This window comes from Nocardioides sp. Leaf374 (assembly GCF_916862475.1).
In the GTDB taxonomy this organism is placed as follows: domain Bacteria; phylum Actinomycetota; class Actinomycetes; order Propionibacteriales; family Nocardioidaceae; genus Nocardioides; species Nocardioides kribbensis.
Window position 1 is genome coordinate 111,729 of sequence record NZ_CAKASO010000004.1, and the last position, 40,848, is coordinate 152,576.

Sequence of the window (40,848 nt, forward strand, 5' to 3'; positions counted from 1 at the left end):
TCGCACCCCGCCGCTCGCGCACCCGGCGGGCCCCGGCCACGACGGGCGGCTGACCCGCGCTCACCGGCCGCCGGGCATCCTCGGGGCCATGAGCGAACAGAGCCCCGCCGTCACCCCCGACCCCTCGAGCGCGCCCGGCACCACGCCCGGCACGACCGCTCCCGGTGCGACCATGCGCGCCGTCGGACTGCGTCGGTGCCTCCCGGTCACCGACCCCGAGTCGCTCGTCGACGTCGAGCTGCCCCGCCCCGAGGTGGGCCCGCGCGACCTGCTCGTCGAGGTGCGGGCGGTGTCGGTCAACCCCGTCGACACCAAGGTGCGCAGCGGCGCGATCCCCGACGACCGCGCCGACGAGCGTCCCGACGGGGTGCGCGTGCTCGGCTACGACGCGGCGGGCGTGGTGGTCGAGGTCGGCTCCGAGGTCGAGCTCTTCGCGGTCGGCGACGAGGTCTACTACGCCGGCCACCTGATGCGGCAGGGCTCCGACGCCGAGCTCCAGGCGGTCGACGAGCGCCTCGTGGGGCGCAAGCCCTCCACCCTCGGGTTCGCCGAGGCGGCCGCCCTCCCGCTGACCGCGATCACCGCCTGGGAGGGCCTCTTCGACAAGCTCCGCCTCCACGAGGCCAGTCAGGGCACGCTGCTGCTGCCGGGAGCCGCCGGCGGCGTCGGCTCGATGGTGCTCCAGCTGGTGCGCGAGCTGCTGCCCGGTGTGCGGGTGGTGGCCACGGCGTCACGGGCCGAGTCCCGGGCCTGGGTGGAGCAGCTGGGCGCAGCGGCCGTGGTGGACCACCGAGCCGACGACCTGCTCGACCAGGTGCGCCTCGCCGCTCCCGACGGCGTCGCCTGGGTCTTCACCAGCCGCGTCGAGCAGCCCGGCCAGCTCGAGCTCTACACCGAGGTCCTCGACCCCTTCGGCGAGATCGTCGCCATCGACGACCCCGAGGTCCTCGACATCGCCGCGCTCAAGCCCAAGAGCCTCTCGGTGCACTGGGAGCTGATGTTCACCCGCGCGCTGACCGGCGGCGAGCAGCAGCGCAGCCAGCACGACCTCCTCGACCGCGTCGCCGACCTCGTCGACGCCGGACGTGTGCGCTCCACCGCCACCACCGTCCTGTCGCCGCTCGACGCCGCTACGCTGCGACGGGCCCACGGCCTGGTCGAGGACGGCCACGTGGTGGGCAAGGTCGTCGTCGCAGCAGCAGGAGAGGTCCCGGCGTGAAGATCGGCATCGACAGCTTCGTCTCGGTGGTCACCGACCCCGACACCGGTCGCGAGATCGGTCCCCAGGAGCGGGTCGCCCACCTGCTGGAAGAGGTTGAGCGGGCCGACCAGGTCGGCCTCGACAGCTACGGCATCGGGGAGCACCACCGCAGCGAGTACCTCGACTCCGCACCGGCCGTGCTGCTGGCCGCCGCCGCGGCACGCACGCGTGACATCCGGCTCAACAGCGCCGTGACGGTGCTCAGCGCCAGCGACCCGGTCAGGGTGTTCCAGGAGTTCGCCACCCTCGACCTGGTCTCCGGTGGTCGCATCGACCTCGTCGTCGGGCGCGGCTCCTTCGTGGAGTCCTTCCCGCTCTTCGGCCTCGACCTCGACGACTACGACTCGCTCTTCGCCGAGAAGCTCGACCTGCTGCTGCGGCTGCGCGAGCAGCCCCACGTGACCTGGTCGGGCCGGCACCGTCCCGCCCTGACCGGCCAGGGCGTCTACCCCCGGCCCGTGCAGGACCCCTTCCCGATCTGGGTCGGCGCGGGCGGCACCCCGTCGTCCTTCGCCCGCGCCGGTGGCTTGGGCCTGCCGCTGATGGTGGCGATCATCGGCGGGCAGCCCGCGCGGTTCAAGCCGCTGGTCGACCTCTACCGCGAGACCGGGCGCCGCGCCGGCCACGACCCGGCCACCCTCAAGGTGGGGCTGCACTGCTTCGGCTTCGTCGGCGACAGCGACGAGCAGGCCGCCGACGACTTCTACCCCGGCTGGCAGGAGATGTTCACCAAGATCGGTCGCGAGCGCGGGTTCGGTGCCCCGGGACGCGCGCAGTACGACGCCACGGTCGCCCCCGACGGGGCCTTCCTGATCGGCTCCCCCGAGACGGTGGCGCAGAAGATGCTGCGCATCGACGCCGACCTCGGCGGCGTCGACCGGATCTCGCTGCAGATGACCAACATCCGTCTCGCGCACGACAACCTCCTGCACGGCATCGAGCTGCTCGGCACGGAGGTCGCACCCCGCGTGCGCCGGGCGCTCGACGGCTGAGCGCCGCGCCACCCCGGGCGGCACCGGGGTGAGGCTTTGCCGGAGAAGTCCTCACCCTGGGCCGGGCGGGGCCGACCGGGAGGGGGGCCCCCTGTCCAGCGACACTCCCCGGAAGGCTCCCCCATGCCGATCCCCCGCAGCCTGGCGGCGACCGCGGTCGCCGTCCTCGCCGTCTCCGGCCTCGCCACCACCGCCGACGCCGCCCCGCGCGACCGAGACGGCGACGGCATGTCCGACCGCTACGAGCGCCGTCACGGCTTCGACCCGACCGAGGCCGGTGACGCCCGCGGCGACGCCGACAAGGACGGCCTCAGCAACCGTCGCGAGTCGCAGGAGCGCACCGACCCGCGCGACGAGGACACCGACGGCGACGGCCAGGACGACGCCGACGAGCTGCGCGGCACGGCGCGCGGCTCCGACCCGCGCGACGACGACAGCGACGACGACGGCACGCTCGACGGCGACGAGGACACCGACGGCGACGACGTGGCCGACGAGGACGAGGACGACGCCCGCGAGCCCTGCGCCAAGGACGACGACGACTCCGACTCCGACGGCGTCGCCGACGAGGACGAGAACGAGCTCGGGCTCGGCTCCGACGACTCCGACTCCGACGACGACGGCACGCCCGACGGCGAGGAGGACTCCGACGACGACGGACGTCTCGACGAGGACGGCGACGACCACGGCGACGACGCCTGCGACGGCGACCGGGACGGCGACGGCCACCACGACGAGGACGAGGACGACCTCGTCGGGGCGATCGTCTCCTTCGACGCCGTCACGGGCGAGCTCGTGGTCGGCTCCGGGACCGACACGCTGACCGGGCTGGTGACCGACGACACCGAGATCGAGCTCGAGACCCGTGACGAGGACCACGACGACTCCGACGACGACTCCGACGACGACTCCGAGGACGACGGGGACGACGACGGGGACGAGGAGGACGGCGTCGTGGACCGCCGCCGCGGCGGCGACGACAGCGGGAGCACCGCCGACCTCGTCGTGGGGGCGGAGGTTGCCGAGCTGGACTTCGTGCGCGGCACCGACGTCCTGGAGGAGGTCGTGGTCTACGTCGTGCCCGCCGGCGGCTGAGCCCACCGGCGCGGGCGTGGGGCGGCGGGGCAGGATGGGGCCTGCTCGCCGTCCCACGACCCGTCCGAGGAGCACCCGTGCCCGTCACCCGAGGCTTCAGCGGCCGCCCGCGCCGGGGCCGTCCCGACCGCCTGCCCCCGGGGCAGTACGACACCGGCCGCGACTGGCCGGTGCTCACCGCCGAGGTCGCTCCCGTCGTCGACCCCGCCCGCTGGTCGCTGACCGTCGACGGCGAGGTCGAGCGGTCGACCACGTGGAGCTGGGAGGAGCTGCGCGCGCTGCCGGGCTCGACGTACGACGGGGACATCCACTGCGTGACGACCTGGTCGATGCTGGGGACCAGCTTCACCGGCGTCTCCGTCGACGTGCTGCTCGACGCCGCCGGCCCCACGGCGTCCGCCACCCACGTGATGGCGCACGCCACGACCGGCTACACCACCAACCTGCCGCTGGCGGACCTGCGCGGCGGCAGGGCGTGGGTGGTCTGGGAGCACGAGGGCCGTCCGCTGCCGGCCGAGCACGGCGGCCCGGTGCGGCTGCTGGTGCCCCACCTGTACTTCTGGAAGTCGGCCAAGTGGGTCACCCGCCTGGAGCTCATGGACCGTGACCGCCCGGGCTTCTGGGAGACCAACGGCTACCACGACCGCGGCGACCCGTGGCTGGAGCAGCGCTACCAGGGCGACCCGTGAGCACCGGCTCCGCCGCGGCCGCCCCGGTCGGTCGCTGGACGACCGGCCGCGTGGTGGAGGTCGTGCACGAGGGCACGGCGCTGCTGCGGGTGCGCCTCGAGGTCGCCGACCGCGTCGACCACCTCCCCGGGCAGCACTACGTGGTCCGCCTGCGCGCCGACGACGGCTACACCGCCCAGCGGTCCTACTCCGTGGCCTCCGACCCGGGCGACCCGCTCCTGGAGTTGCTGGTCGAACACCTGCCCGGCGGTGAGGTCTCCGGCTTCCTCCACGAGGTGCTCGAGGTCGGCGACGTGCTCGAGCTGCGGGGGCCGATCGGCGGCTGGTTCACCTGGGGCGGGGCCGGCGACCTCGTGCCGGCCGTGTGCGTCGTCGGCGGCACCGGCGTCGTGCCGGCCGTGGCGATGCTGCGCCACGCCCGGCGGCTCGGGGTGTCCGACCGGCTCCGCGTCGTCGCGGTCGGGCGCACCCGCGGCGCCCTGCCCTACGCCGAGGAGCTGGGCGCCGCCGGCGCGCTCGTGGCGCTGACGCGCGAGAACCTCACCGGCGCCGACGGGTCGGTGCGGGTGGCGGCCCCGCCGTACGTCGACGAGGTGCGCGACCTGGTGGAGGGTGTCGACCGGGCCTACGTGTGCGGCTCGGCCGGGTTCGCCTCCTTCGCCACCCGGCTGCTCGGAGAGGCCGGGATGCGCGCGACGGGGATCAGGGTCGAGCAGTTCGGGGCCAGCGGCTGACCCGTACCCTCGGGCCCATGACCACCCCCTTCCGCGTCGGCTTCGTCACCGGGGCCACCCCCGACAAGTGGGCCGAGACGTGGCGCCGCCGCTCCCGCGTGCCGCTCGAGCTGGTGCCGGTGGAGGAGCCGGAGCAGGAGGAGGGGCTGCGCGACGGCACGCTCGACATGGCGCTGGTGCGGCTGCCCGTCGACCGCGACGTGCTGCACTGCATCCCGCTCTACGAAGAGGTGCCGGTCGTGGTGGTCGGCCACGAGCACGTCGTGACGGCCGTCGACGAGGTGGAGCTGGCCGACCTGGCCGAGGAGCAGTTGGTGCGGCCCCACGTGAGCGGCTGGCGGCCCGAGGCGCCGCAGCTGGCGTGGCCGGTGATGAGCCTGCCCGAGGCGGTGGAGACCGTGGCCGCCGGCACGGGGGTGCTGCTGGCGCCGATGTCGGTCGCGCGGCTGCTGCGACGCAAGGACACCGCCTACCGGCCCGTCGTCGACCTCCCCCCGACCCGGGTGGGCCTGGCGTGGCGGCTGGACCGCGACGACGAGCGCATCCAGACCTTCATCGGCATCGTGCGGGGCCGCACGGAGCGCAGCTCGCGCGGCTGACACCCCCGGGGCACCGGCGCGGGCCGGTCGCCGGCATCCGCTGACCGGACGTCACCGGTCGGACATCGCCCGCAGGGGTGAGCCGGGTTGTGCTCGCAGCACGCGGCCTGACATGGTCGAATGTCCGATTCTCGCGCCCCGCGCGGGTCGGGCCCGTCCCAGTGCCCCGATCGACCGAGGAGGCGGCGTCCCCGCGCCGAGACCCGTGACGACACAGCAAGAGCGACCGAAGTCCACGCCGACACCAGCGGAGACCGAGCGCGCCCCGCGCGCCCGCGACGCGTTCGAGTCCCCCACGGGGGCCGTGATCCCGCAGCACGTCGAGACCCACCCCGCCCTCGACCGCCCGGTCGAGGAGGGGCGCCCGGCCCGCCCCGGCCTGGACAAGGCCGTCTTCGGCGTCACCGCCGCCCTGGCCGTCGCGTTCCTGGTCTGGGGCTTCGTCAGCACCGACTCCCTGGCCTCGGCCTCCAGCGACGCGCTGACCTGGGTGATGACCAACACCGGCTGGCTGTTCGTGCTGACCACCAGCTCCTTCGTGGTGTTCGTGCTGTGGCTGGCCCTGGGCAAGTACGGCCGGATCCCCCTGGGCCGTGACGACGACGAGCCCGAGTTCCGGACCATCTCGTGGATCGCGATGATGTTCAGCGCCGGCATGGGCATCGGCCTGATGTTCTACGGCGTCAGCGAGCCGCTCACCTTCTTCACCACCCCTCCCCCGGGCACCGGCGAGGCGGGCAACCCCGAGGCCGCCCAGACGGCGCTGGCCACCACGATGTTCCACTGGACCCTGCACCCGTGGGCGATCTACGCCGTCGTCGGCCTCTCCATCGCCTACGGCGTCTACCGCAAGGGCCGCGTGCAGCTGGTCTCCGCCGCCTTCGAGCCGCTGCTGGGCCGTCACGCCCGCGGCAAGGGCGGCAAGGTCATCGACATGCTGGCGATCTTCGCCACGCTCTTCGGCTCCGCCGCCTCCCTCGGCCTGGGCGCGATCCAGATCCGCAGCGGGCTCGAGATCGTCGCCGGCATCGGTCCGGTCGGCAACGGCGTGCTGGTGGGCATCATCGCGGTGCTCACCGTGGCGTTCGTGCTCTCGGCCGTCTCGGGCGTGGCCAAGGGCATCCAGTGGCTCTCCAACATCAACATGGTGCTCGCGGTGGCGCTGGCGCTCTTCGTCTTCGTCGTCGGCCCGACCGTCTTCATCCTCAACCTGGTGCCGACCTCGATCGGCAGCTACGTCGGCGACCTGCCGATGATGGCCGCCCGCACCGGCGCCGAGGGGGCCGAGACGCAGGAGTGGCTGCAGTCCTGGACGGTCTTCTACTGGGCGTGGTGGGTGTCCTGGACCCCCTTCGTCGGCATGTTCCTGGCCCGCATCTCGCGCGGTCGCACCATCCGCCAGTTCGTCACCGGGGTGCTGCTGGTGCCGAGCGCGGTCAGCCTGCTGTGGTTCTGCGTCTTCGGCGGCACGGCCATCGACCTGCAGGACAGCGGGATCGACGTCTTCGGCGACGGCGCGGCGGAGTCGCAGCTCTTCTCCACCCTCGACCAGTTCCCCCTGGCCACGGTGGCCAGCGTCGTCGTGATGGTGCTGGTGGCGATCTTCTTCGTCTCCGGCGCCGACGCCGCCTCGATCGTCATGGGCACCCTCTCGGAGGGCGGCACGACCGAGCCGCGCCGACCCACGGTGGTCTTCTGGGGCGTGGCCACCGGTGCCGTCGCCGCGGTGATGCTGCTGGTGGGCGGCGACGACGCCCTCACCGGGTTGCAGACCATCACGATCGTGGCGGCGCTGCCCTTCGTCGTCGTCATGATCGGACTGGCGGTCTCGCTGGTGAAGGACCTCTCGACCGACCCGCTGGTGGTCCGCCGCCAGTACGCCGTCGAGGCGGTCGAGAGCGCCGTGGTCGCCGGCGTCACCGAGCACGGCGACGATTTCGTGCTCTCCACCGAGAAGGACCCCGACGCGGCGTCCGCCCCGGTGGCCGACCCGGTGTCCGACCCGGTGCGCACCCCGGGCGCCTGACGAGCGGCACCCGCGGCACGACGAGGGCGTCAGGGGCGCCCGCAGGTCACCAGCTGGTGGCCAGCGGGCGCCCCTCGGCGTATCCCGAGGCCGACTGCACGCCGATGACCGCGCGCTCACGCAGCTCGGCCAGCGACGCGGCCCCGGCGTAGGTGCACGCCGAGCGCACGCCCGAGCAGATCTGGTCGATGAGGTCCTCCACCCCCGGACGGGCCGGGTCGAGGTACATCCGCGAGGAGGAGATGCCCTCCTCGTAGAGCCCCTTGCGGGCGCGGTCGAAGGCCGACTCGGTCGAGGTGCGGTGGGCCACGGCGCGCGCGGAGGCCATGCCGAAGGAGACCTTGTAGGCCCGGCCGTCGGAGTCGGTCACCAGGTCGCCCGGCGACTCGTGGGTGCCGGCGAACCAGGAGCCGATCATCACGCTCGAGGCGCCGGCCGCCAGCGCCAGCGCCACGTCGCGCGGGTGGCGTACGCCGCCGTCGGCCCACACCCGGGCCCCCAGGCCGCGCGCGGCCGCCGAGCAGTCGAGCACCGCGCTCAGCTGCGGGCGCCCCACCCCGGTCATCATCCGGGTGGTGCACATGGCGCCGGGACCCACACCGACCTTGACGACGTCGGCGCCGGCCTCGACCAGCGCCCGGGTGCCCTCAGCCGACACCACGTTGCCGGCCACCACCGGCACCTGCGGTGAGAGCGCCCGCACGGCGCGCAGCGCGTCGACCATGCGGTCCTGGTGGCCGTGGGCGGTGTCGACGACGAGGCAGTCCACGCCCGCGGCCAGCAGGTCGGCGGCCTTGCCGGCCACGTCGCCGTTGACGCCGACGGCCGCGGCGATCCGCAGACCGCCAGTCGCGTCCACGGCCGGGGTGTAGACGGTGGCGCGCAGCGCCCCGGTGCGGGTGAGCACGCCGGCGAGGGTGCCGTCGGGGTGCACCGCGACGGCCACGGCCGCGCGGGCCCGGTCGATGGCGTCGAAGGCCGCACGCGGGTCACTGCCCGCGGCGATGGTGACCGGCTCGGTGTTCATCACGTCGCCCACCTGGGCGAAGCGGTCGACGTCGGTGCAGTCGGCCTCCGAGACGACACCCACGGGACGCCCGTCCTCGACCACGACGGCGGCGCGGTGCGCGCGCTTGGGGATCAGCGACAGCGCCTCGGCCACCGTCTGGTGGCGCCCGAGCACGATGGGGGTGTCGAGCACGTGGTGGCGCTCCTTGACGTAGCGCACCACGTCGGCCACCACCGGGATCGGGATGTCCTGGGGCACGACCACGAGACCGCCGCGACGTGCCACGGTCTCGGCCATCCGCTTGCCGGCGATGGCGGTCATGTTGGCGACCACCAGCGGCAGGGTGGCGCCGGTGCCGTCGTCGGTGGCGAGGTCGACGTCGTAGCGGCTGGCCACCGCCGAGGAGCGGGGCACCATGAAGACGTCGTCGTAGGTCAGGTCGTACGGCGGAGCCGCGTCGGAGAGGAAGCGCACGGGGCGCGATGCTACGCGCCGGTGCCGACGACGGGTCCGGGACCGGGCGCGGTGCGGGCCCCTACCCGAGGTCGCGGCCGAACATCTCGGCCGTGGCCCGCGCGGTGGGGCTCCCGGCGTCCAGGTCGGCCCCGAGGGCGAGCAGGGCCGCGACCACGTCGTCCTCGCCCTTGAACACCGCCCCGGCGAGGGGGGACTGACCCCGGTCGTTGAGCCGGTCCACGTCGGCACCCCGAGCGGCCAGGGCCGAGGTCGTGACCGCGTGGCCGTGGTAGGCGGCGAGCATGAGCAGGGTGTTGCCCGCGGCGTCGGTGAGGTCAACCGGCACGCCGGCCTCGACGTAGGCCACCAGGCGCTCGGTGTGGCCCTCGCGGGCCAGGTCGAACATCTGGTGGGCCAGGTCGATCAGCTGCTCGTCCATCGAGCCAGTATGTCGCGCAGCCCCGGGGACCGGGCCGGCGAGGGGTCACCGGACATGTTTGCGCTCCCATAGGCTGACGCCCATGTCGTTCCTGGACCCCGGCGCCCCCGAGGCGCTCGCCACGACCCTCACGGCCGCGTTCACCGCTCGCTTCGGCGCGGAGCCGACGGTGGTCGCCCGCGCGCCCGGCCGGGTCAACCTCATCGGTGAGCACACCGACTACAACGCCGGCCTCGTGCTCCCGGTGGCCCTGCCCCACGCCACCTACGCCGCGGTGCGGCCCCGCGAGGACGGCCGGCTGCGGGTCGGCAGCCTGCAGGCCGAGGGGCTGTGGGAGGGCCGCCTGGCCGACCTGGGTCCCGACCTCGACGCCGGCTGGGCCGGCTACGCCGTGGGCGTGGTGTGGGCGCTGGGCCGCGACGGCCTCGACGTCACGGGCCTCGACGTCCTCGTCGACTCCACCGTGCCCCTCGGCGCCGGGCTGTCGAGCTCGGCGGCACTGGAGTGCTCGGTGGGGGCAGCGGCGCTGTCGCTCCTCGGGGTGAGCCTCGACCCCGAGGGCGCACGACGCCTGGTCGCCGCGGCCATCAGCGCCGAGACCGAGGTCGTCGGCGCCCCGACCGGAGGCATGGACCAGACCGTCTCGGTCCACGCCGCCGCGGGCACGGCGCTGCTCGTCGACTTCGCCGACGGCTCGACCCGCGACGTCGCCCTCCCCCTGGCCGCGGCCGACCTCGTGCTGCTGGTCACCGACACGCGGGTCAGCCACGCGCTCGTCGACGGCGGCTACGCCTCGCGCCGCGCCGACTGCGAGGAGGCCGCGCGCCGCCTCGGCGTGCCCACGCTGCGCGAGACCACCGCGGAGGCCGTGGAGCTCCTCGACGACGAGCGGCTGCGCCGACGCGCGCGCCACGTCGTCACCGAGATCGCCCGGGTCACCGAGGTGGTCGACGCCCTCGCCGCGGGCGACTGGGGTCAGGTCGGACGCTGCTTCCTGGCCTCCCACGTCTCGATGCGCGACGACTTCGAGATCTCCTGCCCCGAGCTCGACGCCGCGGTCGAGACCGCGGTGCAGGCCGGTGCGCTGGCCGCGCGGATGACCGGTGGCGGCTTCGGAGGCTCGAGCGTGGCCGTGGTGCCCGCCGACCGTGTCGAGGCCGTCGCCCGCGCGATCGACGCCCGCTTCGTGGCCGACGGCTTCCGGGCGCCGGCCCACCTGGTGGCCACGCCGTCCGCCGGCGCCGGGATCGTCGCGCGCTGAACGACCGCGGCCCCGACGCCGACGGCGTCGGGGCGGACGCCGGGGCGGATCAGGTCGAGGAGACGCCGATCCGGCCCTCGCGGAAGGCCCGCACGAAGAGCTCGTGGTCGTCGCGCACCTGGTCGGCGTAGGACAGCCCGAAGTCGGTGACCCAGGAGGTGAACTCGCGGCGGCGGCCCTCGAGGCTGGCCGCGATCGCCTCCTCGACCTGGAAGTCCACGAGGTCCTGGTCGCTGTCCTCGTCGGAGGCGCAGTGGATCTTGGCCGTGGCGCGACCCAGCAGGTCGACGACGTGCGCGATGTCGTCGGGCTCGGTGAGGTCGCGCCAGTCGAGGTCGACCTCGTAGGGCGAGACCTCGGCGACGACGTAGCCGGTGCCGTCGACCTCGGTGAACCCGAGCAGCGGGTCGGTGTGCACCTGCAGCGCGCGCTGGCTGACCACGGTGCGGTGGCCCTCGTGCCGGAAGTAGGACTCGACCGCGCTGGTGTCGACGAAGCGGCTGATCGCGGGCACGTTGGCCTGCTTCATCGACAGGATCACGTCGTTGTCGAGGGCCTGGCTGGCGCCCTCGATGAGCAGGTTGTAGGCAGGCAGACCGGCGCTGCCGATGCCGAAGCCCGACTTGCCGACGACGTCGCGCAGGTCGTAGAAGAGCGCCCGGTCGGAGCGGCGGTCCTCGGGGATGGACTCGAGGTAGAGCGCGTAGGCCCGCTCCACCTTGCGGCGCTCGGCCTGGCCGAGGCGGCGCACGGAGCGGTCGTCGAGAAAGACCCTGCTGCCCTCGGAGCGGTGGGTGTTGGCGTCGAGGAGCTCGGCGCGACGCTGCTGGCGCGCGTCGACCAGCGCGGCGTGGATCGGGCCCTCGGTGTTGTCGAGGTGCAGGGCGAAGTCGTCCTCGTCGCTGCGGCGGTACTCGTCGACCTGGGCGAGGTAGGCCCGCAGGTAGCGACCGATCAGGCGCCGCACGTCGTCCTCGGGCAGCGCCTTCTGCCAGCCGACCAGGGCGAGGGACGCCGCGAAGCGCTGCAGGTCCCACACGAAGCGCCCGAGGTAGGCCTCGTCGAAGTCGTTGACGTCGAAGACCAGGCGACCGTCGGAGTTGAGGTAGGTGCCGAAGTTCTCCACGTGCAGGTCGCCGTGGACCCAGATCCGGCCGCTGCGCTCGTCGCTGAAGGGGTCGCCCCCGTGCTCGCCGTCGCCGGTGACGTCGGCGTAGAACAGGCACGCCGTGCCGCGGTAGAAGGCGTGCGGGTCGGAGGCCATCTTGCGGTACTTCCCGCGGAACGCGGTCGGGTCGGCCTTCATGAGCGGCGCGAAGGCGTCGCCCAGGGTCGAGACGATCAGGTCGGTACGGCGCTCTGCGCCGGCGTCGGTCGGAGCCATGGGTGCAGTCTGCCCGTCGGGCGGTCGCCCGCGGGGTGAGGCGAGGGTGGTCGGATGGCGGTATACCGGACGGTAACCGCACGACCGACACCACAGGAGGCTCACGTGGCCCGCAAGAAGCTCGGCAAGATCAAGGACCTCACCGGCGAGGTGACGAGCGCAGCCGCGGGTGCGGCGGCCGGCGCCGCCGGCGGCGTGAAAGATGCCGTGAAGGGAGTGGCCAAGCTGCCGCTCGACGTGGCCGGCAAGGCCGCCGGAACCGTCACGTCTCTGGTGCCCGGACGCAAGGGCGCGGCCGGCACTGCGCCCGCCCCCACCGAGGCGGCGGCCCCCGCACCGACCTCGGCGCCCGCCGGACCCGCCCCGACCCCCGCGGCCTCGGGCAAGGTCGCCGGCGACCCGGTCGCGCCGGCCGCGAAGGCCCCCGCCGCGAGGACGCCGGCGGGGAAGGCCGACACGAAGAAGACTGCCACGAAGAAAAGTGCAGCGGGGAAGACCGCCGCCACGAAGGCTTCCGCGAGGCCGACATCGTCGACGAAGGCCGCCGTGCCCGACCCGGCGGCCCCGGCGACAAAGGCCCCCGCGAAGAAGACCCCCACCGCAAAGGCTTCCGCGAGGCCGACAGCGTCGACGAAGGCCGCCGTGCCCGACCCGGCGGCCCCGGCGACAAAGGCCCCCGCGACAAAGGCCCCCGCGAAGAAGACCACCGCGAAGAAGACCACCACCGCGAACGCGGCCGCCACGACGTCCGACACTCCGGCAGCCCCGGCCACGAAGGCCCCGGCGAAGAAGGCCCCGGCCAAGAAGGCCGCGAAGACTGCGGCCTCGGCGGCTCCCGAGACCTCGATCGATGCCGCAGCCGACCCCGAGCACGTCGACGCGACTCCGGCCGACGTGGCCAGGACGGCCTCGATGGGGGCCGGCGCGACGCCCACCGAGATCCCGGCCGACGGCCCGGGCGACAGGCTGCCCACGCGCGCGGCGACCCAGGAGGAGTCACCCGCGACGACGGCTCCCGCGAAGAAGGCCCCGGCCACGAAGACCGCCCCCGCGAAGAAGGCCCCGGCCACGAAGACCGCCCCCGCGAAGAAGGCCCCGGCCACGAAGTCCGCGGCGAAGAAGGCCGGGGCCACGAAGTCCGCGGCGAAGAAGGCCGGGGAGGGGAAGGCCGGGGAGGGGAAGGCCGGGGAGGGGAAGGCCGGAGCGGGGAAGGCCGCTGCCCCGCAGACGTCGACAGCCACGAAGTCGGCGGCCACGCCGGCCTCCGCCGACGCCGCCGCCGGCGCGGTGCCGAGCCCTGCGGTGGTCGCGGAGGCCATCGACCACGCGCCGCCGAAGACCGCCGACGCGCCGGTCACCGACGAGGGCTCGTCCGGGTCGTCCGCCTCCTGAGCCAGCACGGCCCGTAACGCACGGAGGCCGCGCACCGTCGATCCCCCCTCGACCGGTGCGCGGCCTCCGCTGTGTCCCCGCACCACCGTGGCGTCGCGGGGACAGGCTCACTTCAGCTCTGCGCTGCTCAGCCCCAGGACCCGGCGGGCCACGATGAGCTGCTGGATCTGCTGCGTGCCCTCGAAGATGTCGAGGATCTTGGAGTCGCGCGACCACTTCTCGAGCAGCTCGGCCTCGCTGTAGCCGATGGATCCGGCCAGCTCGACACAGCTCAGCGTGATGTCGGAGCCCACCCGGCCCGCCTTGGCCTTGGCCATCGACGCCTCCAGGCTGTTGGGCTCGCGGTTGTCGGCCATCCAGGCCGCCTGGAGGGTGAGCAGGCGCGCGCCCTCCCAGTCGGCCTCCATCTGGAGGAACTTCGCCGCGGCGGCCGACTGGGTGACGGCGGGGCGGTCGTAGTCGATGACGACGCCGGCCTGCTCGAGCAGGTCGCGCGTCAGGTCGAGCGAGGCCTTGGCGCAGCCGATCGCCATCGCCGCGACGAGCGGGCGGGTGTTGTCGAAGGTCGCCATGGCGCCGGCGAAGCCCTGCTTGACGTCGACCTCCGGAGAGCCCAGGAGGTTCTCCTTCGGCACCCGGCAGTTCTCGAAGATGATCGTCGCGGTGTCGGAGGCGCGGATCCCGAGCTTGTGCTCGAGCCGGTCGACGCGCATGCCCGGGGTGCCCTTGGGCACCACGAAGGACTTGATCGCGGCCCGGCCCAGGTCGCGGTCGAGGGTCGCCCAGACCACGATGTGGTCGGCGCGGCCACCGGCGGTGACGTAGATCTTCTCGCCGTTCAGGACGTACTCGTCGCCGTCGAGGACGGCGGTCGTCTTGATGTTGGCCGAGTCGGAGCCGGTGCCGGGCTCGGTGATGGCCATGCCGGCCCAGACGCCGTCAAAACGCTCGAGCTGCTCGTCGTCGGCGACGCTGGCGATGGCGGAGTTGCCGAGACCCTGGCGGGGCATCGACAGCAGCAGTCCCACGTCGCCCCAGCACATCTCCTGGATCGACATGACCGAGGCCAGGTTGGTGCCGTTCTTGACGCCGGCCTTCTCCTCCTTCTCGTCGCGGCGCACGCCCGAGGCCCCGGCGCCGGAGCTCGCGCCCGACTCGGAGAGACCGTCGATCATCGCCGCGAGCATGTCGAGCTCCTGGGGGTACTCGTGCTCGGCGCGGTCGTACTTGCGCGAGATGGGTCGCAGCATGTTCATGGCGACCTGGTGGGCCTGGCTGGCCAGCGGGCGCAGCTTCTTGGGGTCGTCGAGGTTGATCATCAGACCAGCACGCTTCCTTCCATGACGCCGACCGCGCGGAGGTCGCGGTACCAGCGCTCGACGGGGTGTTCCTTGACGAAGCCGTGACCACCGAGCAGCTGCACGCCGTCGAGGCCGATCTGCATGCCCCGGTCGCTGCACGAGCGGCGGGCCAGCGCGACCTCGCGGGTGAAGTCCTTGCCCGCGGCGGCGCGTGCGGCGGCCTTGTAGGTGAGCAGGCGCATGGCCTGGAGCTCGATGGCGATGTTGGCGACCATGAAGGCCACCGACTGGCGGTGGGCGATCGGCTCGCCGAAGGCCTCGCGCTCCTTGACGTAGGGCGTGACGTAGTCGAGCACGGCCTGGCCGGTGCCCACGGCGAGGGCGCACCAGGCGAGGCGGGACAGACGCACGCACTCGGTGTAGGTGGAGCCGTCGGCGGAGCCCAGCAGGGCGCCGGCCGGCACGGAGACCCCGGACAGGCTCAGCCGGGTGAGGGAGGCGGCGCGCACGCCCATGGAGGGGTCGGCCTCGACGGCGAGGCCGTCGGCCGAGGACTCCACGAGGAAGAGGGCCGGCTTGCCCTCCAGCGACGCGCCCACCACGAAGAGCTCGGCCTCGGCGCCACGCACCACGGCGCTCTTGACGCCGTCGAGCACGAAGCCCTCGCCGCTGCGGCGCGCCGTCGTGCTCGGCGAGAGCACGTCGAAGAGCACGGCGGGCTCGGTGAGGGCCAGGGCGGCGGCGGGCACCTCGTCGCCGGCGAAGGCGGGCAGGTAGGTCTGCTGCTGCTCCTCGCTGCCCCACAGACCGAGTGCGGTCGCGACCGCTCCGGGGGCGAGCGCGGCCACGGCCAGGCCCATGTCGCCCTTCGCGAGCGCCTCGGCCACGAGGGTGCCGGCCATCGCCGAGCGCTCCTCGGAGATGCCGCCCAGCGACTCGGGCACGCCGAGGATCGGCAGGCCGATCTCGAGGCTTGCCTTGAGCACCGGCTCGGGGGCCGCGCAGGCGTCGTCGGCCTCGGTGGCGGCCGGGCGCAGCACCTCCGCGGCGTACTCCGAGACGACGTCGACGAGCATCTGCTCGTCCTCGGTCGGGGTGAGGTCGAAGACGCCCTTCGGTGCGGCCGCCGGCACCCGCACGCCCGGCGTCGCACGGGAGCCGGCCCGGGCGAAGGTGCGACTGGCCGCGGTGGCGGTCTTGAAGCCGTTGCGGGTGGCGGTGAAGACCGCCTGCTCGGCGGGCCGGCGCAGACCGATGCGGTCGATCAGGTCGCTCTGCGCCAGCTTGTTGAGGGCGGCCACGGCGAGGCCGATGGGGTCGCGCGACTCCTGGGAGGAGACGCCGTGCTTCCCCCCGGGTCGCAAGCTCTTGGTCAGGTCCATGCGCCAAATGTAACTGGCAGTTACACCCAGCGCTACACCTCGTCCCATGCGACCGGTCACACGCGGTTTCCGCTCCCCCGGGCCCTCGCTCCTAGGATCGAGGCCATGTCCGAGCAGACCGCCCCGCCCGAGCACGCACCCTTCGGCCCCCTGCCCACCGGAGGCACCGTCCGGCCCGTCACGCGCTGGGGCACGCCGGTCATGCACCGCCCCCAGCAGGCCGTCACGTCCTTCGACGAGGACCTGCGCGCGCTCGTGGCCGACATGGTCGCCACGATGTACGCCGCGGACGGCGTGGGCCTGGCCGCCTGCCAGATCGGCGAGGACGTGGCGGTCTTCGTCTTCGACTGCCCCGACGCCCGGGGCGAGCGCACCGTCGGCGTGGTGTGCAACCCCGAGGTGACGCTGCCCGAGGGGCGCGAGCGTCAGCTCGACGACTCCGACGAGGGCTGCCTCTCCTTCCCCGGCGCCTTCGTCGAGTGCGCCCGCCCCGACCTCGCCACCGTCACCGGCCAGGGTCTCGACGGCCGGCCCGTGACCTTCACCGGCGACGGCCTGCTCGCGCGGTGCCTGCAGCACGAGACCGACCACACCCGGGGCACCGTCTTCGGCGACCGGCTGCCCACCAAGGTGCGCAAGCGGCTCCAGAAGGAGCACGACCGGGCGGTCGAGGACTACCCCCTCGACTGGCCCGCCGGGTCCTGACGGCCCGCTCCCACCCAGGACGTCGGGTCCGGTCGGGTGGGCAGGGTCAGGAGCGGCGCGCCGTGACGTAGCAGGCCACGGCCGTGGCGGCGGCGACGTTGAGGGAGTCGATGCCGGCGGCCATGGGGATGACCGCGCGACGGTCGGCCGCACGCTCCCACCGCGGCGAGAGCCCGTGCCCCTCGGAGCCGAGCACCAGCGCCACCTTGTCGAGCCCGGCCACCGCCTGCTCCACCTCCGTGGCGTCGTCGGCCAGCGTGAGGGCCACGGTGGTGAAGCCGAGCTCGGAGAGGCGCGGCAGCGCCGTGGCCCAGTCGTCGACCCGCGTCCAGGGCAGGGTGAAGACCGCACCCATGCCGACCTTGATCGAGCGGCGGTAGAGGGGGTCGGCGCAGCGCGGGGCCAGCAGCACCGCGTCGAAGCCGAGCGCGGCGCCGCAGCGGAAGATCGCGCCGACGTTGGTGTGGTCGACGAGGTCCTCCAGCACCAGGACCGAGCGCGCCCCGGCCACCACCGACTCGACGCTGGGCAGCGGACGCCGCTCGAGGGACGCCAGAGCGCCCCGGTGCACGTGGAATCCCGTGACCTGCTCGGCGAGGGCCTCCGACAGCACGTAGCAGGGCGCGTCGGTCGTCGCGAGGACGTCGCCGAGGCCCTCGAGCCACCGCGGCGCCATGAGGAAGGAGCGCGGCTCGAAGCCGGCCTCCACCGAGCGCCGCACCACCTTCTCGCCCTCGGCGAGGAAGAGGCCGTGCTCGGCCTCGAGCGCCTTGCGCAGCTCGACGTCGCGCAGGTCGCGGTAGTCGACCAGCCGCGGGTCGGCCGGGTCCTCGATCTCGACCAGCGTGGCCATCAGACCAGGCCGTCGCCGCGCGGCGGCACCGTGTGGGCGTCGGGCCGGTCGAGCACGAGGGGCACGTCGGGGTAGGCCTCGGGGTGCGCCACGGCCACGACCGGGCCGATGACGATGATCGCGGGCGGCTTGACCTCCTGCGCGGCCAGGTCGGCGGCCAGGGTCCCCAGGCGGCTCAGCACGGTGCGCTCCCCCGGCATCGTGCCGTCGCACACGACGGCGACGGGCGTGCGGGGGTCGCGGCCGCCGTCGACCATGGCGGCGGCGATCGCCCCGGCGTTCTGCACGGCCATGAGCGCGACGACCGTGCCGTGCAGGCGGGCCAGGGCCTTCCAGTCGGTGAGCGACTCGGGGTGCCCGGGCGGCAGGTGGCCGGAGACGACGGTGAACTCGTGGGCGACCCCGCGGTGGGTCACCGGGATGCCCGCGACGGCCGGCACGGCGATGGAGCTGCTGAGACCCGGGATGACCCGCACCGGCACGCCGGCCTCGCGGCAGGCGATGACCTCTTCGTAGCCGCGGCCGAAGACGAAGTTGTCGCCGCCCTTGAAGCGGGCGACCCGCTGCCCGGCGAGGGCCCGCTCGACGATGACCCGGTTGATCTCCTCCTGCGCGGCCGCGCGGCCGCGGGGCAGCTTGGTGACGTCGATGAGCTCCACGTCGGGCGGCAGGTCGCCGAGCAGCTCGCGGGGGGCGAGCCGGTCGGCCACGACCACGTCGGCCTCCATCAGCGCCTTGCGCCCGGCCACCGAGACCAGGTCGGGGTCCCCCGGCCCGCCGCCGACCAGGACGACGCCCGGGGTGCGCTCGCCGCGCTCGTGCACCGCGCCGAGGGTGCCGGCCTGGAGCGCCTCGACGATCTCGTCGCGCACCAGCGCCGAGCGGCGGGGCTGGCGCTGCCCCAGCACCGCCACGGTCACGCCGTCGTGGCGACCGACCGCCGGCGTCCAGGCCGTGGCCTGCATGGCGTCGTCGGCGCGCACGCAGAAGACCCGGCGGGCCTCCGCCGCGGCGGAGACCCGCTCGTTGACGGCCTGGTCGTCGGTGGCGGCCACGGCGTACCAGGTGTCGTCGAGGTCGGCGTCGTCGAAGCCCCGGGCGTGCCAGGTGACCTCCCCGCCGCCGACGAGCCCCTCGATCGCGGGGGTCACGTCGGGCGAGACGACGACGACCCGGGCGCCGACGGCGATGAGCAGCGGGATGCGTCGCTGGGCGACGTGCCCGCCCCCCACGACGACGACGCGCCGATCGTGCAGGCGCAGGCCGGAGAGGTAGGTCGGGAAGTCGTCCACGCGCCCATTGTCGCCGCTCCCCCCTCCGGGCTGGTGACCTGGGTTCGGGGCCGGACTAGGTTGAACATCGAACGACTCCTGTGGAACAGCCGCAGGTGCGCCTACTGATGGGAGACGACGCATGTCCCTGGACCGACCGGTGAGCCCGGACCCCTACGAGCTGCTGCCGAAGGTGCCGTCCTTCACGGTGACCAGCGACGACGTGACGCAGGGCGCCCCGCTGAAGGACGACCAGGTGGCCTCCGCCGGGGACTCCTCGCCGCACCTGTCGTGGGAGCAGGGGCCCGAGGGCACCAAGAGCTACACCATCACCTGCTTCGACCCCGACGCCCCGACCCCGTCGGGCTTCTGGCACTGGGTGCTCGTCGACCTCCCCGCCGACTGCACCGAGCTGCCCGCCGGGATCGGTCGCGAGGGCGCGGAGCTGCCCGGCTCGGCCTTCATGTGCCGCAACGACGCGGGCACCAAGGCCTTCACCGGCGCCGCCCCGCCGCAGGGCGACCAGGTGCACCGCTACTACTTCGTGGTGCACGCGGTGACCGAGGAGAGCCTCGGCGTCGACTCCGACGCCAGCGCGACCGTGGTCTCGTTCAACCTCGCGTTCAAGACCGCCGGGCGGGCCATCGTGCAGGGCACCTACCAGCACTGAGCCTGCGCGTCCGCACCGCACGGCCCCGCGGCCCCGCCGCGGGGCCGTGCGGCGTCCCGCGTGGCCGGCGGGTCGCCCACGGGCGGCCGGTCAGCCGCCGGGCAGCTGGCCGGCGGCACGCAGCCGCTCGACGAAGGGCACCGGGTCGACCAGCTCGTCGCGGCGCCGGGGCACGGCTCGGAGCCCGCGCCGGGGCGAGACCAGGCCCGCGAGCTGACCTGCCGCGCGCTCCACGCGCTGCTGCAGGTCCGGCGACCCGAAGTCCTCGCTCGCGGCGAACACCCCCGTCGGCACGACCACGGCGCGCAGGTAGCCGAAGAGCGGACGCAGCGCGTGGTCGAGCACCAGCGAGTGACGCGGCGTGCCGGCCGTGGCCGCCACGAGCACCGGGGTGCCCTCCAGCAGGTCGGGCTCGAGCACGTCGAAGAAGGTCTTGAAGAGCCCGGAGTACGACGCCGCGAAGACCGGCGTGACGACGATCAGGGCGTCGGCACCGCCGACGGCGTCGATCGCGGCGCCGAGCTCGTCGCCGGCGAACCCGGCGAGCAGGCGGTCGGCCAGCGCGTGGGCCAGCGGCCGCAGCTCGACGACCGTCACCTCCACCGGCCCCTCGCCCCCCTCCCCGAGCGCCTCGACGGTGGCCCCCGCGAGCCGGTCGGCCAGGAGCCGGGTCGACGACGGCACCGACAGACCGGCGCTGACGACCACCAGGCGCGTCGCCCGGCTCACGCCGACACCTCCTCGCGGGCCGGCTCGCCCGCGGGCGAGGCGGCCGCCACCCGCGCGGCGTGGGTGGGCGCGTCGGGCACGCCCGGGGCCCGCATCGCGGCGTAGCCGGCCCGCAGGTCGGGCAGGATCTCACCGAGCAGGTCGAGCTGCTCGAGCACGTCGTCGAGCGGCAGGCCGGCGTGGTCGAGCAGGAAGAGCTGGCGCTGGTAGTCGCCGACGTACTCCCGGAAGCCCAGGGTGCGCTCCAGCACCTGCTGCGGCGACCCGACGGTGAGGGGGGTCTGCGCGGTGAAGTCCTCCAGCGAGGGGCCGTGCCCGTAGACCGGGGCGTTGTCGAAGTACGGCCGGAACCGCCGCACCGCGTCCTGGCTGCGTCGGGCCATGAAGGCCTGGCCGCCGAGGCCCACGATCGCCTGGTCGGCGCGGCCGTGGCCGTAGTGCTCGAAGCGTCGGCGGTAGAGCGAGACCATCTGGCGGGTGTGGGAGGCGGGCCAGAAGATGTGGTTGGAGAAGAACCCGTCGCCGTAGTAGGCCGCCTGCTCGGCGATCTCGGGGCTGCGGATCGAGCCGTGCCACACGAAGGGCGCCACGCCGTCGAGCGGACGGGGCGTGGCGGTGAAGCCCTGCAGCGGGGTGCGGTGGCGGCCCTGCCAGTCGACGACGTCCTCACGCCACAGCCGGTGCAGGAGCGCGTAGTTCTCCACCGCGAGCTCGATGCCGTCGCGCACGTCCTTGCCGAACCACGGGTAGACCGGGCCGGTGTTGCCGCGCCCGAGCATGAGGTCCATGCGTCCGTCGGTGAGGTGCTGCAGCGTCGCGTAGTCCTCGGCGATGCGCACCGGGTCGGTCGTCGTGATCAGCGTCGTCGACGTCGACAGCAGGATCCGCTCGGTCTGGGCGGCGATGTAGGCCATCGTGGTCGTCGGCGAGGAGGCCACGAAGGGCGGGTTGTGGTGCTGGCCCACGGCCACCACGTCGACCCCGACCTCCTCGGCCTTGCGCGCGATCCGCACCTGGGCCTTGATCCGCTCGTGCTCGGTGGGGGTCCGGCCCGTGGTGGGGTCGGCGGTGACGTCGCCGACGCTGAAGAGGCCGATCTGGACCTGGGGCTGGACCTGGGGCTGGACCTGGGACTGGACCTGGGACTGGACCTGGGACTGGACCTGGGACTGGACCTGGGACTGCATGGCGGGGGCTCCTGACCTGCTGGTGCCGCGAGATAGTTGAAATGCGTACTGAGTATCCCAACCCATGCGCCCAGCGCGCTATTCCGGCCAGGATGCCGTCATGCCAGCCGCCACCACGCCCACCACGACACCCGTCCCCGGCCCCGGCCCCGGCCACCGCCGTCTGCTGCCGGTGCTCGTGCTGCTGCTCACGGTGGGGCAGCTGGCGGTGGCCCAGTGGGTGCCCGGGATCGAGCGCTTCGAGGGCAAGGCCTTCGGTGCACGGCTGCTGGCCTACCCCGTGCTGATGCTGGTGGTGCCGGCCGCCTGGTGGCTCGCCTCCCGCCGCCGCCCCGCCGCCGACCGGGCGTCTGCGCCGTACGCCGCGACGACGCTGGTGATGCTGCCCTTCCTGGTCGACGTCACGGGCAACAGCCTCGACCTCTACGACGCCGTCGTGTGGTGGGACGACGCCAACCACCTCGCCAACTGGGCCCTGCTGTGCGGTGGCCTGGGCCTCCTGGTCGCCCCCACGCTGCCGCGCGGCTGGCAGGTCGTGCTCGTGGTCACCGGGATCGGAGCGGTGCTGGCCATCGCGTGGGAGGCCGGGGAGTGGCTCACCTTCATCCGCCACGGCACCGAGGCCGCCACGGCCTACGAGGACACCCTCGCCGACGAGGTGCTCGGCACGCTGGGTGCCCTCCTGGCCGGGCTCGTGCTGGCGGCGGTACGCCGATCTCGCTGAGGCCCCGGGGCCTCACGGGGTGGCGGTCGGCTCCGCGACGACGACCACGTTGGCGAGGTAGCGCGACCCGTCCCAGTCCTCGCACGTCAGCAGGACCAGACGACCCCGGGCCTCCTGGCTGAAGAGACGGGCCGACTCCCGCGCCAGGCGGCCCTTCTCGAAGACGCGCACGCTCGTCACCTCGTAGCGCAGGAGAGCGCGGTCGGTGCGCACGCGCACCGGTGCCCCACGTCGCAGCGTCTCCAGGTCGTCGAGGGCGCCACCCCCGGTGTGCACGGTGTGACCCGCCACCAGGGCGCTCCCGCGGGCGTCGCCCGGGCGGGCGCCGCCGGCCCACCAGCCGAGCCGGCGCGGGTCGCTCGGCGGCACGAGCACCCCACCGGGCGCCCGCACGGGCTCGACGGGTGCCGCGACGCCGAGCGCGGGCACGACCAGCTCGACGGGCGCCCCGGGGCGCCGGGGCGCCGGCACCGCCTCGCGCAGGGCCGGGGTCGCCGTCGGCGGGGAGGCCGAGCTGGCCGTGGTCGCCGCCGGTGGCGCGGACGGCACGGCCCGGGGAGCGGCCGTGACCCAGGCCGCCGCTCCCCCGCCCACGAGGACCAGGCCGGCGACCGCGAGGAGCACTCCTCCCCGGCTGCTGTCCCCCGACCGCGGCCGCGGGTCAGCCACGGGTGCGCGCACGGCGCTGCGTGACCACGCCTGCCGCGGCCAGCAGCACCCCGAGGCCGATGACGAGGAGCGGCAGCGGCGAGCGCACCCAGTCGACGGCGTCCGCGAGCACGCCCCCGTCCCCCGCGTCCACCGCGGACGGCACCGCGGAGGCGTCGGAGGTGTCGGGGGCCTCGTCGGCGGAGGTCGCCGTGGCCGTCCCCACGTCGGTGCCGGACGTCGCCGCGTCCGCGTCGGCGCTCAGCTCCGCGTCGAGGACCCCGGAGCCGGCCTCGGTGCTTCCCGCACCGCCCGAGGCGCCCTCGGAGCGCGCGGGCTCCTCGCACGGCTCGACCCAGAACACCTTGGTCTTGGTGTCGTTGCCCTGGGAGCCGGGCGTGGCCACCGTGAGCTTGACGTGGTAGCCCTGCTGCGGGTGCGGGTCGCCGGTGAACGACAGGGTGTAGGCCTGCGTGCCGTCGAGCCCGGTGTCGGTGCCGGCGCCCGACGCGGGGTCCCCGCCCACGGGCACCTGGAGCGGCCCGTCGACCTCGAGGCCGACGTCGCCGGTGGGGGCCTGCATCGCGAAGCCCACCGACGACACGATGTCCTCGCCCTCGTCGAAGCCGTACCACTCCACCTGGAAGGTGCAACCGGGGTGCGGCGTGTTCTGCGGGATCGAGTCGATCTCGCCGAGCGGCGCGATCTTCACCGTGCCGTTGTTGCCGGCAGGGTCCTCGCCCTGCGGAGAGGTGCCGCCCGCTCCGTCTCCGGGGCCCTGGCCCGGGTCGGCGGCAGGACCCTTGCCGGGGTTCGCGCCGGGACCCTTGCCCGGGTTCGCGCCGGGTCCCTTGCCGGGGTTCGCGCCGGGACCCTTGCCCGGGTTCGCGCCAGGACCCTTGCCCGGGTTCGCGCCAGGACCCTTGCCCGGGTTCGCGCCGGAACCCTTGCCGGGTTTCGCACCGGGACCCTTGCCGGGCTTCGCGGGGGGCTTGGCGGCGAGGTCGGCCGTGGAGTCGGCGGAGGGGGCGGCTCGACCCGCGGCGTGCGCCGGGGCCAGGGCGCCGGCGCCGACCGGGACGAGCAGGAGGAGGCCGGTCGCGGCGAGGGCCAGGCCGCGCGTCGACGTGCGGGGGTGTGCGGGGGTGGGCATGAGACTCTCCTGAGGGGGAGCACCGAGGTGCGGTGTCGGAGGGAGCGGGTGGCCCCCGACGGGGGCCGCCCGGGTCCTGTACCGATCGGTAACCCGCCCGAAACAACCGTCTAGACCGGTGTGCCCGACCCCCAGGGACCGCGCTCGTCGTCCACACCCCGAGGGGCGGGACCGCCGGTGGTCCGCAGCACCTCGTGCCCGACGACCCTGAGGCCGCCCCGTCGCCTAGGCCTGCTCCTGCGGGCACCACCAGGTGGTGCGACCACCCACGGTGGCGCGTTGCATCTCGGCGCCGCACCGCGGGCAGTGCCCGCCGGCGTGGCGGTGCGCGACGACCTCCCCGGTGTGGACCCCGCCGAGCCGCAGCGCTCGTCGTACGCCGGAGCGCAGCGCCGCGTGCAGCTCGGTGAGCTCGTCGTGGTCGAGCTCGCCGGCCGGGCGGCGGGGGTCGAGGCGGGCCTGCCACAGCACCTCGTCGGCGAGCAGGTTGCCGATGCCCGCGAGCGTCCCCTGGTCGAGCAGCCGCGCCTTCAGCGGGGCCGTGCCGCGGCCCACGAGACGGCGGAAGTCGGCGACGCCGACCTCACCGGCGTCGGGGCCCAGCGCGTCGAGGTCGGGGTCGAGGCGCACGCGACCGAGGCGGCGCTTGTCGAAGAGCCGCAGCGAGCCGCCGTCGTCGAACTCCAGGGTGAAGCGGTACCACTCGGGCTTCTGCTGCCCCCGGTCGCCCGGACGCTCGGGGCCGGAGCCGACGTAGTCACCACCGGTGTCGGCCTCACGCCGGCCGGCCCCGTCGCCGCCGGCGGGCGAGACCAGGATGCGTCCGGCCATGCCCAGGTGGATGCCCAGGAGCGGGCCGGGGGTGCGTGAGCGGCCCGCCCCGGAGGTCTCGCACCACATCGCCTTGCCCCGGCGACGGGCCGCGGTCAGCCGCCGACCGACCAGGGCCGAGGCGATCTCGCCCGGGGCGTGCGGGCGGCACTCGTAGGAGTCGGTGTCGTCGACGGACACGATGCGCCGCCCCAGCGCCGAGCGCTCGATCACGGCGCGGGCGGACTCGACCTCGGGCAGCTCGGGCATGGGTCGAGTCTGGGTGCCCGGCCGGCGCCGCGGCCCACCCCTCGGGCCCGAGCCCGGTGGTCAGGAGCGGTCGAGGAGCAGCACGGCGCGGTCGTCGTCGCCGCGCTCCACCTGGCGCAGGATGCGCCGCGCCGCGCCCTCGAAGCCCGGGGCCACCGCCGAGGCCGCCGCGCGCCGCAGCCAGGCGATGCCCTCGTCGAGACCGACGTCGCGCGACTCGACGACGCCGTCGGTGTAGAAGAGCAGGGCGTCGCCCGGCCCGAGCACGCCCTCGCTGGCCTCCAGGTCGGGCCGGCGCAGGATGCCGAGGGCCATGCCCCGCGCGTTGTCGACCGTCCACTCCCCCTCACCCGCGCTCCAGCGCAGCGCCGGGGGGTGACCGGCGCTGAGCACGGAGTAGCGGCCCGTGCGCAGGTCGACGTAGACGTGGGCCGCGGTCGCGAAGGTCTCGTCGGACTCCTGTCGCAGCAGGAAGTCGTTGGCCGCGGCGAGCATGGCGCGGGGCGGCAGCGCGCCGATGAGACCGCCGAGGGCTCCGGCGAACTGCAGCGCGGCCGTGCCGGCGGCGACACCCTTGCCGCACACGTCGACCAGGATGAGCTCGAGGTGGTGCTCGTCCTCGCTGAGGTCGGCGACCATGAAGTCACCGGCGTAGCCGACCCCGTGGGCCGCCACCATGGCCGTCTGGCACCGCCACCCCTCGGGCAGCGGCGGCACGGTGCCCTGCGACTGGAGGCGGTCGCGCAGGTCGGAGAGCATCGCCTCGCCCAGCGGGCCCGGCAGACCGCTGCGCTGGAGGCTCGACTGGTAGAGCACCAGGGTCGAGGCCAGCACCAGGGCGACACAGCCCGAGGTCCGCACCGTGTCGAAGCCTCCGTCGAGCAGCACCGCCGCGACGGCGGCGCTCACCGTCCAGACCGTCAGCACCACCAGCGGGCGGAAGCGCAGCAGCAGCATGCCGAGCAGGACCCACACGAAGTAGGTGCTCAGCGGCACCAGCGTGTAGGCGGTGGTGGAGACCGCGAACGACGCCGCGACGAGCCCCATCAGCACGCCCAGCGCGGCGAGCTGGCTGCGCCCGGTGCCCGAGCGCCAGCCGGCGGCGAGGTCGTGGACGTCGGGCACGTGCGCAGCGTAGGTGACGGCGACCCCGCACCGCAGGAGAGCGCGCGCAGTCGGCCACCACGCTCACGACCACGCTCATGAGGGTGACTTCCTTGACTCGTTCCACATCCGCGACACGATGGGTGGACGCCTCGCGCGATCCGACCACCCCACGGGAGATGACACGCATGACCGAGACACTCGGCTCGATCCACGGCAACACCAGCGGATCCACCACCGGCACCGGCGCGCCCGCGCCGAGCGACCGCAACAGCCTGACGCTCGGTCCTGACGGGCCGATCCTCCTCCACGACCACCACTTCGTGGAGCAGATGGCCCACTTCAACCGTGAGCGCGTGCCGGAGCGCAACGTCCACGCCAAGGGCTCGGGTGCCTTCGGCACCTTCGAGGTCACCGCCGACGTGACGCAGTGGACCAAGGCCGCGATGTTCAAGCCCGGCACGTCGACCGACATGCTCGCGCGCTTCTCCACCGTCGCCGGCGAGATGGGCTCGCCCGACACCTGGCGCGACCCCCGCGGCTTCTCGCTGAAGTTCTACACCTCCGAGGGCAACTGGGACCTGGTCGGCAACAACACCCCGGTCTTCTTCATCCGCGACACGATGAAGTTCCCCCACTTCATCCGCAGCCAGAAGCGCCGCGGCGCCAACGGCCTGCGCGACAACGACATGCAGTGGGACTTCTGGACCCTCAACCCCGAGTCGGCCCACCAGGTCACCTGGCTCATGGGCGACCGCGGCGTGCCGCGCTCGTGGCGCCACATGCAGGGCTACGGCAGCCACACCTACCTCTGGTACAACGAGGCCGGCGAGAAGTTCTGGGTCAAGTTCCACTTCAAGTCCGACCAGGGCGTGGAGGGCCTGACCCAGGAGGACGCCAACCGGATCGCCGGTGAGGATGCCGACTTCCACCGCCGCGACCTCTTCGACTCCATCGACGCCGGCGAGTTCCCGTCGTGGACCCTGCACGTGCAGGTGATGCCCTACGACGAGGCGAAGACCTACCGCTTCAACCCCTTCGACCTCACCAAGGTGTGGCCGCACAGCGACTACCCGCTGCACGAGGTGGGCCGCATGACGCTGAACAAGAACCCGGAGAACCACTTCGCGCAGATCGAGCAGGCCGCCTTCGAGCCGTCGGCCATCGTGCCCGGCATCGGCTTCTCCCCCGACAAGATGCTGCTCGGCCGGGTCTTCGCCTACGCCGACACCCACCGCTACCGCATCGGCCCCAACTACCAGCAGCTGCCGGTGAACCGCCACCGCGTCGAGGGCGCCTACACCTACCAGTTCGACGGCCCGATGGCCTACGACCACACGGGCGACCGCTCCAAGTACGCCCCCAACACCTACGACGACCCCTACTCCGACCTCACCGGCCCGGCCGAGGACGGGTGGGAGGCCGACGGCGAGTTCGTGCGCCAGGCCTACACCCTGCGGGCCGAGGACGACGACTTCGGCCAGGCCGGCGCCCTCGTGCGCGAGGTCTGGGACGACGCCGCGCGCGAGCGCTTCGTCGGCAACGTCGCGGGCCACCTGCTCGGCGGGGTCAGCGAGCCCATCCTCGAGCGGGCCTTCGAGTACTGGAAGGCCGTCGACGCCGACACCGGCAAGCGCATCGAGGAGGCCGTGCGCGCCGAGCGCGGCGCCAACGACGTGGCGCCCCACCCGACGGAGCCGCTCCAGACGGTCTGACCCACCCCGAGGTCCCAGTCCCGAGGTCCCAGTCCCGAGGTCGCAGCCCCGCGGGGCGCGTGACCCACGACGCGACGACCCGCCCGGTCCGCCGGGCGGGTCGTCGCGCGTCCACCCGCCGGGGGATGTCAGGCTTGCCCGGTGAGGACCCGTGAGCCCGTGCTGGTCAGCGCCCACCGCTGCGGCGCCGGCGGGGACCGGGAGCTGGAGAACACCCGGCCCGCCCTCGAGCGGGCGCTGGCCCTCGACGTGGACTTCGTGGAGTTCGACGTGCAGCGCTGCGCCGACGGCACCCTCGTGCTCTTCCACGACGACTGGCTGTGGGTGGAGGGCCGCCGGCGCTGGGTCGGGGAGCTGACCTTCGAGGAGTTCGCGGCCCGCGCGCCGCACTTCCTGCGCTACGACGAGGTGCTCACCTCGCTGGTCGGGCGGGCCCGGGCTCACATCGACCTCAAGTTCACCTCGCCCTCGGCGGCCTACGGCCACCCCGCCGCGACCTACGAGGTGGCCGCCACCCGGATGGCCGTCGAGGTGCTGGGCGCTGAGAACCTCATCGTCACCACCCTCGACGACAAGGCCGTGCGCGCGGTGCGCGACTGGGCCGACGACACCGGCCACGACCTGCTGGTCGGTCTCTCGCTGGGCCGGCGCGTCGCGGGCCTGCCGTGGGCCCGGCAGGTGCGCATCCGGCTCTCCGAGCTGCGTCCGCGCACACGCTACGTGCGCTCGCGGGCCAACCTCGTGGTCGCCAAGCACACCATCGCCCGGTGCGGCGTCGCCGCCTTCGCCCGGCGCCGCGGCCTGCCGCTGCTGGTGTGGACCGTCGACACCGAGGAGTCGCTGCACTACTGGATGCGGCCCGGTCGCGCCTGGCTGGTGACCAGCAACGACCCGGCGCTGGCGATGGAGGTGCGCTCGGCGTACCCCCGGCGGCGGGCGGCCCGCGCCCGCGCCGGTCAGCGCCCCGCGTCCTGACCGCCCGCCCCTCCCCGTACGCCGGGGACGCTCAGGCGAGCAGCAGGGCGACGAGGGCGACGACGCCCACGACGGCGATGACGCCGCGCAGCGCCCACGGGGGCAGCCGGCGCCCGACCCGCGCGCCGAGCTGTCCGCCGATGGTCGAGCCCACGGCGAGCACGGCCACGATGCGCCAGTCGACGTCGGCGGCGACGACGAAGACCAGCCCGGCCACGGCGTTCACGATGGCGGCGAGCACGTTCTTGAGCGCGTTGAGCCGCTGCACGTCGTCGTCGACGCCGAGGCCGAGCACGCCCATGAGCAGCACGCCCTGGGCGGCACCGAAGTAGCCGCCGTAGACGCCGGTGCCGAGCACGGCGGGCCACACCCAGCGGGCGCGCGCCGGCCGCTCGGTGCCGGCGCGCTCGTGCCGGGCCGCGACCCGGCGGGCCAGGAGGGGCTGCACGACGACCAGCACCACGCCGAGGGCGATCAGCACCGGCACGATGGCCGAGAACGCGTCCTCGGGCAGCAGCAGGAGCGCCACCGCGCCCGCGGCACCGCCCAGCAGGGAGGCGAGCCCCAGCCGCAGCGCCCGGGCCCGCTGGCCGCGCAGCTCGCGGCGGTAGCCGATGGCCCCGGAGATCGACCCGGGCACCAGGCCGATGTTGTTGGAGACGTTGGCCGTCACGGGCGGCACGCCGAAGGCGAGCAGGGTCGGGAAGGTCACCAGCGTGCCGGAGCCGACGACGGTGTTGATGGTGCCGGCCGCGACCCCCGCCAGGAGGATCGCGGCCAGCTCGAAGGGCGTCACGACAGCGGGGGTGCCTCCGGCGCGGCCGGGGTCTCGGTCGGGACGTCGGCGGGGTTGCCGGACGACTGTCCGGGGGTCTGGGCGGTGGGCTCGTCGGTGGGCTGCGCCGCGCGCCTGCCGGTCTGCGCGGCGGCGTCGGCCTCCGCGATCGCGGCCTGGACGACGGGGTTGCTGCCCGACGCCGTCGACGCCGGGGTCGGCACCTGGGGCTCGCTGGGGCCCATGTCGACGCGCTTGAGCGGGCCGTCGACCTCGGTCGGGATCCCGCGCAGGTCGTTCATGGTCGAGCCGAGGCCCTCGAGGGCCTTGCCGATCTCGCTCGGCACGATCCAGACCTTGTTGGCGTCGCCCTCGGCGATCTTGGGCATCATCTGGAGGTACTGGTAGGCCAGCAGGGACTGGTCGGGCCGCCCGTCGTGGATGGCCTGGAAGACCGTCTGGATGGCCTGGCCCTCGCCCTGGGCACGCAGGATCGCGGCCTCGCGGTCGGCCTGGGCCCGCAGGATCTGCGACTCCCGGTCGCCCTCGGCCGAGAGGATGGCCGACTGCTTCTGGCCCTCCGCGGTGAGGATGGAGGCCTGGCGCTGGCCCTCGGCGGTGAGGATCGCGGCACGCTTGTCGCGGTCGGCGCGCATCTGCTTCTCCATCGTGTCCTTGATGGAGGCCGGCGGGTCGATGCTCTTGATCTCGACCCGTCCGACGCGGATGCCCCACTTGCCGGTGGCCTCGTCGAGCACGCCACGCAGCCCGGAGTTGATCGAGTCGCGGCTGGTGAGGGTCTGCTCGAGGTCCATGCCGCCGACGATGTTGCGCAGCGTGGTCTGGGTGATCTGCTCGACGGCCTGGATGTAGTTGGCGATCTCGTAGGTCGCCGCGACCGGGTCGATCACCTGGAAGTAGATGACGGTGTCGATGTCGACGGTGAGGTTGTCCTCGGTGATCACCGACGACGGCGGGAAGCTCACGACCTGCTCGCGCATGTCGATGAGGTAGCGCACCTTGTCGATGAAGGGCACGACGATGTTGAGGCCGGCGGGCAGCGTCTGCTTGTACTTGCCGAAGCGCTCGACGATGCCGGCGCGGGCCTGGGGCACGATGCGCACGGTCTTGGCGAGGATCACGACGACCAGCAGCAGCACGACCACCAGCAGGACGAGGAGTACGGGACCCATGGGGGCTCCTTCGGCTCGGGGCGGGTTGTGCTCGGGTGGGGCGTTGCGGGGAGGGACGTCCGGGGGGTGACGTCCGGGGACGGCGCTCAGCGGTCGAGCTGCGGCACCGGGTGGACGTAGGCCGTGGCGCCGCGGATCTCGAGCACCTCGACGGTGGCGCCGGGCTCGATGACCAGCGTCTCGTCGTAGGGAGCCGCGCTCCACTCGTCGCCGGCCAGCTTGACCCGACCCGGCTGGAGCCCCGAGATGGTCTGCAGCACCAGGCCCTGGGTGCCGACGAGGCGACCGTGGCTCATGCTCAGCTCGGGGCCGCTGTGCAGCTTCTTGACCAGCGGCGGGCGCACCAGCGTGAGCGTGCCGAGCGCGGTGGCCGCGGCGACCAGCACCTGCACGACCACGGGGGCGTCGAGGGCGGCTGCGGCGCCACCGCCGATGGCGCCGACGGCCAGCATGAGCAGCACCAGGTCGAGGCTGAACATCTCGGCCACGCCGAGGAGCGCCGCGACGCCCAGCCAGGCCGCCCACGCGTGCTCGCTCAGCCAGTCCATGGCCCGACCCTATCGGAGGGCTCTTTACCCGGGGCTCATCTGGCCCGGGTACGCCGCCGGGCGGCCCAGCGACCGTCGTCGCTGGTCGTCACGGTCAGCGGCATGCCGAAGGCCGTGGACAGGTTGTCCTCGGTGAGCACGTGCTCGAGCAGGCCGGCCTCCACCACCCGGCCCTGGCGCAGCAGCAGGGCGTGGGTGAAGCCCGGCGGGATCTCCTCGACGTGGTGGGAGACCAGCACCGTGGCCGGCGAGTCGGGGTCCATGGCGAGCACCGACAGCGTCGACACCAGGTCCTCCCGGCCGCCGAGGTCGAGCCCCGCGGCCGGCTCGTCGAGCAGCAGCAGCTCGGGGTCGGTCATCAGCGAGCGCGCGATCTGGACCCGCTTGCGCTCGCCCTCGCTCAGGGTGCCGAAGGTGCGGTCGGCCAGGTGGGTGGCGCCCAGCTCGGTGAGCAGGTCGGTGGCGCGCTGGTGGTCGAGCTCGTCGTAGGCCTCGCGCCAGCGCCCGAGCACGCCGTAGGAGGCCGAGACCACGACGTCGTGGACGCGCTCCGAGCGCGGGATCCGCTCGGCCAGCGCCGCGCTGGTCAGGCCGATGCGCGGTCGCAGCTCGAAGACGTCGACGGTGCCGAGCACCTCCTCGAGGATCCCCGCGACACCGGTGGTGGGATGCATCTGGGCGGAGGCGACCTGGAGCAGGGTGGTCTTGCCCGCGCCGTTGGGACCGAGCACGACCCAGCGCTCGTCCTCCTCCACCGTCCAGCTCACCGCGTCGAGCAGGGTGGCCTGGCCGCGGGTGACGGTCACGTCGGCGAACTCCAGCACTGCAGCCATGGCGTCACCCTATCCGTGCGCCTCCCCGGCCCCGGCGTAGCCTCGGGCGCCGTGAGCACCGACCTCCCCGTCTCCGCCCGCCTGGCCTGGTGGGGCACCGCCTGGCTGCGCGGCCAGGTGGTGACCGACCTGCTGCTCGACGCCGTCATCGGCGACGAGGCCACCCATGCCGTGGCGGGCCTGGGCCACCTCGGCCTCGGGGCTCCGGCCGGCACCTCTCCCGGCACCGGCACCGAGACGCTGCTGGGCGGCCTGGCCCGGCTGCGGGCCGAGGGCGCGACGTCGTTCGGGGCGGCCTTCCCCGTCGAGGGCGACCTCGTGGGCCTCGGCGGCCCCGCCGGCTTCAACACCGAGGCGGTCGAGGCCGGCGAGGCCGTCGTGGTCGCGGGCGCCGACGTGGGGCTGGTGCCCGTCACCGTGGGCGCGGCGACGACCTGGGTCGCCCACCGTGCCGTACGCCGGCAGCTGCCCGACGTCGGCGAGGCCGACCGGGCCCTGCGCCAGGAGCTGGTCTCGGCCGCCGACGCCCTGGCCCGGCTCGAGGTCGCCCGCTGGCGACCCGAGGTGGCCGACCACCTGATGAACCTGCGCCACCGGGCTCCGCTCAGCGCGCCCGACGGCGTGCCGGCCCGCTGCGTCGAGCTCGCGGCGCGCGGGCTCCAGGCCGTGGCGGTCGTCGACCTGGCCCTGGTCGACGACGGCGGGGCGATCAGTGCCGCGGAGGCGCAGGCGCGCCGCGACGCGCTGACGCCGCTGGAGCGGGCCGGGCGCCGGGCGCTGGTGGCGGCCTGCTCACCGGAGGTCTGGCCGCCGGCGTGAGGCCGCGGCTCCGCTAGCCTCGTGCCCGCCATGGACCAGACGCGCCCCGAGACCCTCCTGCTCACCCTCACCGGCCGCGACCGGCCCGGCGTCACGTCGGCGGTCTTCTCCACGCTCTCGCGCGCCGGCGTCGAGGTCGTCGACGTCGAGCAGATCGTCCTGCGCGGGCGGCTCGTGCTCGGCGTGCTCGTCACGGTGCCGCGCGACGCCCGCCGCCTGCGCGAGGCCGTCGAGCAGACCGCGCGCGGCCTCGACATGGACGTCGAGGTCGAGGAGGGCACCGGCGACAACCCCTCGCGCCGCTCCGGGCGCGTCCACGTCACGGTGATCGGCGCTCCGCTGCGGGCCACGGCCATGGCCGCCGTCGCCGGTCGCATCGCCGACTCCGGGGCCAACATCGACCGCATCGAGCGCATGGCGCGCTACCCCGTCACCGCCATCGAGCTGCACGTCTCGGGCGCCGACCCGCGGGCCCTGCGCACCGTGCTGGCCACGGAGGCCTCGCGCGAGGGCTTCGACGTCGCCGTGCAGCCGGCCGACATCCTGCGCCACGGCATGCGCCTGATCGTGATGGACGTCGACTCCACCCTCATCCAGGGCGAGGTGATCGAGATGATCGCGGCCCACGCGGGCTGCGAGGCCGAGGTGGCGGAGGTCACCGAGCGCGCCATGCGCGGCGAGCTCGACTTCGAGGAGTCGCTGCGCTCCCGGGTCGCGCTGCTCGAGGGCGTGCCGGAGACCGCCCTCGCCGAGGTCTACGAGGCCGTCGAGCTGGCTCCCGGCGCCCGGACGATGGTGCGCACCTTGCGCCGGCTCGGCTACCGCTTCGCGATCGTGTCCGGCGGCTTCACCCAGATCACCGACCGCCTGGCCGCCGAGCTCGGCATCCACTTCGCCCGGGCCAACGAGCTGGAGATCGTCGACGGTCGGCTCACCGGCCGCATCGTCGGGGCCGTGGTCGACCGGGCCGCCAAGGCGCAGGCGCTGCGGGAGTTCGCCGGGGAGGTCGGCGTCGACGTGGGCTCCACGATCGCCATCGGCGACGGGGCCAACGACCTCGACATGCTCGCCGCCGCCGGGCTGGGCATCGCCTACAACGCCAAGCCGATGGTGCGCGACGCCGCCGACACCGCGGTCAACGTGCCCTACCTCGACGCCATCATGTACCTGCTCGGCATCACCCGCGAGGAGGTCGAGGCGGCCGACGCCGCCGTCGGCATCGTCACCCCCGCTCCCCCGGTCTGAGCCCGCACCGGGAGGCGCCGCTGCCCGACGCTGCCGTCGGTGCGGCGGGTCCGGGCCCCGGCTCAGGACCGGGACACGTGGAAGGCCAGCAGCCGCGCCGACTGCTCCTCGAGGTCGGCCCAGTCGTCGTCGACCTCGAGCACGGCGGCCGCGCAGGTCGGGAAGCCGCCGGCCAGGTCGTTGCTGGCCTCCTCGTCGCCCTCGCCGTCGTCGAGCAGCTGCGCCAGCGTGGCCATGGTCGGGTTGTGGCCCACCACGACCACCGTGAGTGCGTCGGCCGGGGACTGGCGCACCAGGTCGAGGGCGGTCTCGGGTCCGGCGGCGTACAGCCCCTCGTCGTGGGTCGCGTCGTCGTCCCAGCCGGCGCCCTCGGCGACGGCCTCCCAGGTCTCGCGGGTGCGCAGCGCGGCGGAGACCAGCACGTGGTCGGGCTCGAGGCCGAGGCCGGCCAGCCAGGCACCGGCGGCGCGGGCGTCGTCGGCGCCGCCGTCGGTGAGACGGCGCTCGTGGTCGGAGGGGCCGCTGTGCTCGGCGCGGGCGTGGCGCATCACGACGAGGCGTCGGGGGGTGCTGTCGGTCACGCGGGCCAGCGTGACAGGCGCGAGGGTCGGGCTCAACACCGCATGCCCTAGCGTTGCGCCCATGCCCCGTGGACCCCTGATGATCATCGGCGGTGCCGAGGACAAGCTGCGTCGCCGCACCATCCTGCGCGAGTTCGTGGCCGCCGCCGGCGGGCCCGAGGCGCGGATCGCGGTGATCCCGACCGCCTCCTCGCTGGGCCCGGAGGTCGTCGAGGTCTACGACGCGCTGTTCCGCCGCGAGGGCGCCGCCGAGGTCGTCACGGTGCGACCGGAGTCGCGCGAGGAGGCCCAGGACCCCGACCTGGTCGAGGCGCTGGGCAAGGCCACCGGCATCTTCATGACCGGCGGCAACCAGCTCAAGCTGTCCTCCATGGTCTGCGGCACCCCGGTGGGCGACGCCATCGTCGCCGCGCACCGGGCCGGCACCGTGGTGGCCGGCACCTCGGCCGGCGCCAGCATCCAGTCGAGCCACATGGTGGCCTTCGGCGTGGGCGGCACGACGCCCAAGCAGCGGATGACGCAGGTCGCGGCGGGCCTGGGCCTGCTCCAGTCGGTGGTCATCGACCAGCACTTCGAGCAGCGCAGCCGCTACGGCCGCCTGCTGATGATCGTGGCGCAGTCGCCCCAGCTGCTGGGCATCGGCGTCGACGAGGACACCGCGGCCGTCGTCGAGCACGAGGTCGACGAGGCCACGGGCACCGACCGCGACGTGCTGCGGGTGCTGGGGCGCGGCGCCGTCACCGTGATGGACGGCTCCCACATCGTCACCAACGCCTACGAGGCCAAGCGCTCGGCGCCCCTGCTGGCCAGCGGCGTCGTGCTTCACGTGCTGCCGGAGGGTGCGGCGTTCGACCTCACCGCCCGCGCCCTCGTGCCCCCGCGCGCCAGTGTCGACCCCTCCGAGGAGGCCGAGCTGGTCGAGGCCGGCAAGGACCTGCGCCAGATGGCGCGCGACATCGCCGCCGGCGACGCCTCCCCCTCCACCCTCAAGCGCCGCCAGGCGCGCGAGGCCAAGAAGTCCAAGAAGTCGACCGACCACGCATCGGACCGCAGCCAGGACGGAGCACCCTCATGACCGAACGCCCCACGCCCGATCTCTCGATCCTCGAGACGCGGGTCTACCGCGGCGCCAACGTCTGGTCCTACGACCGGGCGATCCACCTCGTGGTCGACCTCGGGGTGCTCGAGAAGTTCCCCACCAACACCGTGCCGGGGTTCACCGAGACGCTGCTGCAGATGCTGCCCGGGCTGCGCGAGCACTCCTGCTCCCGCGGTCGCCGTGGCGGCTTCGTCGAGCGGCTCCACGAGGGCACCTGGCTGGGCCACGTCGCCGAGCACTGCGCCCTGGCGCTGCAGCAGGTCGTCGGCCACGACGTACGCCGCGGCAAGACCCGGATGGTCAAGGGACGCCCGGGCGTCTACAACGTCGTCTACGGCTACATCGACGAGCAGGTCGGCCTGGCCGCGGGGCGCCTCGCGGTGCGGCTGGTCAACCACCTGGTCGAGGCCGACCCCGAGTTCGACTGGGACACCTCCCTGGAGGAGTTCATCCGGCGCGCGCAGCGCACCGCGTTCGGGCCGTCGACCCAGGCCATCCTCGACGAGGCCGTCTCCCGCGACATCCCGTGGATCCGGCTCAACCAGTACTCGCTGGTGCAGCTGGGACAGGGCGTCCACGCCAAGCGGATCCGCGCCACGATGACCTCGGCGACCTCGGCGATCGCCGTCGACATCGCCAGCGACAAGGACCTCACCACCACGCTGCTGGGGGCGGCCGGCCTGCCGGTGCCCAAGCAGGAGTCGGTGCGCACCGTCGAGCAGTGCGTGCGCGCGGCCCAGCGCATCGGCTACCCCGTCGTGGTCAAGCCGCTCGACGGCAACCACGGCCGGGGCGTCTGCCTCGACCTCCAGGACGAGGCGGAGGTGCGCGAGGCCTACGAGGTCGCGCGCGCCGAGTCGCGCCGCGGGGTGCTCATCGTGGAGTCGCTGATCACCGGCAAGGACTACCGCTGCCTCATCATCGACGGCAAGGTCGCGGCCATCGCCGAGCGGGTGCCGGCCTCGGTCACCGGTGACGGCACCTCCAGCGTCGAGCAGCTCGTCGACGACGCCAACGCCGATCCCCGCCGCGGCGTGGGTCACGAGAAGGTGCTCACCCGGATCAAGGTCGACGCCGCCGCGGTCGAGCTGGTGCGCGAGCAGGGCTTCGAGATGTCCGACGTGCCTCCTGCCGGCACCATGGTCAAGCTCGCGCTCACCGGCAACATGTCCACCGGCGGCATCTCGATCGACCGCACCTTCGAGGCCCACCCGGAGAACGTCGAGATCGCCGAGGAGGCCGCCCGCATGGTCGGCCTCGACATCGCGGGCATCGACTTCATCTGCCCCGACATCACCGAGCCCGTGCGCGAGACCGGCGGCGCCATCTGCGAGGTCAACGCCGCTCCCGGCTTCCGGATGCACACCCACCCGACCATCGGGGAGCCGCAGTTCATCGCCAAGCCGGTGGTCGACATGCTCTTCCCGCCGGGCGCCCAGTCGCGGATCCCGATCGTGGCCGTCACCGGCACCAACGGCAAGACGACCACCTCGCGGATGATCAGCCACATCTTCAAGGGCATGGGCCGCAAGGTCGGCATGACCTCCACCGACGGCGTCGTCATCGACGAGCGGCTGCTCATCCGCTCCGACGCCTCCGGGCCGCGCTCGGCCCGGATGGTCCTGCAGAACCCCCGCGTCGACTTCGCGGTCTTCGAGGTGGCCCGCGGCGGCATCCTGCGCGAGGGCCTGGGCTACGAGCGCAACGACGTCGCGGTCGTCCTCAACGTGCAGCCCGACCACCTCGGCCTGCGCGGCATCGACACCGTCGAGCAGCTCGCCGACGTCAAGGCGGTCCTCGTGGAGGCCGTGCCCCGCGACGGCCACGCGGTGCTCAACGCCGACGACCCGCTGGTGCGCGACATGCGCCGGCGCTGCTCGGGCCAGGTCGTGTGGATCTCCATGGAGGAGCCCGGCAGCGAGGTGCGCGACATGATCGACGCGCACTGCCGCCGTGGCGGCAAGGCGCTGGTGCTCAACAGCTCCGAGCGCGGCGAGATGATCGTGGTCAAGCACGGCCCCCGCGAGATGCAGCTGGCCTGGACCCACCTGCTGCCGGCGACCTTCAACGGCCGCGCGCGCATGAACGTGCAGAACGTGCTGGCCGCCGCGGCCGCGGCCTTCGCCGCCGGCGCTCCCCTGCACGACATCCGCCAGGGCCTGCGCACCTTCTCCACCAACTACTACCTCTCCCCCGGACGGCTCAACGAGGTGGAGGTCAACGGCGTCAACGTCATCGTCGACTACTGCCACAACGCCCCGGGCATGCGTGCGCTCGGCGACTTCGTGGACCGTGTCGGCGACTCGATGGCCGGCTCGCACGAGCTGGCCCGTCCCTCGCGGATCGGCGTCATCGCCACCGCCGGCGACCGCCGCGACCAGGACATGCGCGAGCTCGGCGAGATCGCGGCCCAGCACTTCGACGTCGTCATCGTGCGTGAGGACGCCCAGCTGCGCGGGCGCGAGCGCGGCGACGTGTCGGCCCTGGTGACCGAGGGCGTCCGCTCGGCGATGGCCGAGGGCAGCCGCTGCAAGCAGGTCGAGGTCGTGCTCGACGAGATCGAGGCGGTGCGCCACGCGATGAGCCGGGCCAACCGTGGCGACCTGGTCGTCATCTGCGTCGACAAGCACGGTGAGGTCATGACCGAGCTGGAGAACTGGTCGCCCCACGCCCAGGCCGGCTCCGGGGTCTCCGCCGACGCCCCGGCCGCCGACCCCGACTACGTGCCCAGCGAAGCCTGAGGCCCGGCCCCCGGGCGCCCGGTGGCGCCGGCGGCGGCGAGCACCGGCGCCAGGTCGGCCTCGAGCCTGCCGCGCAGCCCCTCGTCGGGCTGGTCGCCGGGCTGGTCGTCGAGCAGCACGGCGGCCAGCACCTGGAGGGTGCGCAGGTCGCGGCACTCCTGCAGCCGTGTGACGTCGAGGTGGCCGGGGTAGGCCCGACGGGTCCGCTCGTCGTGGGTGCGCGAGGCCAGATCCCACTCGACGGGACCCGCGCAGACGTCCTCGAGGTCGGTCCACCGCGGCCCGTCGGCGGTCGGCAGCAGGTTGCCGGCGTGGGCGTCACCGTGGAGCGGGCGCCGGGGCCAGGTCAGCGCCCGGGGCAGGAGCACGGCGGCGGCGCCGTGCAGCACCGGGTCGTCGCTGACGCGCAGGGCCGCGGCGACGTCGGCGAGCGGGCCCGCCAGGGGCGGCAGCGGCACGGGACAGTCGGCCAGCGCCCGGTGCAACGCGTGCAGGCTCAGCGCCACCTCCTGCGGCGCCACGGTGCCGGGGACCACCTCCACCCAGGACCACAGCGACACCTCGAGGCCGTCGACCTCGTGCGGCCCCGGGTCGTGCCACGGCGGCACCACGACGTCGGTGCGCCGCGCGGCGTACGCCGCCACCGCGACCTCGCGCTCCATCCACGGGCGCGGGTCGCCCCGCAGCACCCGCCCCCGCGTGACGACACGCGTCAGCACGGGAGCGGGCCGCAGGTGCACCCGCACGCTGTAGCCGTCGGCCACCACGACGGGGTCGTCGGCGGGCAGCCCGAGCCGGCGGGCGCAGGCCACCGAGGCCGCGACCGCCTCCGCGGTGGTGGGGATCCTCAGCGGTCGACCTCGAGCTCCCCGTCGGCGTAGCGGCGGCGCAGCACTTTCTTGTCGAACTTGCCGACCGAGGTGCGCGGCACCTGGTCGATGAAGGCCCAGGCGTCGGGCAGCTGCCACTTGGCGAAGTCGGCCGACAGGAACTCCCGCAGCTCGGCCGGCGTCACCGTGGCCCCCTCGCGCACGACGACCGAGGCGAGTGGTCGCTCCTGCCACTTCTCGTCGGGGATGCCGACCACCGCGGCCTCGACCACGGCGTCGTGGGCCATCAGGGCGTTCTCCAGGTCGACCGAGCTGATCCACTCGCCTCCCGACTTGATGACGTCCTTCGCGCGGTCGGAGAGGGCGATGTAGCCGAGGCCGTCGATCGTGCCGACGTCTCCGGTGCGCAGCCAGCCGGCGTCGAACTTCCCGGCCGCGTCGGCCTGCTCGTCGGTCTCCGGCCGGTAGTAGGCGCCGGTGACCCACGGCCCGCGCACCTGCAGCTCCCCGACGGCCTCGCCGTCGTGGGGCAGGACCGTGCCGTCGTCGGCCACGATGCGCCCCTCGACGCCGCAGAGCAGCCGCCCCTGGGTGCCGCGGTAGGCCCAGGCCCGCTCCTCGTCGACGCCCACGGGCGGGATGCCGGCCGAGGCGACCGGGGAGGTCTCCGTCATGCCCCAGGCCTGGCGCACGAGCAGCCCGTGGCGCTCCTGCAGGGCCCGCTGGAGCGAGACCGGCACCGCCGAGCCCCCGCAGAGGATGAGCCGCAGCGAGTCGAGGCGCACGTCGGCGTGCCGGTCGAGGTGGCCCAGCACGTCGTTCCAGACCGTCGGCACCGCGCCGGAGACCGTGGGGCGGCTCTCGCGGATGAAGCGCACCAGCGGCTCGGCCTGGAGCCAGCGGTCGGGCATGCACAGCGACGCCCCGGCCATGAGCGCGGAGTAGGCCAGGCCCCAGGCGTTGGCGTGGAACATCGGCACGATGGGCAGCACCCGGTCCTCGAAGGACAGCCCCGCGGCGTTGCCGGTGTTGACCGCCTGGGAGTGCAGCCACGCGGAGCGGTGGCTGTAGACGACGCCCTTGGGGTTGCCGGTGGTGCCCGAGGTGTAGCACATGGCCGCGGCGTCGCGCTCGTCGAGCTCCGGCCAGTCGAAGGCTGCCGGCTGCGCGGCGAGGAGGTCGTCGTAGAGGTGCACCTCGGCCCCGCCCGCGCCGAGCGAGGCGAGGTCGGCCGAGGCGGCCTCGGGGCCGGCCACGAGCACGTGGCGCACCGTGGTCAGCTGCGCGACGTGCGGAGCGAGCAGACCGACGAGCGAGTCGTCGACGATGACCACCTGGTCCTCGGCGTGG

At 74.1% G+C, this 40,848-nt stretch carries 39 protein-coding genes (1 of these 39 cut by a window edge); 18 read left to right on the top strand and 21 right to left on the bottom strand.

Features of this window, described 5'->3' with window-relative positions; all coding sequences use genetic code 11:
- From LPA27_RS03340 to LPA27_RS03375, 8 genes are all read left to right on the top strand, one after another.
- A protein-coding gene (locus LPA27_RS03340; RefSeq protein ID WP_228941491.1) for a universal stress protein crosses the window boundary here: on the top strand, positions 1-53 show its final stretch. The gene continues 898 nt to the left of window position 1, outside the view; only the last 53 of its 951 coding nucleotides appear in the window; its start codon lies beyond the left edge, outside the window; it ends in the stop codon at positions 51-53.
- A gap of 35 nt (positions 54-88) precedes the next feature.
- Positions 89-1,219 carry a zinc-binding alcohol dehydrogenase family protein gene (locus LPA27_RS03345; RefSeq protein WP_082500277.1) on the top strand — a complete coding sequence of 377 codons (1,131 nt, stop codon included), beginning with the start codon at positions 89-91 and terminating at the stop codon, positions 1,217-1,219.
- The gene (locus LPA27_RS03350) at positions 1,216-2,253 is read left to right on the top strand and encodes an Atu2307/SP_0267 family LLM class monooxygenase (protein WP_056864397.1); all 1,038 of its coding nucleotides are present in this window, start codon (positions 1,216-1,218) and stop codon (positions 2,251-2,253) included. The genes LPA27_RS03345 and LPA27_RS03350 overlap by 4 nt, the downstream gene beginning before the upstream one ends.
- A gap of 123 nt (positions 2,254-2,376) precedes the next feature.
- Positions 2,377-3,348: a hypothetical protein gene (locus tag LPA27_RS03355; RefSeq protein WP_056864396.1), complete on the top strand. Its 972-nt coding sequence runs from the start codon at positions 2,377-2,379 to the stop codon at positions 3,346-3,348.
- 77 nt (positions 3,349-3,425) lie between these two features.
- Positions 3,426-4,037, top strand: a complete 612-nt coding sequence (locus LPA27_RS03360) for a sulfite oxidase-like oxidoreductase (RefSeq protein ID WP_228941492.1) — start codon at positions 3,426-3,428, stop codon at positions 4,035-4,037.
- Positions 4,034-4,771, top strand: coding sequence for an FAD-binding oxidoreductase (locus tag LPA27_RS03365; protein ID WP_228941493.1), 738 nt, complete (start codon positions 4,034-4,036; stop codon positions 4,769-4,771). The genes LPA27_RS03360 and LPA27_RS03365 overlap by 4 nt, the downstream gene beginning before the upstream one ends.
- A 17-nt stretch (positions 4,772-4,788) precedes the next feature.
- Positions 4,789-5,370: a LysR substrate-binding domain-containing protein gene (locus LPA27_RS03370; protein ID WP_056864394.1), complete on the top strand. Its 582-nt coding sequence runs from the start codon at positions 4,789-4,791 to the stop codon at positions 5,368-5,370.
- Positions 5,371-5,674: 304 nt separating this feature from the next.
- Positions 5,675-7,396 (top strand): BCCT family transporter, encoded by a 1,722-nt coding sequence (locus LPA27_RS03375; RefSeq protein WP_324251236.1) that lies wholly within the window; start codon positions 5,675-5,677, stop codon positions 7,394-7,396.
- Positions 7,397-7,442: 46 nt separating this feature from the next.
- Here LPA27_RS03375 and LPA27_RS03380 read toward each other — a convergent pair whose 3' ends face one another.
- Complete coding sequence (locus tag LPA27_RS03380; RefSeq protein WP_416383226.1) at positions 7,443-8,822, bottom strand: GuaB1 family IMP dehydrogenase-related protein; 1,380 nt, start codon at positions 8,820-8,822, stop codon at positions 7,443-7,445.
- A 118-nt stretch (positions 8,823-8,940) separates the two neighbouring features.
- Entirely contained in the window at positions 8,941-9,300 is a 360-nt protein-coding gene (locus LPA27_RS03385) for an ankyrin repeat domain-containing protein (RefSeq protein WP_228941495.1), read from the bottom strand.
- A gap of 82 nt (positions 9,301-9,382) precedes the next feature.
- On the opposite strand from LPA27_RS03385, the gene galK reads away from it, so the two are divergent.
- The gene (gene galK / locus LPA27_RS03390) at positions 9,383-10,561 is read left to right on the top strand and encodes a galactokinase (protein WP_228941496.1); all 1,179 of its coding nucleotides are present in this window, start codon (positions 9,383-9,385) and stop codon (positions 10,559-10,561) included.
- A 49-nt stretch (positions 10,562-10,610) separates the two neighbouring features.
- Here the strand turns inward: galK and LPA27_RS03395 are convergent, their stop codons facing one another.
- The 4 genes from LPA27_RS03395 to LPA27_RS03410 all read right to left on the bottom strand — a co-directional run bounded on the left by LPA27_RS03395 (position 10,611) and on the right by LPA27_RS03410 (position 16,020).
- Complete coding sequence (locus LPA27_RS03395; RefSeq protein WP_228941497.1) at positions 10,611-11,945, bottom strand: DUF2252 domain-containing protein; 1,335 nt, start codon at positions 11,943-11,945, stop codon at positions 10,611-10,613.
- Between the two features lie 101 nt (positions 11,946-12,046).
- Complete coding sequence (locus LPA27_RS03400) at positions 12,047-13,303, bottom strand: hypothetical protein (protein ID WP_228941498.1); 1,257 nt, start codon at positions 13,301-13,303, stop codon at positions 12,047-12,049.
- Positions 13,304-13,444: 141 nt separating this feature from the next.
- Positions 13,445-14,656 carry an acyl-CoA dehydrogenase family protein gene (locus LPA27_RS03405; protein WP_056904027.1) on the bottom strand — a complete coding sequence of 404 codons (1,212 nt, stop codon included), beginning with the start codon at positions 14,654-14,656 and terminating at the stop codon, positions 13,445-13,447.
- Positions 14,656-16,020 (bottom strand): acyl-CoA dehydrogenase family protein, encoded by a 1,365-nt coding sequence (locus LPA27_RS03410; RefSeq protein ID WP_082500274.1) that lies wholly within the window; start codon positions 16,018-16,020, stop codon positions 14,656-14,658. The genes LPA27_RS03405 and LPA27_RS03410 overlap by 1 nt, the downstream gene beginning before the upstream one ends.
- Before the next feature lie 105 nt (positions 16,021-16,125).
- On the opposite strand from LPA27_RS03410, the gene def reads away from it, so the two are divergent.
- Positions 16,126-16,725 carry a peptide deformylase gene (gene def, locus LPA27_RS03415; RefSeq protein ID WP_056904026.1) on the top strand — a complete coding sequence of 200 codons (600 nt, stop codon included), beginning with the start codon at positions 16,126-16,128 and terminating at the stop codon, positions 16,723-16,725.
- Positions 16,726-16,771: 46 nt separating this feature from the next.
- On the opposite strand, the gene LPA27_RS03420 is transcribed toward def, so the two are convergent.
- Complete coding sequence (locus LPA27_RS03420) at positions 16,772-17,578, bottom strand: TrmH family RNA methyltransferase (protein ID WP_056864386.1); 807 nt, start codon at positions 17,576-17,578, stop codon at positions 16,772-16,774.
- Positions 17,578-18,870, bottom strand: a complete 1,293-nt coding sequence (gene cobA / locus LPA27_RS03425) for a uroporphyrinogen-III C-methyltransferase (protein WP_228941499.1) — start codon at positions 18,868-18,870, stop codon at positions 17,578-17,580. Before cobA ends, LPA27_RS03420 begins: the two co-directional genes overlap by 1 nt.
- A gap of 121 nt (positions 18,871-18,991) precedes the next feature.
- Between cobA and LPA27_RS03430 the strand changes: the two genes are divergently transcribed.
- Complete coding sequence (locus LPA27_RS03430) at positions 18,992-19,519, top strand: YbhB/YbcL family Raf kinase inhibitor-like protein (protein ID WP_228941500.1); 528 nt, start codon at positions 18,992-18,994, stop codon at positions 19,517-19,519.
- A 90-nt stretch (positions 19,520-19,609) separates the two neighbouring features.
- Here LPA27_RS03430 and LPA27_RS03435 read toward each other — a convergent pair whose 3' ends face one another.
- Both LPA27_RS03435 and LPA27_RS03440 read right to left on the bottom strand, forming a co-directional pair.
- Positions 19,610-20,248, bottom strand: a complete 639-nt coding sequence (locus LPA27_RS03435; protein ID WP_228941501.1) for an FMN reductase — start codon at positions 20,246-20,248, stop codon at positions 19,610-19,612.
- Positions 20,245-21,435 (bottom strand): CE1758 family FMN-dependent luciferase-like monooxygenase, encoded by a 1,191-nt coding sequence (locus LPA27_RS03440; RefSeq protein ID WP_228941502.1) that lies wholly within the window; start codon positions 21,433-21,435, stop codon positions 20,245-20,247. Before LPA27_RS03440 ends, LPA27_RS03435 begins: the two co-directional genes overlap by 4 nt.
- Positions 21,436-21,535: 100 nt before the next feature.
- On the opposite strand from LPA27_RS03440, the gene LPA27_RS03445 reads away from it, so the two are divergent.
- Positions 21,536-22,159 (top strand): hypothetical protein, encoded by a 624-nt coding sequence (locus LPA27_RS03445; protein ID WP_228941503.1) that lies wholly within the window; start codon positions 21,536-21,538, stop codon positions 22,157-22,159.
- A 12-nt stretch (positions 22,160-22,171) separates the two neighbouring features.
- Here the strand turns inward: LPA27_RS03445 and LPA27_RS03450 are convergent, their stop codons facing one another.
- From LPA27_RS03450 to LPA27_RS03465, 4 genes are all read right to left on the bottom strand, one after another.
- Positions 22,172-22,783 (bottom strand): class F sortase, encoded by a 612-nt coding sequence (locus tag LPA27_RS03450; RefSeq protein ID WP_228941504.1) that lies wholly within the window; start codon positions 22,781-22,783, stop codon positions 22,172-22,174.
- 37 nt (positions 22,784-22,820) lie between these two features.
- Complete coding sequence (locus LPA27_RS03455) at positions 22,821-23,960, bottom strand: hypothetical protein (protein ID WP_228941505.1); 1,140 nt, start codon at positions 23,958-23,960, stop codon at positions 22,821-22,823.
- Positions 23,961-24,185: 225 nt separating this feature from the next.
- A complete protein-coding gene (locus LPA27_RS03460; protein ID WP_228941506.1) occupies positions 24,186-25,040 on the bottom strand; it encodes an Fpg/Nei family DNA glycosylase in 855 nt (284 codons plus the stop codon).
- A gap of 60 nt (positions 25,041-25,100) precedes the next feature.
- The gene (locus LPA27_RS03465) at positions 25,101-26,165 is read right to left on the bottom strand and encodes a PP2C family protein-serine/threonine phosphatase (RefSeq protein ID WP_228941507.1); all 1,065 of its coding nucleotides are present in this window, start codon (positions 26,163-26,165) and stop codon (positions 25,101-25,103) included.
- 167 nt (positions 26,166-26,332) lie between these two features.
- Between LPA27_RS03465 and LPA27_RS03470 the strand changes: the two genes are divergently transcribed.
- On the top strand, positions 26,333-27,859 hold the full coding sequence (locus tag LPA27_RS03470; protein WP_228941508.1) for a catalase: 1,527 nt from the start codon (positions 26,333-26,335) through the stop codon (positions 27,857-27,859).
- Positions 27,860-28,000: 141 nt separating this feature from the next.
- Entirely contained in the window at positions 28,001-28,834 is an 834-nt protein-coding gene (locus tag LPA27_RS03475) for a glycerophosphodiester phosphodiesterase (RefSeq protein ID WP_228941509.1), read from the top strand.
- Positions 28,835-28,865: 31 nt separating this feature from the next.
- On the opposite strand, the gene LPA27_RS03480 is transcribed toward LPA27_RS03475, so the two are convergent.
- From LPA27_RS03480 to LPA27_RS03495, 4 genes are all read right to left on the bottom strand, one after another.
- Positions 28,866-29,630, bottom strand: coding sequence for a sulfite exporter TauE/SafE family protein (locus LPA27_RS03480; protein ID WP_228941510.1), 765 nt, complete (start codon positions 29,628-29,630; stop codon positions 28,866-28,868).
- A complete protein-coding gene (locus tag LPA27_RS03485) occupies positions 29,627-30,802 on the bottom strand; it encodes an SPFH domain-containing protein (RefSeq protein ID WP_056864376.1) in 1,176 nt (391 codons plus the stop codon). The genes LPA27_RS03480 and LPA27_RS03485 overlap by 4 nt, the downstream gene beginning before the upstream one ends.
- Positions 30,803-30,888: 86 nt before the next feature.
- The gene (locus LPA27_RS03490) at positions 30,889-31,350 is read right to left on the bottom strand and encodes an NfeD family protein (RefSeq protein WP_056864375.1); all 462 of its coding nucleotides are present in this window, start codon (positions 31,348-31,350) and stop codon (positions 30,889-30,891) included.
- 35 nt (positions 31,351-31,385) lie between these two features.
- The gene (locus tag LPA27_RS03495) at positions 31,386-32,183 is read right to left on the bottom strand and encodes an ABC transporter ATP-binding protein (RefSeq protein WP_056864374.1); all 798 of its coding nucleotides are present in this window, start codon (positions 32,181-32,183) and stop codon (positions 31,386-31,388) included.
- 51 nt (positions 32,184-32,234) lie between these two features.
- Between LPA27_RS03495 and LPA27_RS03500 the strand changes: the two genes are divergently transcribed.
- Both LPA27_RS03500 and serB read left to right on the top strand, forming a co-directional pair.
- Positions 32,235-33,002, top strand: coding sequence for a hypothetical protein (locus tag LPA27_RS03500; protein WP_228941511.1), 768 nt, complete (start codon positions 32,235-32,237; stop codon positions 33,000-33,002).
- A 30-nt stretch (positions 33,003-33,032) separates the two neighbouring features.
- Positions 33,033-34,247: a phosphoserine phosphatase SerB gene (serB, locus tag LPA27_RS03505; RefSeq protein WP_056864373.1), complete on the top strand. Its 1,215-nt coding sequence runs from the start codon at positions 33,033-33,035 to the stop codon at positions 34,245-34,247.
- Positions 34,248-34,309: 62 nt separating this feature from the next.
- On the opposite strand, the gene LPA27_RS03510 is transcribed toward serB, so the two are convergent.
- On the bottom strand, positions 34,310-34,828 hold the full coding sequence (locus LPA27_RS03510) for a SixA phosphatase family protein (RefSeq protein WP_228941512.1): 519 nt from the start codon (positions 34,826-34,828) through the stop codon (positions 34,310-34,312).
- A 61-nt stretch (positions 34,829-34,889) separates the two neighbouring features.
- Between LPA27_RS03510 and LPA27_RS03515 the strand changes: the two genes are divergently transcribed.
- Together LPA27_RS03515 and cphA are read left to right on the top strand one after the other, a co-directional pair.
- Complete coding sequence (locus tag LPA27_RS03515) at positions 34,890-35,903, top strand: cyanophycinase (protein WP_056904015.1); 1,014 nt, start codon at positions 34,890-34,892, stop codon at positions 35,901-35,903.
- Positions 35,900-38,668 (top strand): cyanophycin synthetase, encoded by a 2,769-nt coding sequence (gene cphA, locus LPA27_RS03520; RefSeq protein ID WP_056904014.1) that lies wholly within the window; start codon positions 35,900-35,902, stop codon positions 38,666-38,668. The genes LPA27_RS03515 and cphA overlap by 4 nt, the downstream gene beginning before the upstream one ends.
- On the opposite strand, the gene LPA27_RS03525 is transcribed toward cphA, so the two are convergent.
- Both LPA27_RS03525 and LPA27_RS03530 read right to left on the bottom strand, forming a co-directional pair.
- Complete coding sequence (locus LPA27_RS03525; protein WP_228941513.1) at positions 38,647-39,480, bottom strand: phosphotransferase; 834 nt, start codon at positions 39,478-39,480, stop codon at positions 38,647-38,649. The genes cphA and LPA27_RS03525 overlap by 22 nt on opposite strands.
- A gap of 35 nt (positions 39,481-39,515) precedes the next feature.
- The coding region (locus LPA27_RS03530; RefSeq protein WP_228941514.1) for a long-chain-fatty-acid--CoA ligase at positions 39,516-40,848 on the bottom strand (1,333 nt) is incomplete at its 5' end.

What these genes read in the sequence shown, in the direction of transcription:
- LPA27_RS03345 (WP_082500277.1), top strand. Translation starts at nt 89, where the DNA reads ATGAGCGAACAGAGCCCCGCCGTCACCCCCGACCCCTCGAGCGCGCCC.
- LPA27_RS03355 (WP_056864396.1), top strand. Translation starts at nt 2,377, where the DNA reads ATGCCGATCCCCCGCAGCCTGGCGGCGACCGCGGTCGCCGTCCTCGCC.
- LPA27_RS03370 (WP_056864394.1), top strand. Translation starts at nt 4,789, where the DNA reads ATGACCACCCCCTTCCGCGTCGGCTTCGTCACCGGGGCCACCCCCGAC.
- LPA27_RS03380 (WP_416383226.1), bottom strand. Translation starts at nt 8,822, where the DNA reads ATGGTGCCCCGCTCCTCGGCGGTGGCCAGCCGCTACGACGTCGACCTC.
- LPA27_RS03385 (WP_228941495.1), bottom strand. Translation starts at nt 9,300, where the DNA reads ATGGACGAGCAGCTGATCGACCTGGCCCACCAGATGTTCGACCTGGCC.
- galK (WP_228941496.1), top strand. Translation starts at nt 9,383, where the DNA reads ATGTCGTTCCTGGACCCCGGCGCCCCCGAGGCGCTCGCCACGACCCTC.
- LPA27_RS03395 (WP_228941497.1), bottom strand. Translation starts at nt 11,945, where the DNA reads ATGGCTCCGACCGACGCCGGCGCAGAGCGCCGTACCGACCTGATCGTC.
- LPA27_RS03405 (WP_056904027.1), bottom strand. Translation starts at nt 14,656, where the DNA reads ATGATCAACCTCGACGACCCCAAGAAGCTGCGCCCGCTGGCCAGCCAG.
- LPA27_RS03410 (WP_082500274.1), bottom strand. Translation starts at nt 16,020, where the DNA reads ATGGACCTGACCAAGAGCTTGCGACCCGGGGGGAAGCACGGCGTCTCC.
- def (WP_056904026.1), top strand. Translation starts at nt 16,126, where the DNA reads ATGTCCGAGCAGACCGCCCCGCCCGAGCACGCACCCTTCGGCCCCCTG.
- LPA27_RS03420 (WP_056864386.1), bottom strand. Translation starts at nt 17,578, where the DNA reads ATGGCCACGCTGGTCGAGATCGAGGACCCGGCCGACCCGCGGCTGGTC.
- LPA27_RS03430 (WP_228941500.1), top strand. Translation starts at nt 18,992, where the DNA reads ATGTCCCTGGACCGACCGGTGAGCCCGGACCCCTACGAGCTGCTGCCG.
- LPA27_RS03440 (WP_228941502.1), bottom strand. Translation starts at nt 21,435, where the DNA reads ATGCAGTCCCAGGTCCAGTCCCAGGTCCAGTCCCAGGTCCAGTCCCAG.
- LPA27_RS03445 (WP_228941503.1), top strand. Translation starts at nt 21,536, where the DNA reads ATGCCAGCCGCCACCACGCCCACCACGACACCCGTCCCCGGCCCCGGC.
- LPA27_RS03455 (WP_228941505.1), bottom strand. Translation starts at nt 23,960, where the DNA reads ATGCCCACCCCCGCACACCCCCGCACGTCGACGCGCGGCCTGGCCCTC.
- LPA27_RS03460 (WP_228941506.1), bottom strand. Translation starts at nt 25,040, where the DNA reads ATGCCCGAGCTGCCCGAGGTCGAGTCCGCCCGCGCCGTGATCGAGCGC.
- LPA27_RS03470 (WP_228941508.1), top strand. Translation starts at nt 26,333, where the DNA reads ATGACCGAGACACTCGGCTCGATCCACGGCAACACCAGCGGATCCACC.
- LPA27_RS03485 (WP_056864376.1), bottom strand. Translation starts at nt 30,802, where the DNA reads ATGGGTCCCGTACTCCTCGTCCTGCTGGTGGTCGTGCTGCTGCTGGTC.
- LPA27_RS03490 (WP_056864375.1), bottom strand. Translation starts at nt 31,350, where the DNA reads ATGGACTGGCTGAGCGAGCACGCGTGGGCGGCCTGGCTGGGCGTCGCG.
- LPA27_RS03495 (WP_056864374.1), bottom strand. Translation starts at nt 32,183, where the DNA reads ATGGCTGCAGTGCTGGAGTTCGCCGACGTGACCGTCACCCGCGGCCAG.
- serB (WP_056864373.1), top strand. Translation starts at nt 33,033, where the DNA reads ATGGACCAGACGCGCCCCGAGACCCTCCTGCTCACCCTCACCGGCCGC.
- LPA27_RS03515 (WP_056904015.1), top strand. Translation starts at nt 34,890, where the DNA reads ATGCCCCGTGGACCCCTGATGATCATCGGCGGTGCCGAGGACAAGCTG.
- cphA (WP_056904014.1), top strand. Translation starts at nt 35,900, where the DNA reads ATGACCGAACGCCCCACGCCCGATCTCTCGATCCTCGAGACGCGGGTC.